Annotated in this window: 48 protein-coding genes and 3 tRNA genes (1 of these 51 running past the window's edge); 9 read left to right on the forward strand and 42 right to left on the reverse strand. The window is 65.0% G+C overall.

Annotated features, from left to right (window positions below):
- Positions 1–111: 111 nt before the first annotated feature.
- The 4 genes from BM060_RS00010 to BM060_RS00025 form a co-directional block, all read right to left on the reverse strand.
- Positions 112–187: transfer RNA gene (locus BM060_RS00010), tRNA-Glu, on the reverse strand.
- A 53-nt stretch (positions 188–240) separates the two neighbouring features.
- Positions 241–316, reverse strand: a tRNA-Ala gene (locus BM060_RS00015).
- A gap of 276 nt (positions 317–592) precedes the next feature.
- Positions 593–2,077, reverse strand: a complete 1,485-nt coding sequence (gltX, locus tag BM060_RS00020) for a glutamate--tRNA ligase (protein WP_009621034.1) — start codon at positions 2,075–2,077, stop codon at positions 593–595.
- Positions 2,078–2,126: 49 nt separating this feature from the next.
- Positions 2,127–3,047: a LysR family transcriptional regulator gene (locus BM060_RS00025; protein WP_074976169.1), complete on the reverse strand. Its 921-nt coding sequence runs from the start codon at positions 3,045–3,047 to the stop codon at positions 2,127–2,129.
- A gap of 108 nt (positions 3,048–3,155) precedes the next feature.
- Between BM060_RS00025 and BM060_RS00030 the strand changes: the two genes are divergently transcribed.
- Positions 3,156–4,190, forward strand: a complete 1,035-nt coding sequence (locus BM060_RS00030) for an HlyD family secretion protein (protein ID WP_074976172.1) — start codon at positions 3,156–3,158, stop codon at positions 4,188–4,190.
- Entirely contained in the window at positions 4,180–5,739 is a 1,560-nt protein-coding gene (locus BM060_RS00035; protein WP_074976175.1) for an MDR family MFS transporter, read from the forward strand. The genes BM060_RS00030 and BM060_RS00035 overlap by 11 nt, the downstream gene beginning before the upstream one ends.
- 15 nt (positions 5,740–5,754) lie before the next feature.
- On the opposite strand, the gene uvrB is transcribed toward BM060_RS00035, so the two are convergent.
- Positions 5,755–7,770: an excinuclease ABC subunit UvrB gene (gene uvrB / locus BM060_RS00040; protein ID WP_074976177.1), complete on the reverse strand. Its 2,016-nt coding sequence runs from the start codon at positions 7,768–7,770 to the stop codon at positions 5,755–5,757.
- A gap of 184 nt (positions 7,771–7,954) precedes the next feature.
- On the opposite strand from uvrB, the gene BM060_RS00045 reads away from it, so the two are divergent.
- Both BM060_RS00045 and BM060_RS00050 read left to right on the forward strand, forming a co-directional pair.
- A complete protein-coding gene (locus BM060_RS00045; RefSeq protein ID WP_074976178.1) occupies positions 7,955–9,151 on the forward strand; it encodes an amino acid aminotransferase in 1,197 nt (398 codons plus the stop codon).
- Between the two features lie 69 nt (positions 9,152–9,220).
- Positions 9,221–9,296, forward strand: a tRNA-Asn gene (locus tag BM060_RS00050).
- Positions 9,297–9,576: 280 nt separating this feature from the next.
- Here BM060_RS00050 and BM060_RS00055 read toward each other — a convergent pair.
- The 37 genes from BM060_RS00055 to mtnA form a co-directional block, all read right to left on the reverse strand.
- Positions 9,577–9,900, reverse strand: a complete 324-nt coding sequence (locus tag BM060_RS00055; RefSeq protein WP_043313517.1) for a ComEA family DNA-binding protein — start codon at positions 9,898–9,900, stop codon at positions 9,577–9,579.
- Between the two features lie 189 nt (positions 9,901–10,089).
- Positions 10,090–12,078: a polysaccharide biosynthesis protein gene (locus tag BM060_RS00060; RefSeq protein ID WP_074976180.1), complete on the reverse strand. Its 1,989-nt coding sequence runs from the start codon at positions 12,076–12,078 to the stop codon at positions 10,090–10,092.
- A 67-nt stretch (positions 12,079–12,145) separates the two neighbouring features.
- Positions 12,146–13,168, reverse strand: coding sequence for an MraY family glycosyltransferase (locus BM060_RS00065; protein ID WP_074976182.1), 1,023 nt, complete (start codon positions 13,166–13,168; stop codon positions 12,146–12,148).
- Positions 13,165–14,124 carry a UDP-glucose 4-epimerase family protein gene (locus BM060_RS00070; RefSeq protein WP_083426692.1) on the reverse strand — a complete coding sequence of 320 codons (960 nt, stop codon included), beginning with the start codon at positions 14,122–14,124 and terminating at the stop codon, positions 13,165–13,167. Before BM060_RS00070 ends, BM060_RS00065 begins: the two co-directional genes overlap by 4 nt.
- A gap of 57 nt (positions 14,125–14,181) precedes the next feature.
- Positions 14,182–15,336, reverse strand: coding sequence for a tetratricopeptide repeat protein (locus tag BM060_RS00075; protein ID WP_074976187.1), 1,155 nt, complete (start codon positions 15,334–15,336; stop codon positions 14,182–14,184).
- Positions 15,337–15,343: 7 nt separating this feature from the next.
- Positions 15,344–15,646, reverse strand: coding sequence for a LapA family protein (locus BM060_RS00080; RefSeq protein WP_009621013.1), 303 nt, complete (start codon positions 15,644–15,646; stop codon positions 15,344–15,346).
- Between the two features lie 28 nt (positions 15,647–15,674).
- Positions 15,675–15,959 carry an integration host factor subunit beta gene (gene ihfB, locus BM060_RS00085; RefSeq protein ID WP_009621012.1) on the reverse strand — a complete coding sequence of 95 codons (285 nt, stop codon included), beginning with the start codon at positions 15,957–15,959 and terminating at the stop codon, positions 15,675–15,677.
- 135 nt (positions 15,960–16,094) lie between these two features.
- Positions 16,095–17,777 carry a 30S ribosomal protein S1 gene (rpsA, locus tag BM060_RS00090; protein ID WP_043267558.1) on the reverse strand — a complete coding sequence of 561 codons (1,683 nt, stop codon included), beginning with the start codon at positions 17,775–17,777 and terminating at the stop codon, positions 16,095–16,097.
- Between the two features lie 230 nt (positions 17,778–18,007).
- Positions 18,008–19,249, reverse strand: coding sequence for a sulfotransferase family protein (locus BM060_RS00095; protein WP_135499855.1), 1,242 nt, complete (start codon positions 19,247–19,249; stop codon positions 18,008–18,010).
- An 8-nt stretch (positions 19,250–19,257) separates the two neighbouring features.
- A complete protein-coding gene (locus BM060_RS00100) occupies positions 19,258–20,406 on the reverse strand; it encodes a glycosyltransferase family 2 protein (RefSeq protein ID WP_074976192.1) in 1,149 nt (382 codons plus the stop codon).
- Positions 20,407–20,595: 189 nt separating this feature from the next.
- Positions 20,596–22,047 (reverse strand): glycosyltransferase family 4 protein, encoded by a 1,452-nt coding sequence (locus BM060_RS00105; RefSeq protein ID WP_083426693.1) that lies wholly within the window; start codon positions 22,045–22,047, stop codon positions 20,596–20,598.
- Positions 22,048–22,056: 9 nt separating this feature from the next.
- Complete coding sequence (locus BM060_RS00110) at positions 22,057–22,785, reverse strand: glycosyltransferase family 2 protein (RefSeq protein WP_074976194.1); 729 nt, start codon at positions 22,783–22,785, stop codon at positions 22,057–22,059.
- A 4-nt stretch (positions 22,786–22,789) separates the two neighbouring features.
- Positions 22,790–23,581, reverse strand: a complete 792-nt coding sequence (locus BM060_RS00115) for a glycosyltransferase (RefSeq protein ID WP_159458807.1) — start codon at positions 23,579–23,581, stop codon at positions 22,790–22,792.
- A complete protein-coding gene (locus BM060_RS00120; RefSeq protein WP_083426694.1) occupies positions 23,571–25,289 on the reverse strand; it encodes a GT-B fold glycosyltransferase domain-containing protein in 1,719 nt (572 codons plus the stop codon). Before BM060_RS00120 ends, BM060_RS00115 begins: the two co-directional genes overlap by 11 nt.
- A complete protein-coding gene (locus tag BM060_RS00125; protein ID WP_074976197.1) occupies positions 25,286–26,509 on the reverse strand; it encodes an ABC transporter ATP-binding protein in 1,224 nt (407 codons plus the stop codon). Before BM060_RS00125 ends, BM060_RS00120 begins: the two co-directional genes overlap by 4 nt.
- A 42-nt stretch (positions 26,510–26,551) precedes the next feature.
- Complete coding sequence (locus BM060_RS00130; protein WP_366520695.1) at positions 26,552–27,709, reverse strand: glycosyltransferase family 4 protein; 1,158 nt, start codon at positions 27,707–27,709, stop codon at positions 26,552–26,554.
- On the reverse strand, positions 27,706–28,713 hold the full coding sequence (gene galE, locus BM060_RS00135) for a UDP-glucose 4-epimerase GalE (protein ID WP_074976201.1): 1,008 nt from the start codon (positions 28,711–28,713) through the stop codon (positions 27,706–27,708). Before galE ends, BM060_RS00130 begins: the two co-directional genes overlap by 4 nt.
- A 92-nt stretch (positions 28,714–28,805) precedes the next feature.
- Positions 28,806–30,623, reverse strand: a complete 1,818-nt coding sequence (locus BM060_RS00140; protein ID WP_074976203.1) for a hypothetical protein — start codon at positions 30,621–30,623, stop codon at positions 28,806–28,808.
- A 700-nt stretch (positions 30,624–31,323) separates the two neighbouring features.
- On the reverse strand, positions 31,324–33,636 hold the full coding sequence (locus BM060_RS00145) for a type II secretion system protein GspD (protein WP_074976205.1): 2,313 nt from the start codon (positions 33,634–33,636) through the stop codon (positions 31,324–31,326).
- Entirely contained in the window at positions 33,620–34,108 is a 489-nt protein-coding gene (locus BM060_RS32855; protein WP_169720922.1) for a hypothetical protein, read from the reverse strand. The genes BM060_RS00145 and BM060_RS32855 overlap by 17 nt, the downstream gene beginning before the upstream one ends.
- 193 nt (positions 34,109–34,301) lie before the next feature.
- Positions 34,302–34,895, reverse strand: coding sequence for a hypothetical protein (locus tag BM060_RS00155; RefSeq protein ID WP_074976207.1), 594 nt, complete (start codon positions 34,893–34,895; stop codon positions 34,302–34,304).
- Positions 34,896–35,858: a hypothetical protein gene (locus BM060_RS32860; RefSeq protein ID WP_159458806.1), complete on the reverse strand. Its 963-nt coding sequence runs from the start codon at positions 35,856–35,858 to the stop codon at positions 34,896–34,898.
- 55 nt (positions 35,859–35,913) lie between these two features.
- The gene (locus BM060_RS00165) at positions 35,914–36,903 is read right to left on the reverse strand and encodes a hypothetical protein (protein ID WP_074976209.1); all 990 of its coding nucleotides are present in this window, start codon (positions 36,901–36,903) and stop codon (positions 35,914–35,916) included.
- Entirely contained in the window at positions 36,893–37,495 is a 603-nt protein-coding gene (locus BM060_RS00170; RefSeq protein WP_074976212.1) for a prepilin-type N-terminal cleavage/methylation domain-containing protein, read from the reverse strand. The genes BM060_RS00165 and BM060_RS00170 overlap by 11 nt, the downstream gene beginning before the upstream one ends.
- Complete coding sequence (locus BM060_RS00175) at positions 37,492–37,923, reverse strand: PulJ/GspJ family protein (protein ID WP_083426695.1); 432 nt, start codon at positions 37,921–37,923, stop codon at positions 37,492–37,494. The genes BM060_RS00170 and BM060_RS00175 overlap by 4 nt, the downstream gene beginning before the upstream one ends.
- Positions 37,920–38,333, reverse strand: a complete 414-nt coding sequence (locus BM060_RS00180) for a prepilin-type N-terminal cleavage/methylation domain-containing protein (RefSeq protein WP_074976217.1) — start codon at positions 38,331–38,333, stop codon at positions 37,920–37,922. Before BM060_RS00180 ends, BM060_RS00175 begins: the two co-directional genes overlap by 4 nt.
- Complete coding sequence (gspG, locus tag BM060_RS00185) at positions 38,302–38,787, reverse strand: type II secretion system major pseudopilin GspG (protein ID WP_074976220.1); 486 nt, start codon at positions 38,785–38,787, stop codon at positions 38,302–38,304. Before gspG ends, BM060_RS00180 begins: the two co-directional genes overlap by 32 nt.
- Positions 38,788–38,801: 14 nt before the next feature.
- Positions 38,802–39,992 (reverse strand): type II secretion system F family protein, encoded by a 1,191-nt coding sequence (locus BM060_RS00190; protein WP_074976223.1) that lies wholly within the window; start codon positions 39,990–39,992, stop codon positions 38,802–38,804.
- A gap of 4 nt (positions 39,993–39,996) precedes the next feature.
- Positions 39,997–41,733 (reverse strand): GspE/PulE family protein, encoded by a 1,737-nt coding sequence (locus BM060_RS00195; RefSeq protein ID WP_074976225.1) that lies wholly within the window; start codon positions 41,731–41,733, stop codon positions 39,997–39,999.
- Positions 41,723–42,535: an ABC transporter permease gene (locus tag BM060_RS00200; protein WP_074976228.1), complete on the reverse strand. Its 813-nt coding sequence runs from the start codon at positions 42,533–42,535 to the stop codon at positions 41,723–41,725. Before BM060_RS00200 ends, BM060_RS00195 begins: the two co-directional genes overlap by 11 nt.
- Positions 42,536–42,718: 183 nt before the next feature.
- Positions 42,719–43,423 carry a (d)CMP kinase gene (gene cmk / locus BM060_RS00205; RefSeq protein WP_009620966.1) on the reverse strand — a complete coding sequence of 235 codons (705 nt, stop codon included), beginning with the start codon at positions 43,421–43,423 and terminating at the stop codon, positions 42,719–42,721.
- On the reverse strand, positions 43,423–45,648 hold the full coding sequence (locus BM060_RS00210) for a bifunctional prephenate dehydrogenase/3-phosphoshikimate 1-carboxyvinyltransferase (protein ID WP_074976230.1): 2,226 nt from the start codon (positions 45,646–45,648) through the stop codon (positions 43,423–43,425). The genes cmk and BM060_RS00210 overlap by 1 nt, the downstream gene beginning before the upstream one ends.
- On the reverse strand, positions 45,641–46,753 hold the full coding sequence (gene hisC, locus BM060_RS00215; protein ID WP_074976232.1) for a histidinol-phosphate transaminase: 1,113 nt from the start codon (positions 46,751–46,753) through the stop codon (positions 45,641–45,643). The genes BM060_RS00210 and hisC overlap by 8 nt, the downstream gene beginning before the upstream one ends.
- 88 nt (positions 46,754–46,841) lie before the next feature.
- Entirely contained in the window at positions 46,842–47,939 is a 1,098-nt protein-coding gene (gene pheA / locus BM060_RS00220; protein WP_058488845.1) for a prephenate dehydratase, read from the reverse strand.
- Entirely contained in the window at positions 47,939–49,024 is a 1,086-nt protein-coding gene (serC, locus tag BM060_RS00225) for a 3-phosphoserine/phosphohydroxythreonine transaminase (protein WP_074976775.1), read from the reverse strand. Before serC ends, pheA begins: the two co-directional genes overlap by 1 nt.
- Before the next feature lie 15 nt (positions 49,025–49,039).
- Positions 49,040–51,799, reverse strand: coding sequence for a DNA gyrase subunit A (gyrA, locus tag BM060_RS00230; protein ID WP_074976235.1), 2,760 nt, complete (start codon positions 51,797–51,799; stop codon positions 49,040–49,042).
- Positions 51,800–52,011: 212 nt separating this feature from the next.
- Entirely contained in the window at positions 52,012–53,088 is a 1,077-nt protein-coding gene (gene mtnA / locus BM060_RS00235; protein ID WP_043267580.1) for an S-methyl-5-thioribose-1-phosphate isomerase, read from the reverse strand.
- 157 nt (positions 53,089–53,245) lie between these two features.
- Between mtnA and BM060_RS00240 the strand changes: the two genes are divergently transcribed.
- The 5 genes from BM060_RS00240 to BM060_RS00260 form a co-directional block, all read left to right on the forward strand.
- The gene (locus tag BM060_RS00240; RefSeq protein ID WP_074976238.1) at positions 53,246–54,571 is read left to right on the forward strand and encodes a TRZ/ATZ family hydrolase; all 1,326 of its coding nucleotides are present in this window, start codon (positions 53,246–53,248) and stop codon (positions 54,569–54,571) included.
- A 116-nt stretch (positions 54,572–54,687) separates the two neighbouring features.
- Positions 54,688–55,386 (forward strand): bifunctional 2-polyprenyl-6-hydroxyphenol methylase/3-demethylubiquinol 3-O-methyltransferase UbiG, encoded by a 699-nt coding sequence (gene ubiG, locus BM060_RS00245; protein ID WP_074976240.1) that lies wholly within the window; start codon positions 54,688–54,690, stop codon positions 55,384–55,386.
- Positions 55,383–56,063, forward strand: a complete 681-nt coding sequence (mupP, locus tag BM060_RS00250; protein WP_135499859.1) for an N-acetylmuramic acid 6-phosphate phosphatase MupP — start codon at positions 55,383–55,385, stop codon at positions 56,061–56,063. Before ubiG ends, mupP begins: the two co-directional genes overlap by 4 nt.
- Positions 56,064–56,157: 94 nt before the next feature.
- Complete coding sequence (locus tag BM060_RS00255; protein WP_074976243.1) at positions 56,158–56,901, forward strand: YciK family oxidoreductase; 744 nt, start codon at positions 56,158–56,160, stop codon at positions 56,899–56,901.
- 245 nt (positions 56,902–57,146) lie between these two features.
- Positions 57,147–57,671, forward strand: partial view of a GGDEF domain-containing protein gene (locus BM060_RS00260; RefSeq protein WP_074976246.1) — the 5' portion only. The gene runs 405 nt beyond the window's last position; the window shows 525 of its 930 coding nt (coding positions 1–525); its start codon is at positions 57,147–57,149; the stop codon falls past the right edge of the window.

Below are 57,671 nucleotides of genomic sequence, written 5' to 3' on the forward strand. Positions count from 1 at the left end.
AGACGGGATCGAACCGTCGACCTCTTGCATGCCATGCAAGCGCTCTCCCAGCTGAGCTATAGCCCCAGATGACTCTGGCGGACGACGCGAGCGCATCGTCGCTGGAATAAGTGGCGTCCCCTAGGGGACTCGAACCCCTGTTACCGCCGTGAAAGGGCGGTGTCCTAGGCCACTAGACGAAGGGGACGCAAACCTTCGATTTTCGGCTCCGCCCCGAAGTGGCGAAACCTACTGGTAATTTGGTGGAGCTAGACGGGATCGAACCGTCGACCTCTTGCATGCCATGCAAGCGCTCTCCCAGCTGAGCTATAGCCCCAAAGTACCGCTACATCTACCGTTCCGCTTCGCCCTGTCGTTCAGTTCGTCGCTGGAACGGGGCGCATCTTAGGGGCGGGAGGTAACCCTGTCAACAAGAATTTTCGACTTTTTTAAATTTTTTCTCCCAAAGAACAATCACTTAGCAAAGGAGCCCGGTTCCCCTCCCCTGCGCCGCGCCTTCGGCCCCTTACAACCGCGGCCCGGCCCCAGGGATTATGGACACGAAAAAGGCCGGGCGCCCGGAGGCGGCCGGCCTTTTGTCAGGCGGAATCCGTCAGCCGGCGATGGCGTCGCGGATCTTCTCCCACTCCTTGGCTTCCTTCTTCGACGCCCCGCCCAGCAGTTCCAGGGCCTGGCGCAGGCGATAGCGCGACAGGTCGGCGCCGAGGATTTCCATGGCGTCGAGCACCGACACCGAGCTGGCGTGGCCGGTGATGGCCGGGAACATCAGCGGCATGACGTCGCGCAGCTTCAGGCCCAGGTGTTCGGCGACGGCCTGGATAGTCGCGGTGATGCGCTCCTTCTCCCACTGGCGCAGCGCTTCCAGCTTCCACAGCACCAGCTGCAGGACCTGGCGCACCTGGGTGGCGTCGAGCTTCTTGTGCTCGAACAGCTTGGCGTCCAGCGGCACGCCGCCGCTGAAGAAGAAGCCGGCCAGCGGGGCGATCTGGCTGAAGTTCTCCACCCGGCCCTGCACGTGGGGGGCGATCTTCATCAGGTACTCGGGGTTGAGCGCCCATTTCTGCACTTCGCGGGCGAACTCCTCGACCGACTGCTCGCGGATCCACTGGCCGTTCAGCCAGGACAGCTTCTCCATGTCGAAGATCGGCCCGCCGAGGGACACGCGGGACAGGTCGAAGTTGTCGATCATCTCCTGCAGGCTGAACTTCTCGCGCTCGTCGGGCATCGACCAGCCCATGCGGCCCAGGTAGTTCAGCAGCGCCTGGGGCAGGAAGCCCATGCGCTCGTAGAAGGTGATGGAGGTGGGGTTCTTGCGCTTGGACAGCTTGCTCTTGTCCGGGTTGCGCAGCAGCGGCATGTAGCAGAGCACCGGCTGTTCCCAGCCAAAGTACTCGTACAGCTTGATCAGCTTGGGCGCCGAGGGCAGCCACTCTTCGCCGCGCAGCACGTGGGTGATGCCCATCAGATGGTCGTCGACCACGTTGGCCAGGAAGTAGGTGGGCAGGCCGTCGGCCTTCATCAGCACCTGCATGTCCATGCGGTCCCACGGAATCTCGACGTCGCCGCGGAGCATGTCCGGGACCACGCAGACGCCCTCGGTCGGCACCTTCATGCGCACCACGTGGGATTCGCCGGCGGCGATGCGGCGCTGCGACTCCTCTTTGGGCAGGTGCATGCAGTGGCCGTCGTAGCGCGGGGTTTCCTTGCGCGCCTGCTGCTCGGCGCGGATGGCGTCCAGGCGCTCGGCGGAGCAGAAGCAGGGGAAGGCGTGGCCCTTCTCCACCAGTTCGTCGCTGTACCGCTTGTAGATGGCGCCGCGCTCGCTCTGCCGGTACGGGCCGTGCGGGCCGCCGACGTCCGGGCCTTCGTCCCACTCGATGCCCAGCCAGCGCAGGGCGTCGAAGATCTGCTGTTCCGACTCGCGGGTGGAACGCACCTGGTCGGTGTCCTCGATGCGCAGGATGAACTTGCCGCCGTGCTGGCGGGCGAAGCACAGGTTGAACAGCGCGATGTAGGCGGTGCCGACGTGCGGGTCGCCGGTGGGGGACGGCGCGATGCGGGTGCGGACAGTGGTCATGAAAGCTCTCGTGAAAACCGGAATGAAAGATGCGGACCGCGGCCCGCATTCATGGGTGCGATGTTATCAGGCGCGCCGCCCCCGGCTCCAGCCGATGGGCTTCGTCGATGGGCAGGCGGTGGATCAGGTAGTCGAGGAAGGTCTTCACCTTCATCGCCTGGAAGCGCCGCGAGGGATAGACCGCATAGAGTTCGCCGATGGGCAGCTGCACCTCCGGCAACAGGCGCTCCAGGCGGCCGCTTTCCAGTGCCACATCGACGATCAGCTCCGGCAGCGAGGCGATGCCCGCCCCGGCCAGCACCGCCTCGCGGGCGAAGGAGATGTTGTTGCAGGACAGCACGCGCTGGCAGGGCACGCTCTCGTTCAGCAGCGGCCAGTAGCGTTGCGAGTCCTGCGCCAGCAGCACCGCGCGATGCCGCGCCAGGTCCTCGACGTGCAGCGGCCGCCCGTGCTGCTGCAGGTAGCCGGGGCTGGCGCACAGGCAGCGGCTGGTCACCAGCAGGCGGCGGGCGATCAGCGTCGAGTCCTCCGGCTGGCCGACGGTGATGGCGATGTCCACGCCCTCCTCCAGCGGATCGACGGTGCGCGAGCCGAGCTCCACTTCCGCGGTAATCTGCGGGTAGAGGCGCATGAAGTCGCCGAGCACCTCGGCCAGGTACAGCTGGCCGAACTCGATGGGCGCGGTGATCCGCAGCAGGCCCGAAGGCTCCTGCTGCAACTGCATCACCGCCTGCTCGGCCTCGGCGAAGTCGAGCATGATCTGCCGGCAGCGGTCGTAGTAGGCCTGCCCCACCTCGGTCAGGCGCAGCTTGCGCGTGGTGCGGTTGAGCAGGCGCACGCCCAGGCGCTCTTCCAGCAGCGCTATGCGCCGGCTGACCGTGGACTTCTGCATGCCCAGGCTGTGGGCGGCCTGGGTGAAACTGTGGAACTCCACGACACGGGTGAAGATCAGCGCATCATCCAGCCCCATTATTGTTCCTTATAAACAACAAAGTTTCCGAATTGTAGCGACTGCGCCCCGGCCGGGAACACTGTTACATTGGCGGGAAAAATTCTGCCAAACAAACGCTCGTTTATCATGCCCGCACAATTAAAACGCCGCCTGAGCATCTTCTTCGTCATTTTCTGCCTGGTCGCCCTGGCCTTCCTGGCGCGCTGGTACTTCATCGGCCGCTTCCAGGAAACCACCGACAACGCCTACGTCCAGGGCGAGATCACCCGCATCGCCAGCCAGCTGGGCGCGCGCATCGACCAAGTGCTGGTCACCGACAACCAGCACGTGGAAAAAGGCCAGCTGCTGGTCAAGCTGGAGGATGCCGACTTCCGCCTGGCCCTGGACCGCGCCAAAGCAGCCCTCGCCACCCATGAGGCGGAGCTGGCCCAGGCGCGCAGCAAGCTCAAGGGCCAGGGCAGCATGATCGCCGCCAGCGAGGCCGACCTGAACGCCACCCAGGCCACCTTCGGCCGCACCCAGATCGACCTCAACCGCGCCCAGACCCTACGCAAGCCCGGCTACGTTTCCGAGGAGCGCGTCACTACCCTGACCGCCGATTCCCACGTGGCCCGCTCGCAGGTAGCCAAAGCCCAGGCCGACCTGCAGGCCCAGCGCATCCAGATCGACGCCCTGAACGCCGACATCAAGCGCCTGCAGGCGCAGATCGACGCCTCCCGGGCGGAGATCGCCCAGGCCGAGATCAACCTGGCGCGCACCGAACTGCGCGCCCCCGTCGCCGGCCTGGTCGGCCAGCGCAGCGCGCGGGTGGGCCAGTATGTGCAGGTCGGCAGCCAGCTGCTGGCGCTGGTGCCCGACGAAGGCATCTGGGTACAGGCCAACTTCAAGGAGACCCAGGTCGGCCACATGCGCCCGGGGCAGAAGGCCCGGCTGATCCTCGACAGCTTCCCCGACACCCCCATCGAAGGCTGCGTGGACAGCCTCTTCGCCGCCTCCGGCGCCCAGTTCAGCCTGCTGCCGCCGGACAATGCCACCGGCAACTTCACCAAGGTGGTGCAACGCATCCCGGTGAAGATCACCTTCGCCGCCGACAACCCGCTCAAGGGCCTGATCCGCCCGGGCATGTCTGTCGAGGCCGAGGTGCAGCTCGGTGAGCGCTGACGCCCTCGTCCGCCCGGCCGGTGAGCCCACCCGGCGCGACTGGATCGCCGTGCTCTCGGCGATGCTCGGCGCCTTCATAGCGGTGCTGGACATCCAGATCACCAATTCCTCGCTGAAGGACATCCAGGGCGCGCTGGCCGCGACCCTGGAGGAAGGCTCGTGGATCTCCACCTCCTACCTGGTGGCCGAGATCATCATGATCCCGCTCACCGCCTGGCTGGTGCAGCTGCTGTCGGCGCGGCGCCTGGCGGTGATGGTGTCGATCGGTTTCCTGTTCTCCTCGCTGCTGTGCTCCTTCGCCTGGAACCTGGAGAGCATGATCGTGTTCCGCGCCATGCAGGGTTTCACCGGCGGCGCGCTCATCCCCCTGGCCTTCACCCTGAGCCTGCTCAAGCTGCCGGAGCACCACCGGCCCAAGGGCATGGCGCTGTTCGCCATCACCGCCACCTTCGCGCCGTCCATCGGCCCCACCCTGGGCGGCTGGCTGACCGAGAACTTCGGCTGGGAGTACATCTTCTACATCAACATCCCGCCGGGGCTGCTGATGATCGCCGGGCTGCTCTACGGCCTGGAGAAGAAGGCGCCGCACTGGGAACTGCTCAAGAGCACCGACTACGCCGGCATCGTCACCATGGCCATCGGCCTGGGCTGCCTGCAGGTGTTCCTCGAGGAAGGCCACCGCAAGGACTGGCTGGAATCGAACCTGATCGTCGCCCTGGGCAGCATCGCCCTGGTCAGCCTGATCCTCTTCGTCATCCTGCAGACCTCGCGGCCCAACCCGCTGATCAACCTGGGCATCCTGCGCAACCGCAATTTCGGCCTGGCGAGCATCTCCAGCATCGGCCTGGGCATGGGGCTGTACGGCTCGATCTACGTGCTGCCGCTGTACCTGGCGCAGATCCAGGGCTACAACGCCATGCAGATCGGCGAGGTGATCATGTGGATGGGCGTGCCGCAGCTGTTCCTCATCCCGCTGATCCCCAAGCTGATGAAGATCATCGAGCCGCGCCTGCTGTGCGCCCTGGGCTTCGGCCTGTTCGGCCTGGCCAGCTTCAGCTCCGGGGTGCTCAACCCGGACTTCGCCGGCCCGCAGTTCAACCAGATCCAGCTGCTGCGCGCCCTCGGCCAGCCGATGGTGATGGTGACCATCTCGCTGATCGCCACCGCCTACCTGCAGCCGCAGGACGCCGGCTCCGCCTCCAGCCTGTTCAACATCCTGCGCAACCTCGGCGGCGCCATCGGCATCGCCCTGCTGGCGACGCTGCTGGATAGCCGCGCCAAGGTCTACTACGACTACCTGCGCGAAGCGGTGGTGCCGATGAATGGCGCGGTGGAAGAGCGCCTGGCACAACTGGCCGCGCAACTGGGCAGCCAGCAGGCGGCGCTGGGCGAAGTGAGCGTGATCGTCCACCAGCAGGCGGCGATCATGGCCTACAACGACGCCTTCCACGCCATCGGCATCGTCCTCGCCGTGAGCATGCTCGCAGCCCTGCTGACGCGCCCCCTGCCCGCGGGCCTCGGCGCCCAGGCTGGCGCCGGCGCGCACTGAGCCCCGCGGTGGAGGTCAGCCGACCTCCACCAGGCGTTCGCGCAGCTTGTGGATTTCGTCGCGCACCGCGGCGGCGGCTTCGAACTCCAGGTCCCGGGCCAGCTGGTACATCTTCTCTTCGAGCTGGCGGATACGCTTGCCGATCTCGTTCGGCGAGCGCAGTTCGCCCTCGTAGCGCCCGCTCTCCTCCGCCACCTTGGCCACGCCGCGGCGCTTGCCCTTGGCGCCCGGCACGCTGGCGCCCTCGAGGATGTCCTTGATGTCCTTCTTCACACCCTTGGGCACGATGCCGTGCTGCTCGTTGAAGGCGATCTGCTTGTTGCGCCGCCGCTCGGTCTCGTCCATGGCGCGCTGCATCGAGCCGGTGACGTTGTCGGCATAGAGGATCGCCTTGCCGTTGAGGTTGCGCGCGGCGCGGCCGATGGTCTGGATCAGCGAGCGCTCGGAACGCAGGAAGCCTTCCTTGTCGGCGTCGAGGATGGCCACCAGCGACACCTCGGGCATGTCCAGGCCCTCGCGCAGCAGGTTGATACCCACCAGCACGTCGAAGGCGCCGGTGCGCAGGTCGCGGATGATCTCCATGCGCTCGACGGTGTCGATGTCCGAGTGCAGGTAGCGCACGCGCACGTCGTGGTCGCCCAGGTAGTCGGTGAGGTCCTCGGCCATGCGCTTGGTCAGGGTGGTGACCAGCACGCGCTCCCCGCTGGCCACGCGCAGGCGGATTTCCGAGAGCAGGTCGTCGACCTGGGTGGAGGCCGGGCGCACCTCGATCTGCGGGTCGACCAGGCCGGTGGGCCGCACCACCTGCTCGATCACCCGCCCGGCATGCTGCTCTTCATAGGGGCCGGGGGTGGCGGAGACGAAGATGGTCTGCGGGCTGATGGCCTCCCATTCCTCGAAGCGCAGCGGCCGGTTGTCCAGCGCCGAGGGCAGGCGGAAGCCGTATTCCACCAGGGTTTCCTTGCGCGAACGGTCGCCCTTGTACATGGCGCCAACCTGGGGAACGCTGACGTGGGATTCGTCGATCACCAGCAGCGAGTTGGCCGGCAGGTAGTCGTAGAGGGTCGGCGGCGGCTCGCCGGGGCCGCGCCCGGAGAGGTAGCGCGAGTAGTTCTCGATGCCGTTGCAGTAGCCCAGCTCGAGGATCATCTCCAGGTCGAAGCGGGTGCGCTGCTCCAGGCGCTGGGCCTCCACCAGCTTGTTGTTGTTGCGCAGGTAGTCCAGGCGCACCTTGAGCTCTTCCTTGATCTGCTCCACCGCCTGCATCAGGGTTTCCCGCGGCGTCACGTAGTGGCTCTTGGGGTAGAAGGTGAAGCGCGGCAGCTTGCGGATCACCTCGCCGGTCAGCGGGTCGAAGGCGGAAATGTTCTCCACCTCGTCGTCGAACAGCTCGACGCGGATGGCTTCCAGCTCGGATTCCGCCGGGAAGATGTCGATCACGTCGCCGCGCACGCGGAAGCTGGCGCGGGCGAAGTCCATGTCGTTGCGGGTGTATTGCAGGCTGGTCAGGCGGCGCAGCAGCTCGCGCTGGTCCATGCGGTCGCCGCGGTCCAGGTGCAGGACCATCTTCAGGTAGGACGCCGGGTCGCCCAGGCCGTAGATGGACGACACGGTGCAGACGATGATGGCGTCCTCGCGCTCCAGCAGGGCCTTGGTCGCGGAGAGGCGCATCTGCTCGATGTGGTCGTTGATCGACGAGTCCTTCTCGATATAGGTATCGGAGGACGGCACGTAGGCTTCCGGCTGGTAGTAGTCGTAGTAGGAGACGAAGTATTCCACCGCGTTGTGCGGGAAGAAGGTCTTGAATTCGCCGTAGAGCTGCGCGGCCAGGGTCTTGTTCGGCGCCAGGACCATGGTCGGGCGCTGCACCTGGGCGATGACGTTGGCGATGCTGAAGGTCTTGCCGGAGCCGGTCACCCCCAGCAGCGTCTGGTGCGAAAGGCCCGCTTCCAGGCCCTCGACCATCTGTCGGATCGCCTCGGGCTGGTCGCCCGCCGGCTTGAAGCGCGAATCCAGTTGGAATGTCGACATGGGAACCTCGCTGTGGGGTGTGACGCGGGCGCGGCTGCGGCGTCAAACCAGGCGAAAGCATGCGCGATCAACTCGCCGCCTGCCATAGAGGCCTATATAATACCGGCCCGTCGACGCATCCCCCAGCGCCGTGCGCGGGGGGTTGCAATTGCATCTTCACTCCCGCCCTAGAGCTGCTGCCAAAATGAGTCTGTTCTCCGCTGTCGAAATGGCCCCCCGCGACCCCATCCTGGGCCTGAACGAAGCTTTCAACGCCGATACCCGCCCGGGCAAGATCAACCTGGGCGTTGGCGTGTACTACAACGAAGAGGGTCGCCTCCCGTTGCTGCGCGCGGTACAGGCCGCGGAGAAAGCCCGCATCGAAGCACACGCTCCGCGCGGCTACCTGCCGATCGAAGGCATCGCCGCCTATGACCAGGGCGTGCAGAAGCTGCTGTTCGGCGCCGACTCCGAGCTGCTGGCCGAGGGCCGCGTGGTCACTACCCAGGCCGTGGGCGGCACCGGCGCGCTGAAGACCGGCGCCGACTTCCTCAAGCGCCTGCTGCCCAACGCCACCGTGGCCATCAGCGACCCGAGCTGGGAAAACCACCGCGCGCTGTTCGAGGCCGCCGGCTTCCCGGTGCAGAACTACCGCTACTACGACGCCGCCAGCCACGGCGTGAACCGCGCCGGCCTGCTGGAAGACCTCAACGCCCTGCCTTCGCAGTCCATCGTGGTCCTGCACGCCTGCTGCCACAACCCGACCGGCGTCGACCTGAGCCTGGACGACTGGAAACAGGTCCTGGAAGTGCTCAAGGCCAAAGGCCACGTGCCCTTCCTCGACATCGCCTACCAGGGCTTCGGCGACGGCATCGACGAAGACGCCGCCGCAGTGCGCCTGTTCGCCCAGTCCGGCCTGAACTTCTTCGTTTCCAGCTCCTTCTCCAAGTCGTTCTCGCTGTACGGCGAGCGCGTCGGCGCGCTGTCGGTGGTCACCAACAGCCGCGAGGAGTCCGCCCGCGTCCTGTCCCAGGTCAAGCGCGTGATCCGCACCAACTACTCCAACCCGCCGACCCACGGCGCCAGCGTCGTTTCCGCCGTGCTCAACAGCCCGGAACTGCGCGCCTTGTGGGAAGAGGAACTGGGCGAAATGCGCAGCCGCATCCGCAACATGCGCGTCGCCATGGTCGAGCAACTGGCCGCCCTGGGCGCCAAGCGCGACTTCGGCTTCGTCGCCCAGCAGCGCGGCATGTTCTCCTACTCCGGCCTGACCGCCGAGCAGGTGGAGCGCCTGAAGAACGAGTTCGGCATCTACGCCGTCGGCACCGGCCGCATCTGCGTCGCCGCGCTGAACAATGGCAACCTGGAAACCGTCACCCGCGCCATCGTCCAGGTGCTCTGAAAAAAACCGGGGAAGTCATCGGCAGAATGTTGACTTCCCCTTCTTAATCAGTAAGATACGCCCCGTTGTTCCGCGATAGCTCAGTCGGTAGAGCAAATGACTGTTAATCATTGGGTCCCTGGTTCGAGTCCAGGTCGCGGAGCCAAAATTCAAAAGCCCTCGGCATATGCCGGGGGCTTTTTCTTTGGGGCGACGCCCAGCTCTTCGTAGGATGGGTGGAGCGAAGCGATACCCATCGCCCTGCTCGACGGAATGCTGGTCCTACCGGCGGAATCGCGGATAAATCCGCTCCTACGAGGAAACGTCCACACCAATCGTCCTGTCCGCCGTTTCCCTAGACAACGGCGGATAACCGCGAACGGTTATCCGCCCTACGCAACGAAAAAGGCCGGTCACCCGGACCGGCCTTTCCATCGCGGAGTGCCTCAGTCGAGGCTGATCGCCTCCCGGTTGCTCTCCAGGATCGCCTTGCCGATGCCCTTCACTTCCAGCAACTGATCCAGGCTGGTGAAGGGGCCATTGGCCTGCCGATAGGCCACTATGGCTTCGGCCTTGGCCTTGCCGATCCCCTTGAGCCGCTTTTGCAGCGTCTCTGCGTCCGCCGTGTTGAGGCTGACCAGCCCTTCCTTCTCGTCGTGCATGGTGACCGTCGCCGGCGTCAGCTTCTCCGGCGCGGGAGCGGCGGCAGCCATGCCCGACAGGGAAAGGGAGGAAAGCACGACCAGCAGTAGCGCGAATGCCTTATGCATGAACAACTCCTTTTAGTCACTGGGTATGGCGAGCCAGAACGGGCTCGCCATTCACCTTTAGCGACAGGAGCGGGGCAAGGGGAAGAAGGGAAAATCACACTTTGAATGAATCAGGGGCTTCCTCGCCGATTGGACGAAGAGCCCCTCCTGCAACAAGGCAGTGTCCGACCGAGCACCGGTATCGGTCTGTCAGGGCTCCATACGACGCTGCTGGTGGACCAGGTCGACGATGTCGCCATCCGGGCAGTAGCCGTTGACCGTCTCCCGCAGCAGCATACGCACCTGGGCGTAGTCGCCCCGCTCCACCGCCTTCAGCAGCGAGACCAGCACCGTCTTGAACGCCTCCCAAGGCAGCATTTCCTCGTTCGCCTTCATGATCATCGGGTGCTCGGTGGCGCCTACCTCGTCGCCGATCAACAACTCCTCATAAAGCTTCTCGCCGGGACGCAGGCCACTGAACTCGATGGCGATGTCACCGTGAGGCGAACTCTCCGAGCGCACGCTGAGCCCGGAAAGGTGGATCATCCGCTGGGCCAGCTCGAGGATTTTCACCGGCTGGCCCATGTCGAGCACGAAGACGTCGCCGCCGCGCCCCATGGAGCCCGCCTGGATCACCAACTGCGCAGCCTCGGGAATGGTCATGAAATAGCGGGTGATCGCCGGATGGGTGACGGTCACCGGGCCGCCACGCTTGATCTGCTCACGGAACAGCGGGATGACCGAGCCGGACGAGCCCAGCACGTTGCCGAAACGCACCATGGTGAAGCGGGTCTTGTTCACATGGTGGACCCCGGTCTTGTCGCCGAAGAGCACCGGCGCGGGCTCCAGACTGAGCGCCTGGAGGATCATCTCGGCCAGGCGCTTGGTCCCGCCCATGACGTTGGTCGGTCGCACAGCCTTGTCGGTGGAGATCAGCACGAAGTTCTGCACGCCAGCCTGGATCGAGGCCTGGGCCGCATACAGCGTCCCCAGGACGTTGTTCAGCACCCCTTCGGAAATATTGTGCTCGACGATGGGCACATGCTTGTAGGCGGCCGCGTGGTAGACGGTGTTGATCTTCCAGCTGCCCAGCACCTCCAGCAGGCGCTCGGCGCTGCGTACCGAGCCCAGGATGGGCACGAGCTGCACCGGCAGGGATTGCCGCCGGACGCGTTGCTCCAGTTCCTGGTGGATGCGGTAGAGATTGAACTCGCAGTGCTCGAACAGCACCATCACCGTGGGCCCGCAGGGCAGGATCTGGCGGCACAGCTCCGAACCGATGGAACCGCCCGCCCCGGTGACCATCACCGCCTGGCCGCGGATGCAGTGCTCCAGCAGCTCCTTGCGCGGCGCCACCGGGTCGCGCCCCAGCAGGTCGGCGATGTCCACTTCCTGGATGTCGTCCACCTTCACCCGGCCGTTGGCCAGGTCGATGATGCCGGGCACGCTGCGCACGTGCAGCGGATAGGGCTCCAGCAGACCGAGGATTTCGCGACGGCGCGCCCGCGAGGCGGAAGGAATCGCCAGGAGGATTTCCTGGGCCCCGGTCTCCTCGATCATCTGCTGGATATGCTTGGGCTTGAACACCCGCAGGCCGGCAATCACCCGGTTGGCGATCTCGTCGTCGTCGTCGATGAAGGCCACCGGCCGCATCACCCGCCCCAGGCGCAGTGCGGCGACCAATTGGTTGCCCGCGGTACCGGCACCGTACACCGCGACCTTGATCAGGCCATCATCCTGCTTGAGGAAAGGCACGACCTGGATCGCGCTGTACCAGTCGCCCATGAAGTACTGGCGCATGGCCAGGCGCAGGCCGCCGACCATCAGCAGGCTCAGCCACCAATAGTTGAGCACCAGGGAGCGCGGCACCGCCTCGACGACCGAGCGGTTCCAGTAGACCACCAGCGAAAGCACCAGGGCCGAAATGGTCACCGCCTTCCAGATGGCGATCAGCGCATCGTTGCCCAGGTAACGCATGACCGCCCGGTACATGCCGAAGCGGATGAACAACGGTATCGCGATCAACGGCGCGGCGATGAACAGCCAGGCATGCACACGGAAGGGATAGGTCAGGTCATCCGTACCCAGGCGCACCACGAAAGAGAGCCACAGGGCCAGCCAGACCAGGAGCACGTCCGTGACGACCTGCAGCATTCGCTTGTAACGTCGGGGCAACCTCAGCAGGCGCTCTCGCAGCATATCCTTTCATCCTTCCCAGTCCGGGAGCGCAGTCTCCCGTTACATTGACCACCATTTCCCATGGAGTTCACTTCGATTTGCCGTTTTCAGGCCCACCGGCGCCCAGCAATGCCACGACCAGCACCAATGGAGCATAGGCAAGAAACAGACCGGCGACGCCGTCGATTCGGCCCAGCGCCACGAAAACGGCGATCGGCGACAGCCATATCAGATTGATCGCAGCCACCGACAAACTGATGGCGCGATGCTGGCCAAGACGCCGCGAAGCCCGCTGATAGGCATGGCTGCGGTGCGCTTCGTGGACCCGTTCGCCGCGCAGCAAGCGCCGCGCCAAGGTCCAGGTGGCATCGACGACGAAGGCGCCCAGCAGGATCAGCCACGACCAGAACAACTGCGGCGCCTGCCAGGCCGCCTGCAGCGAGAGCCCGCCCAGCATGATGCCGAGGAAGCCGCTGCCGGCATCGCCCATGAATATCCGCGCGGGCGGGTAGTTCCAGGCCAGGAACCCAGCGGTGGCCGCGGCGAGCAACAGCGGCAGCCAGGCGGCCGACCCCACCCCCGCCAACCAGCAGCAGAGCGCCGCGCCGCCGCAGACGGTAATCGCCTCCAGGCTGGCGATGCCGTCGATGCCGTCCATGAAGTTGTAGAGGTTCAGCAGCCACACCAGGTAGAACAACGCCAGCAGCGAGCCGAATAGCCCCAGGTCCCAGCGAACGCCGGCGAACGACAGGGCCGGCAGCCCCCCCAGCATGTAGAGCAGGAAGGCCGCGCCGAGGAAATGGCCGAGCAGGCGCCAGCGCGCCGGTACGTGACGGTGATCGTCGATGAATCCCACCAGGGCTATCCAGCCCCCCGACAGCAGCAGGGCAAGCATGGCGCGCGTATCGGTCAGGCCCATCCCCCAGGACAGCAGCAGCGCCAGCAGGAAGCTCAGGACTATCGCCACCCCGCCGCCCCTTGGCGTCGGCACACTGTGGGAGCTGCGCTCGTTGGGCACGTCCATCACGCTGCGCGCCAGAGCATAGTGGCGAACCCCGGCGGTACCGGCCCAAGCCAGCAGCAGGGCGAGAAACAGCAGGAGGAAGATCATGCCCGGGCCTCCCGGTACCAGCGCGCCGTCTCCGCGAGCGCCTGGTCGACGCTCACCGGCGGCTGCCAGCCCAGCAGCTCGCGGGTCTTGCCGATATCGACCTGCAACGAGCCCAGCACGCGCTGCGCCTGGGCTCCTCGCCCAAATAGCGCGGCCAGCCCCTGCAGCAGGGCCACCGGCACAGGCAGCAGCCGCGAGCGTACGCCGAGAGCCATGGCCAGGCGACGGCACAGCTCGGCACTGGAAAGATCGTGGTCGTCGCTGACCAGGAAGACCTGGTTGGCGGCACGCTCGTGCTCCAGGCATACGCGCAGCAGATCGACCAGATTATCCCTGGCCACCAGGCTCCGCTGGTTGCGCACCCGAGCGAACGGCAGGGGCAGCTGCCGCTGCACCGCACGCATCAGGCTGGCGAAGTTGGCCCCCACACCCGGGCCGTAGATGAGCGGAGGGCGGATGATCACCCACTCCATCGCGCTCCCTTCGGCCAAGTGCGACAGCGCCCTCTCCGCCTCCAGCTTCGACTGGCCGTAGGGATCGGCCGGCTCCGGCCGATCCTCGGCACGGAACGGCCGGCCGGGCGGCGTCAGCTCACCGTTGACCTTGATCGAACTGATGAAGATGAAACGCCGCACCCCTGCGGCTGCAGCCTGGCGCGCCAGGTTGAGGGTGCCCTCGACGTTGACCGCGCGGAACTCGGCCTGGGGGTCGTCCGCGGTTTCGCGCATGACATGCACCCGGGCCGCGGCATGGATCACGACGTCCACGCCAGCCAGTGCAGAAGCCCAGTCCTGGGTCGCGTCCAGGCCATCGATGGAGTGGATCTCCACGCCGGGAAATTCGCCAGACAGACGGGAACGCACCGCCACCGCCAGGCGCAGCTCCGGTATCGCGGCAAAGGCTTCGAGAATGCCCCGCCCGACAAAACCGGTCGCACCGGTCAGAAGTACTTTCAACACCACTCCTAGAGATTCAGGGCGCCGGGGCACCATCCATGATTCCGGGCATCGGCATCACTGCTGGGGAGCAGCGATCGGCCTGAGCGTATTCCACGCGTGGCAGCCCGGACATTGCCAGTGCAGTTCGCGCCCGGCGAAACCGCAATTGCCACAGCGATAGTGCGGCATCGATCGATACAGGCCGAGGATGATCGGCTGCATGTGGGTGAACAGCTCCTGGTCCGCCCTTCCACCACCCAGCGTACCGAGCATGTCCAGCAGCCCTCGCCAGGACGGCTGTTGCTGGACCTTGGCCAGCAAGCGGCCACGCCAGCCCTGCCCATCCGCATCGAGCTGGGCCAGGATCGCCAGCAGCGCCGGCGATGCATCCGGCGCCTCCGCAAGACGGCGCAGGCAGGCGAGGATTTCCGGCTCGGCACAACACTCGCGGCGCCGCAACATGGGCAGCAGCTCGCCGAGAAAGCCGGCATCGGCCGCGCAGAGCTCGGTGATGGAGGCGTCGGCAGCCTGGAAGTTGCGCTGCCACAGCTCACAGTCCAGGCGCATCAGCAAGGCGCGCACGCATTGGGGGTCGACCCGCCGGGCTTCCTTGAGAAGCTCGCGGGCACCGTCGCGGTCACCCGCGCGAATGCGCTCCTGAGCCTGCTCGCAATAATAGTTGGCCAGCACCGTCTTCAGCTGAGAGCGCCGCCCCACCAGGCGCGCAGCGAGTTCAACGGCACGCGCCCAATCCTTCTCACGCTCGGCGATGCGACGCAACTCGTCCAGCGCCTCCAGTGAGATGGCCTGGCCATCTCGCTGCATCAGCTCATCCAGCAGTTGCTCGGCACTACCGAGCAAGCCTCCGGCGATGTAATCACGAGCGAGTTCGAGACTGATCTGCGCGGACAGCTCGGGGTTGGCCGATGCCTTGTCCAGCAGTTCCTGGTGGATCTGGATGGCCTTCTCGATATCCCCACGGCGACGGAACAGATTGCCGACATGAACGTGGCTTTCGAGTGTTTCCTCGTTCAGCGAAAGCCCTTGGGAAAGACGCTCCAGCGCGTCGTCGGAATGCCGGTCGAGCAGGTTGTGCATGTTGCGCACCCGCTCGCGCAACGCCTCGTCAGCCGAAGCCGGCCAAGAGCCCGGGCGCAACGAGCGTCGCCCCAGCCACCAACCGACGGCCAGGGCCAAAACGAACAGCAGCATCGCTACAACGCTGGACATCCCGGTGTCACTGGGTCTTCAGCGACTGGTCGCGCAGGGCCTGGTTTTCCTTGCGGAAGCGCGACACTTCGGAACGCAGCCCCGAGAGATGCAGGCGCGTGCGCGCCCGGAATGGAATGCTCAGCAGCAGGCCGATGACACCACCCAAGACGAAGGACAGGGTAATGAAGACCACCAGCGGCCACTCCGGCGTCTGCCAGCCCAGGAAGGCCAGTTGAACCCGCTGAAGGTTCTCCAAGACGAAGACGACGACCACTGCGCAGAGCAGGATGGCAGCCAGGAAGGCCAGAAAGCGTTTGAGCCGAAGCATGAAAAATCCTCGATCGTTCTCTAGCCGGCTACACGGGCTCGTTCACCCGATCGCGCAATTCCTTGCCCGGCTTGAAGTGCGGAACGAATTTACCATCCAGGCGCACCGATTCGCCGGTCTTCGGATTCCGGCCGACGCGCGGTGCGCGGTAATGCAGAGAGAAACTGCCGAACCCACGGATCTCGATGCGATCGCCGGTAGCCAGAGCCTGGGACATCTGCTCAAGCATCGTCTTGATCGCCAGCTCCACATCCTTTGCGGAAAGCTGCCCCTGATGGGTGACGATTCTCTCGATCAACTCCGACTTGGTCATGGTTTTCCCTTCTTTTTCAAGCGGCTAGATCAGCTCTAGGTTCTTTTAGCACGCAGCTCAAGCTTTGAACAGCCTAAAGGAGGGAAAACGAAAAAGGGCGACCGAGGTCGCCCTTTTTCTTAGAGGAATCAGGACTTAGCCCTGATTCTCCATTTGCGCACGAATCAGATCACCAATGGTGGTCGGACCGGTGTTTTCTACTTCTTGCTTGCTACGCAGCTCTTTCATCGCATCCTTCTCGTCATCGACGTCCTTGGACTTGATGGAGAGGCTGATGACGCGGCTCTTGCGGTCGATGCTGATGATCTTGGCTTCGACTTCTTCGCCTTCCTTCAGCACGTTGCGGGCGTCTTCGACGCGGTCGCGGCTGATTTCGGAAGCCTTCAGAACGCCTTCGATCTCGTCGCCCAGGCTGATTACGGCGCCTTTGGCGTCAACTTCCTTGACGATGCCGCGAACGATGCTGCCCTTCTCGTGCTGGCCGGCGTAGCTGGAGAACGGATCGTCTTCCAGTTGCTTGATGCCCAGGGAGATGCGCTCGCGCTCCGGATCGACGGAGAGGATGACGGTTTCCAGCTCGTCGCCCTTCTTGAAGCGACGCACGGCTTCTTCACCGGCTTCGTTCCAGGAGATGTCGGACAGGTGAACCAGGCCGTCGATGCCGCCTTCCAGACCGATGAAGATACCGAAGTCGGTGATCGACTTGATGGTGCCGGAGATCTTGTCGCCCTTGTTGAAGCGGCCGGAGAAGTCTTCCCACGGGTTGGATTTGCACTGCTTGATGCCCAGGGAGATACGACGACGCTCTTCGTCGATGTCCAGAACCTGAACTTCCACTTCGTCGCCAACCTGAACGACTTTCGACGGGTGGATGTTCTTGTTGGTCCAGTCCATTTCGGAGACGTGTACCAGGCCTTCCACACCCTCTTCCAGCTCGGCGAAGCAGCCGTAGTCGGTGAGGTTGGTGACGCGGGCCATGACGCGGGTGCCTTCCGGGTAACGAGCCTTGATGGCAACCCACGGGTCTTCGCCCAGTTGCTTCAGGCCCAGGGATACGCGGTTGCGCTCGCGGTCGAACTTCAGAACCTTGACATCGATCTCGTCGCCGACGTTGACGATTTCCGACGGGTGCTTGATGCGCTTCCAAGCCATGTCGGTGATGTGCAGCAGGCCGTCTACGCCGCCCAGGTCCACGAATGCGCCGTAGTCGGTGAGGTTCTTGACGATACCCTTGACTTGCTGGCCTTCCTGCAGGGATTCCAGCAGGGCTTCGCGCTCGGCGCTGTTCTCGGCTTCCAGGACGCTACGACGGGAAACGACAACGTTGTTGCGCTTCTGGTCCAGCTTGATGACCTTGAACTCGAGCTCTTTGCCTTCCAGGTGAGTGGTATCACGCACCGGACGGACATCGACCAGGGAACCCGGCAGGAACGCGCGGATGCCGCTGACGTCGACGGTGAAGCCGCCCTTGACCTTGCCGTTGATAACGCCCTTGACCACTTCATCAGCGTTGAAGGCAGCTTCCAGAACCAGCCAGGATTCGGCACGCTTGGCTTTCTCGCGGGACAGCTTGGTTTCACCGAAGCCATCTTCAACCGCGTCCAGCGCAACGTGGACTTCGTCACCCACCTTGATGGTCAGCTCGCCCTGTTCGTTGTAGAACTGCTCGACCGGGATGACGCCCTCGGACTTCAGGCCGGCATGCACGGTGACCCAGTCACCGTCGATGTCGACCACGATGCCGGTGATGATGGCACCCGGCTGCATGTCGAGGGATTTCAGACTTTCTTCAAAGAGTTCTGCGAAGCTTTCGCTCATGTTTATACCTGTAGTCAAAGGCCTGTAGGCCCGGCTCCGCGCCACCAGCGAACGCGGTCAAGTGATGAAAAAGAAGCCACCAAGATCGAGACTGGTATCCTGTCGGCCCCTGGCTGTGTCCGACCGAAGCCGGGCACTCCACATTCAATTTTTTACGGGCTGCTCCGCCAGATATGGACGAAAGCCTCCCAATACAAGGTCTGGAATGTTAGCAACCGCCGCACCAGGCGTCAAATGGGCTTGGTGCGCATCTTCCCGACCCATTCGCCACAATGCCGCAAGGGCGCTGTCACACGCCAGGACCTGCTGGCCAGGACCTGTTCCAGGTGTCCAAGGGTCGCTGAATGCTCTGCGCGCAAACGGCATTGCTCGGCCTCCAGGGAAGCAAGCTTCTGACGCTGGCCCTCCATCGACTCGAGAAGCATTTCGCGCTCCTGTTGCAGCGCCTGAAGCCCGGCCAGATAGGCCCGCTCCTGCTTCTCGAAGAAAGCAGCGGCCTCCTGACGTGCAGTCTCACCTGCCCTAATGGTGGATTCCAGCTGGAATATCCAGCCGACCAGTTCGGCTTCCCGCGCACTCGATCGCTTCCGGTCACCCTGGTACCACTGGCTGGCGCTCCAGGACTCCATATCCAGGCGTCCGAAATGCCGTAGCATCGGCCACACCTCAGCGAACTGACGCTCAACAGCCTCTAACTGACGAACGGATACCTGTCCCTCGTCCCTGGCCAGCCGGCCCAACAGTTCATGAAGCCCGACCAATGCGGGAAAGGCGTCTGCATGTCGGCGCAGAAGTGCCTCATCGAAACAGGTATGCCGAAGGGAACGATCCAGGATGTCGACGGAGAAACGCTCGAACAACGCATCCGAAAACGGCAAACCCAGGCGATCCGCCACCCGCTGCAGGGACTCTCGCGGCTGCGCCATGAAGCCGTCGTAGTCAACTACGACCATGCGCCTGGCGGCGGCGAATCGTAAGGCCCTGTACATATGTTCGTACCACAGCATCAGACTCTTCGCCGTGGAAAAACCATCACGCGCCTCCAGCGATGCCGCCACGCTCAGCGGATGACGCAGGGGAACGACCAGTGCAACGTTCACCCCCCTGGCATCCAGCAACGGCATCCAGAAATCCATGAGGCGCGGCAGACGGGGATCCTTGATGCCGAACAGATCACGCCCTGCCAGGCGTTGATCCAGCAGCGAACCCATCCGGCGCTGCAGGTCTTTGCCGGACTCGCTATCCAGCAGGAGGCTCCCATCGACTCCAATGCAGGAAGACGAGAAGCCTTGCGCTGCGAACACTTCCTCGTTCAGGTCGATGATCGCACGATCTTCCCAGAACCCTCGTGGATTGTCTGGCCCCGGTGCAATGAGGTGTTCCCCAAAGTCCACTCCCAGGCATTCCAATGCCGCAGACAACAGGCTGGTGCCGGAGCGGTGCATACCCAGCGTCATGACTACCGTTTTCAACTCATTTCCTACCTGCTACCAGCGATCCTGTCGAACCGACCAATCTCCACTTTCACGACACCGGCCTGGCCATCCCTCATACGCTCATCCGGACGAAGAAGCGTGGCCTTGCCGGATACCTCAGGAAGAACCAGGGCAGCACACCAATCCCGGGTCGCGAAATAGTTGTTCACGAACGCAGCGCATTGGCTGTCATCCAGGAGGTCGGCCAACCGATAGACAATGACGGCCCGGCAGAGCAACCAGTCCGGCAGCACAACGCCTCCCTCGGCGATAAGATGCAACGGCGCCTTGCCAACGAGAGCCTCCAACGCAGAACGAGGCCATGACCGCAGATCGCTACCTCGCTTCAGGTGAATCACGAACGCCAGCACCGGCGAACGTCGATACTGGCTCGGGCGCGATAGGTTGAGCAGCGGCTCATTCACCGGTCGCCGGCGATAACCATTGGCTAACGACTTTCGCCATGCCGTGTTGACATAGAACTCCCGGTGCACCAAGCGCAGTTCGCAACGGGCCTGGCGCGAACGGCAACTGGCCTGATCCAGCCGCGATCCGGGGTGCCGCCGGTAGAGCATCAGCGCTTCGCCTATCACCCGGCCATGCACGCCCAGACTCGCCAGGCGAATCCAGAAGTCCCAGTCCTCGTACAAGGAACTGCGCACCTCCGAAAAGCCACCTGCTGCCACCCAGGCGACACGCGAGAATACGGCCGAAACCCCCAAGTGATTGACGTAGGGCAGCAACACCGGATCGAGGTCGCAGGTCCTGACCACTCCTCGCTCCCCTCCGAACAGTTGTAGCCAGCTATGCGCCAAGCTCACGCCGGCATCCGCCTCCAGCATCACCACGCACTTCTCCAGGTACGACGGGGCCAGCAGGTCATCGGCGTCAAGGCAACAGATGTAGCGCCCCCGGGCTTTGGCAATTCCTGCGTTGCGTGCTGCCCCGGGGCCTGCATTGGCCTGCCGGAGGACAGTCAATGAAGTGCACCGTTCAAGCAAGGCGAGCAGACGCCGGGTAGCGGGATCATCGGAGCCATCGTCGACCAGGATGACCTCGAAGTCCTGCAGCGTCTGTTCACGCAAGCTCCGCAGCGCCTGCAACAGATAGGCGCCATAGTTGAAGCAGGGGACAATCACGCTGACCAACGGCATCCCCGAGTCCCAGGGTTCCGCTGTAGCGGGCTCGCATGGCGGACTGCCACGTGAGCGCGAGCCCAATATCCAGTGGAGCAGAGTCCGGCCCGGATTTCCCGCTACTCGCCGGAGCACGGGCCGACACAGGAACCAAAGCCATGCTCCTCCGGAACGAAGTGCCTGCGCTATCGACACGATGGGCGACACTCACCCGACCGGCTGTAATGCGGCGCATGTCGGCAAGTATCCCGGCACGGCGGAGACTTGCTGCTCAAAAGCGGACCAATTGTGCCGCCCACGCATCAGGGCCTGGGCACAGGCCACTTTCCTTTCGGCCTGCTGCCGATCTTCCAGTACCGTCCTGATCCTCTCGGCGAATGCGAGCGGCCCGGCAGTGGCATCGAGAGGATAACCACTATCTTCGTTGACCAACTCCGCTATACCGCCAACCGTTGGTGCGACTATGGGAAGGCCCGCGGCAGTGGCCTCGAGCAGGACATTCGGTAGACCGTCGTAGGCGGATGTATAGAGGAAGACTCCATAATCACTCTCCTGGGCGATGGTCGCAAAACTGTCGAAGCGGCCAGCCAGGGAAATATTCGGTAGAGCTCTCAGGCGTTGCAATACATCTCTATCGTAGGCGGGGTCGGCTTCGCCATGGACATCGAAGCGCACCTCCGGCAAGGCCCTGGCGATTTCGTAAAGCAACTCGGGACGCTTCTGCGCAGCCAGGCGCCCTGCCCACAACACCTTCCTACCGTCCCTGGGCGTGCTGGCCATATTGCCAACGAATGGGAAATACAGGGTATGCAGACGTTCCCGCGGCAGACCGTCACGCCGCTGTATAAGATTGAGGAAACACAGGTTGTCGGTGAAGATACCTGTCAGGTGCATCCAGGCCTTCGGCAAGAATTCCGTGGCATAGCCACAACGCACGCCATTGCGGTCGACATCATCACAATAGACGCTGGCAAACAGGCGTTTGCCGCTACTCACCAATGGCTTGCCGAACCGCTCGAACAATTGCCAGCCCAGCAACGAATTGATCAGATGCAGCGTGCAGGCCGGACTCTGCAGCAACAACCGCAGCAGAACCAGTTCGCGATCCTCGGGACTGGCATGCCGCGTCAGTTGCCCGAACTCGACCACCCTGGCCTCGACTGGTAAACGATTAACCCAAGGCGACAGGACGTCCCGTGTCAGCACGACCGTTACCCGAAGCCCCTGCTCCACACAAAGGTTGACATGGTGCAACGTGCCCAGGTCGGCCCCTCCGCGCATCATATGGGGAATGATGAAGATCATCTGGGGACGGCTGTCGACGAAATCAGACGCTAACGCCCGGTAGAGCGCGGCAGCGTGAGGATCCTCGCCTGGCTGCCAGGAACGGAAACGACCGAGCAGCTCATCGCTGGGGTACAGCGCCGGCTCGATATTCGACAGTTCGCGCAATTCCTCGACTATCCACTGCGGCAGCGCTACCGGTGCATCGTCCCGGGCCACCACGGCCTCCGGGAAATAGCGATGCCTGAGACGACGGCAGAACACCACGAAGCCTTGCAGCTGTCGTTCACTCAGGAAGCGCCGCAGCAGTGCGAACAACCATCCATAAGCACGCCAGGCGAACCATACGAGAAGCTTCTTGAGACGTACGGACATCAAAACCTCTTACTTCCAGAGTCCATCGGCGAAGAATGGTCCCGGACGAACGATGACCTGCTGTCGCAGGCCGGTGTTCTGCCGGGAGCCAGCCGGCTTGCGCCGGTAGAACAGCGCTGTCTGCGGTGCCGTGGTATGGCAGGCTCCCGCAGCCAACGCAGCAAGGCTCCAGTCCCAGTCTTCGTAACCGAAGCCGGTCCTGGCCATGTTTGCCTCCCGATACGGGCAACGCAGGAACAGCTCCCGGGAGGCGAACACTGTCGAGGCCCACAGGTGGTGCTTGAAGCAGGTATCCAGGCTTCCTTCCCCAGAGAGTTGATCGCTCTGCCGGGACAATTCCCAGGACTCACCGAAAGTCAGCAGATAATCGGTATGCACGACCACCTCGCCCGGCTGCGCTGCTATGACGCTCAACGCCGCAGTGATCCAGTTCGCCGAGCAATAGTCATCGCCATCGAGAATGCCGATCAGCTCTCCGTCTGCCTCGGAGATCCCTGCATTACGCGCCAGGCCAGGATCTCCCAAGCCTACTTCGATGATGCGATCGGTCGAACGCACGGCAGGATGCTCGCGGACCACCCGCAGCGTGAGCGGATCGGCATGATCCAGTACCGCCAGCAACTGCACCTCGTGCCCGAACGACTCGGCATGGCGGCGAAGGCGTTCGAAACCGGATAGCGACCAATGGCCCAGAGTGCGCTCGCCATGAAAGGTCATTACCACACAGGACTTGGGCATGACTTCAACGAACCTCTGGCGGGCGACTGGAAAAGAAGGCGCCCGGCCTGAGTACACTGGCCATCCCCTCGCACAGAGAGGGGAACGTCTCGGGCATTCCACGACAAAAGGCCGCGGTACCCACGGCCAAAGTATGCAGTCGGCCGGAAGCGATGATCTCCACCCCCCAGTGCCAGTCCGGAAAAGCGAACCCAGTCTGCTCGGTGGCCACCGGCTGGTAGGGAACGGCCTCGAACACATCGCGGCGGGCAAAGACCGTGGCGCCCCACGGATAATGCTTGAAGCAGTTCTCCGGGTTGTAGGTATCCACCAATTGGTCGATGCAGCGCGTGTAGGAGAACACCTGCCCGTGATGCAGGAGATATTCGGGGTGTACGACCACCTGGCCTCCACAACGCCGCATCACGCCCAGCGCCTCTATCAACCAGTTGGCACTGCAATAGCTGTCGCCATCGAATATGCCCAAGAACTCTCCATCCGCCAGGCATACGCCGGCATTGCGCGCCTGGGACAAGTCGCCGTGCTCGACCTCCAGCAGCCGATCCGTCGACAGCAACGCCGGATGCTCGCCGACTATCCGCCGGGTATTTCCGTCAGGACGGTCGAGGACTACCACCAGTTGCACCAACAGGCCATGGAATGCAGCCCATCGGCGCATGCGCTGAAATGACCAGAGGCTCCATTGGGCCCGTATGCCTTCTCTATGGAACACACCCACCAGACTGATCTCCGGCAGTGCGGAAACTGTCCCATGCACCTTGGAGCCCTTTGTATCGGAAGAGCGTTCAAAGCACATATCGCAGACTCTCGGCAACATCGCTCACCACGGCCGCGACCAGATCACGCTCGCGCTCGTCCATCTCGTCACCGAGGCAAGGCAACGGAACCAGTTCAGGCAAAGGTGCGCTGCCCAACAGGCAGTCAACCATGTCGGACGGCTTGCTGATCAAATCCTCGTATCGCGTCCAGCGCAGGTGTGCCTCCATCTCCAGCAGCTGGCAAGCGAGATAGCGCCACCATAGCGCCCGGCGCACAGGTAGGTAGTCGCAAGCCATGACCTCCCGGAGCATCTTGCGCTGCCAACCGCTCAATCCGGGATCGTCCGGATGACCAATCGGTTGTGTCTGCACCGCCGCCGTGCGCAGGTGCTCGAAGGTCCGCTTCCAGGAAGACAGGCTGTCGTAGGGATGACGGATGAGCGCGATGCAAGTGGCGTCGGGCATAGCCCGGAGCAGGCCCGGCAGACGTGACAGGTAGGCCAGGGTATTCTTGGTACCCAGGGTGAAGGACGCGCCCTGGAGTTGCACGCTATAGGGCTGCCGACGGTCGCCCTCACGGGCGGTGTCGTCTACCAGGCGCCCCTCCACGTGCTTGTTCGGCACGGACAGCCCCGCCAGCAGATCACGGCGTAGTTCGCCATACAGCCGTGGTATGCCCCACGGGGTAGCACCAGCCGTCAGCACAGGAAATACTTCAGCGGGCTCATTGATGATCACGGTATCCCGACGTTCCGATAGCAGCCGGCACAGGTGGCTGGTACCGCTGCGCGGCAGGCCGGTGATCAATAGGTCACGCCCGTCGCACTCCAGAGACTGACCTGTGCCCAACCCAGCGAACCAGGCGGGAGAATATGCCTGGACATCCACAGATTGCCGGAGCACCTCGGTCAGTTCGGGGAAACGCTGCTGGAGCCCGTGCAGGTCCCGCAGCAATTCAGGCTCGCGAGCCAGCACCGGCAGATCGTGATAGTGGCAGAGGAAGGGCCTGCTGCCCGGCTTGCGCAAAGGTTTCAGGTGCAACGGAAAGTTGTAGCGCTCATCGAGCGAGCGTGTCCGCATCTGCGATTGCGCTAGGGCGATCGGCAGCGCCAACTGGTCCAGCCAGGGCCATTTGTGCTCGACTTCCGGCGCCTCGGCGAGGAGTTTGGCCACCCGTAGCCAGCAAGCGGCAAACCGCTCGGCATCGCGTACCCAGATGAATCCGGCGTTGAAATATCCGGGCATGACCTCCTGGCCATGACTGGTGAGCACCCGCACTTCCGGGAGATCGAGCCCCAACACTCCGTACAGTTGCCTCCAATAGCCATCATCGGTGGGCACCAAGGCCACGTCCGCCGGTTTCAGGGCCGCATCGGCCTGGCGAAGCGTATCGATATCAGGGACGTGCAGGCAGTACATATCCGAATCGAGAAACAGGGTATGCCCATACCCCTCCCCCAAGGCCAGGGCGGCGAACTTGTTACCTATGGGGTATTCGGGGCCGAAAGGGTTCTCGATTTCTCGCAGAGGGATGGCAAGGCGGTTGTACAGGCTGCGCGAGGCCTGACTGAGAGCCCCCCAGGACGACGCGGGAGTGGCCAGGGCAGCCAGTATCGGGACACTTTCTCCAAACCGGGCTCTCAAAGAGGTCGCCAGCAATGCGGCCTTGTACTCGAGTATCCCGCCATGCGTAACGAAAACTACGCAGAAATCGGAAGAGGGGCGATCAGGGAATGACTGGGTCATGATGCGTGGGGCAACTCGAAGGAACCGTGCAGGTTGACCACGGCATCGAAACGCTTGATGGGGTTGTTGATCCGGAAAATCGCGGCGTTCACCTGCTTGTCCAGCAGTTCGCAAAGCTCATCCGTCAACGCATCGTCCAGACGCACGGTCAGGGCATAGTCGCCAGCCTGCAGATCGCCAGCGAAGCTGATACGGGCATGCACGAGTCCATCCTCACCCACCGGCAGCTCGATACCCTGGTGCGCATTATTGAACGCGTAGAGGTTGTATCCGCGCAGGTCACGAAGGACCACAGTGATCCTGGGCCTCGACACCGCTTGGAACAGCCTGGCCACCACCTCGACAACGATTCGTTCGCCGCTGTCGAACGCTTGACGCCACTCTCCGGCGACTCCCAGGCGCAGTTGCAGAATCCGCCCCTTGGCATTGCCGAACGCCATGCCCTCGAGGCCAAGAGGAAGAGAGGTATCGTCCTCTCCTCCTTCTGCTGATGCCGCTCCGGCCTGGCTATCGCGCTGATAGAGTTCGCAAGCCGTTTCGCAATCGCCATCGAATGCAACCAGGCCATCCTTCAGGTAGACAGCCCGACTGCAATAGCCCTTGATCAATTGCGCATCATGGGACACCAGCAATATCGTGACGCCTCGAGCCAGCAGTGCATCCAGCCTACCAAGGCACTTGAACTGGAAAGCGGCATCGCCGACGGCAAGGGCCTCGTCGATGATCAGCACGTCGGCATCGACATGGGCATTGAGTGCGAAGGCCAGGCGGACATACATGCCGCTCGAATAGGTCTTGACCGGCTGATCGATGAATTCGCCTATGTCCGCGAAAGCGATGATCGCCTCCAGTTTCCCGGCTATCTCGTCCTTCGTCATGCCCAGCAACATGGCATTGAAGATTACGTTGTTCCTTCCGGTTTCCTCCGGATCGAACCCCATCCCCAACTCCAGCAAAGCGGCCACCCGGCCATGGACCTGCGCCCTGCCCCGGGATGGACGCAAGGTCCCTGCGATGATCTGCAGCAAGGTCGACTTTCCGGAACCATTGCGACCGATGATGCCAACGACCTCTCCCGCCGCTACTTGTAGTGATAGGTCGCGCAAGGCCCAGAACTCGCGATGAAAACTGAAGCGGTTGCCCAAAAGCGCCTGCAAGAAACGCTTGCCGGAGCTGTCGAACAGATGGAAACACTTCCCAAGTCCGGAAACCTGGATCATGGGGCGTTGCGCAACATTCATCTCGCTACCATTGGCCGGCCATTACATGCTCGCCAGCACTTTCCTGTTGATTTCACGAACGTCATAACGTGCTTCGGCGATACGCCGACTCTCCCTTCCCATCCGCAGGATGAGCTGGGGGTCATGGATGAAACGAGCCATCGCCTGCGTCAGGGCCTTGGGGCTGCGGATCGGCACGAGAAAACCGTTGACGCCATCGACGATGCTTTCCCGGCAGCCCACCCAGTCAGTGGTGATCACGGGACGCCCCAGCGCCATTGCTTCCTGGATGCAGCGGGGAATGCCTTCGCGGTAATAGGAAGGCAGCACCAGGACGCTGGATTCGTTCATCCACCCCCGCACATCCCTCACCCAGCCGACCCAGCGTACCGAACCCTCCTCACTCCAGCGGTGGATTTCCTCTTGCCGGATGGAGTCCGGGTTCACGTCCGTGTCGCCAAGAACGATGCATTCAATCTCGGGGTGCTCGGCCTTCAGCGAGCGGGCGGCCTCGACGAAGTCCTGGATACCTTTCTGCTGCAGAAGGCGACCGACGAAGATGAAAACGACCGGACTCACCGGCGGCCGCGAGGGTAGGAAATGCGTTAAATCCAGACCGATGCCCGGCAACAGCACGACCTTCTCCGCCGCCACCAGGCCTCCATGCACGAAGAGTGCGTAGTCATCGCCATTGAGCAGGAAAACCCGCCGGGATGACTTCAGGGTGAGGCGATAGAGCCCCCGTACGAGGCCACGCAACATCCCCCTGGCAGGGCTCGATGCACCCACGTCAGAAAAGACGTAGCCCGCGCCCTCGATCATCGAGTAGATGATGCGAACCCCGGCCAACCTGGCGGCCAGCCCGCCAAGGATCACCGGCATGGGGAAGTAGCTGAAAACGGCATCGACTCTGAAGGAACGAAGCCGCCACGCCGTTTTCACGATCGCCCACAATGCGACGAACGGGTTCATGCCGCTGCGCCCGATGTAGCCCTCGACCGGCATTGCGCCCAACTGGCGAATCTGCCTTCTGCTATGTTCGTCATGGTCGGGAGCGAAGGCATAGACCTCCACGCCCCTGGCGACCATGTCGCGAATCAGTTCGCCGCGAAAATTGACGATCGAGAAAGCCTGGTTGGAAACCAGCGCCAGCCGCCGGAAGCCAAGGTTGCACGCACCAGGCTGGCCTGAAAGCATCATGTTTCCAGGCCCGACGTCTGCCAACGCCAGACATCGGCCACTATCTGCCCGATGTCCTTGCGGGACTTCCAGCCCAGCTCTCGCTCGACCTTGGCGACATCCGCCCAGCTTTCCGCGATATCTCCCGGGCGACGGTCACGAACCTCGTAGGGTATCGGCTTGCCGCATGCCGCTTCGAACGCCCTCAGGACCTCCAGAACCGAATATCCCCGGCCTACCCCCATGTTCCAAACACGGACGCCGGCATGCCGGAGGAGATAATCCAGGGCCTGCACATGTCCCTGGGCCAGGTCGCAAACATGCACATAGTCGCGTACCCCCGTACCATCTGCCGTGGGGTAGTCATTTCCATATATCCCCACGACCGGCTGCTGGCCCACAGCGACACGGCCAACGATGGGCAGCAGGTTGTTCGGCTGGCCTTTGGGGTTTTCGCCGATCAGGCCGCTGGCATGCGCGCCAGCGGGGTTGAAATAGCGCAGTATCGCTACCGCCCAGCGCGGATCGGTGGCGGCGAAGTCCTTGATCACTTCCTCGGCGAAGAACTTGCTTCGGCCATAGGGGTTGACCGCACGCCCCGCCGGATGCGTCTCGGCAACAGGAGCGCTTTCGGGGTCGCCATACACAGTGGCGGACGAACTGAAAACCAGGCGATAAATTCCCGCCTCCGCCATCGCCTCCAGCAACGCCAGGATGCCGCCGACATTGGTGGAGTAATAATCCAGCGGCAGCCTTACGCTTTCCGCCACGGACTTCAGCCCAGCCAGATGGATAACGGCATCGATGGCGTGCTCGGCGAAAAGCTCCCGAAGCAGGGAGATATCCCGAACGTCCCCCTTCACGAAACACAGGGGCTTGCCGGCCAGGACTTCTATTTTGTCGAGAATGGCCAGGGAGCTGTTGGCCAGGTTGTCCAGGACAACGACATCGGCCCCCCATTCCAGCAAGTGAACGACCACGTGGGAGCCAATGAAACCTACCCCGCCTGTCACCAACACTTTCATCGCAACACCAGTGAAAACGTCATGCCTCGAAAAGCAAAAGTGAAGAGGCGGTTCACACCGCCTCTCCACAACCTCATGGCCTGGGCCAGAGATCAGTTGCGGTTGTTGCCACCGCGATGGTTGACAGTGGAGGACGGACCGGAGTCGCCATTGAAGTTGCCCTGGGTGGTGGAGGTCATGTTCACCAGGGTGCCGTTCGGCGTACGGATCAGACCGAGCGCCTCACAGGTGGGGAACTCGCCTTCCAGCACCAGGCGGGCACGGCCACCCACACCGTTCCAGTCGGCACCGTTGACACCGAAGGCGGAAGCGACCTGATCCACGCTGTAAACACCGGTTTCGTGGGCCTGGAGAGCCTCCTTGCCGCTCTGGTCGACGATGTAGGCGCTGCCGACTTCCGGATAGCGCTTGCCGTTCTGGTCGAACAGCACGCCGCGGACCTTGCCGTCGCGACCGCTGTCGCTGGTATTGGTCAGGCGGATGAAGAACGCATCGGCGTTGTTGGCGGCCGGCAGGTTGAACAGGCTGGCAACGCAACTGCTCTTCCAGAAGTGGTCGATCTCGCCACCGTTGATCACCCGGTCGACATAGCGGACGTTACCGAAGTCGATGCTCAGCGGACCTACGACGAAGCTCTGCTGGGCAATCATGGGGTCGGCGCCGTTGGACTTCACACAGATGTTGTAGGTCTGGTTGACGTCGTCATTCACCAGTTCCATCGGCAGCTTGGTCGTGCCACTAGACCCCGGCTTGGGCTTGAGAACCTCACCGGTCCAGGTGTGGGCGACCTGGTCGGCGGCGGCAGTGCCGTTGGCGTACGCCTGGCAGTTGGCAGTGGTCAGAGCCACGGATTCGAGGCCGCCGAAGTTGCCGCTGATGTAGCTGTGAAGCTTGTCACTGCCGTTGAAGCCGAACACGTTGCGACCGTCTTCGTTGAGTACGTCCTGGTTGACACCAAGACGCACGCTGCCCAGACGGGCGTAGTTGGCGCCGTAGTTGTTCGCGTCAGTTACATCCGGCTGTACGGAGACCGAAGTGTCGAAGCTCTTGTCCTGGTTGGCCAGGTCCAGCGAGTGGAGAACCCGGTACTGCCCCCAGACGTTGGTATTAAGGACATCCCAATAGACTGCCGGCAGGGAGGTGAATACCATCAGCGGCGGAGCAGAATCGTTGTTCTTCGCATCACCGCCGTTCGGGCCGGTGGTGGTGTCCAGCTGGGCGGAAACGGTGACGTTGAAACGGCGCTCGTTCAGCGGATCGTCCAGCATGCTGACGTTGGACTGGCTCAGGAAGGTCGCGTCACCCTGCAGGGCGGCGCGCAGGCGATCGACCCGCCCGGGCTGCTCGTTGGAGGTGTTGTTGGTGCGGAAGTTGAAGTGGACGATGGAGCTACCAACAGTCGCGCTCGCGATCTCCGCGGCACCGGCGGCATCCAGCGTCAGGCTCAGGGTGTTGACGCCGGTGCCGCTGGTGATGGCGAAACCTACGCCGGCGGCCAACGTACCGATCTGGATCTGGTTGGGGGTGATCGTATTGGCGAATTGCGCCACGGTACGATCCAGGGTCAGCTTGATGGTATGGCCGGCTGCGACGTTGGGGGCCTTGGCCAGGTCGATGGCGTACTTGAGGTCGGGAAGGTCGAACTGGGTGGTTTCGGAGAGGTTGCCGAAGACCTCCTGGGCAATGGTGATGTTGGCGGCGCGGCTGCCGTAGTTGGCCCCGGTCTCGATACTCACGCCCTCCTTGTAGTTCGACTGGCCCGGAGCATATTGATCAGCGGCCCCCGGAGAGTTCTCGAGAATGGTCCCGTTGGAACTCTGGCCAACGACGATGCTGACCACACCGGCATTGGCCGCGCCCGCGAACATGGCAGAGACAATAGCCGCGCTCAGCAGTGTTCTTTTCAACATTTTTCAAGCTCCTAACTTTTTCTAGTATTTCCATCCAGCCGAACGACTGGGTTGCCGACGGCAAATTACATACGGGCCATATATACCCAAAGTAGAAAGGCCATATCGGGCTCCACTCCAGGAACGGTTCGCCGCTCCCTGGCCAGCCGCTCCGGGCCAGTCAGAACTGGGAAAACTGCCTATAGCCATATGACTTACTTCGCACCATCCCACTACTTACAGCCATATCTGACTGAATATTGGAACAGCGCAAGCCAACACAAAATTCAGCATCAGCTTCAGGCAGCGTTATATATTCGGAACTTCCTCAAAAACAACGGGCCACACCCCGCAAACCCCCAAATAGCAAAAATATGGAAAATGCCTACAGGGCAAGAAATTAAAATCCTAAGAAAATTCGAAACTTTATATTCAGCAATTTCAACAATCCTCTCCGCTAACCGAAACAGCGCCGAAGTTGCAACCATTGTGCGATGCAATGGAAGCAGCCCTTTCCCCACGCTGTAGGAAGAGGGTTATGGAAGAAGGACGAGGCCAATTGGCGGTGGGGGGTGAGAATGCGATGCGGGGTCTGCAGCCCGAATCGAAGCATCGCGGCAAAAGGGGCCCCGCCCCTGCGGAGTCCCCTCGGAATGCCAAATGAGAGGGAGGGCAAGCGCTCATGGATGACCAGCTCTGCCCGTCCGAAGATGCCGCCTGGCTACAGGCGGCGGCATTCAGCCAAGGACTTCTCGCAACCGAGCGCCGGCTCAATCATCCGACGAAGTTTCTCAGTGACCTCTCTGGCCTCTTCCGCTCCGTCGATGACGTAAGGCTGGATAAGCATCACCACCTCATCCTTGGAGGTGTTCCGGGTCTGTTTGCCGAACAGATATCCCAGAACCGGCAGGTTCTTAAGCCAGGGGACACCGTCATTGCTGTCCGCTTCATTCTCGTTGATCAACCCCCCCATGAAAATGGAGCCGCCACTCTGCAGGGTCAGCGAAGTTTCCAACGAGGTACGCTTGATCGGGGGAGAAGAAATATCGCCACCTTCGCTACCAGAAGACCCAGTTCCACCGCCATCGCTGACTTCCTGGCTGACAGTCAGGTCCACCCGGTTGTTCGAATAGACGACAGGAGAGACGTTGAGGATGACGCCGGTCGAACGATAAGAGATGGACTGCAGGAGGTTGGAGTTCCCGCCGGTATTGCTGCCGTCGGTTTGCCGCCCGGTCACGACCGGAATGTCGGTACCGACATTGATGTTGGCCTGTTCTCCGCTTTTCACCAGAATCCGTGGGGTGGCGAGGATCCGAGTCCGCTTGTCACTTGCCAACGCGGTCAGTGTCGCCTTCGTGCCACCGGCCGTATTGATCAGGTATTTGAAGCCCTCTCTCCCTGCAGATATTTCACGAGAGAACTTGGAGCCGGAATTCGCCGCCCCACTCAGCAAGGACCATTCCAGGCCCGCCTCTTGGTTGTCGCTCAGCGTCACACTGGCGACAGTCACCTCGATCAACACCTGGCGCGCCGGCTTGTCCAGTTGCCGCAGCAGCGTCTGCATCTGCTGCCAGACCCTGGCCGGGCCTCGGAACAGGATGGCGTTGCGGTTCTCGTCCTCGACTATGGTGCCGCTGCCCGACACACCAGCCGCCAGGCTATCCATCAGGCTGCTACTGCCGCCCGACAACAAGGCCTGAGCCCCGGCAAGGCGGACAAGCGGAGCGACACCGGACTGGCCGCCACCCATGTCGCCGCTGCCACGTCCCGACGCCGAGCGTGACGGTACGGCATTGTTGCCAGAGGCCGCTGCGGCCCGGCTCGAAGCGCTGCTGCCCAAGCCCGGCGTCAACCCGTAGGCACCACTGCCCGCCGGACCGGAAACCAGCGCCCGCAGCGAGCGAGCCACTTCGGTGGCGCGGGTGTTACGCACTTCGTAGAAGAACAATCCCTCGCTTTCCGCCCCAGCCCCGGCGGAATCCACCGCGCTGGCCAGGGGGACGCGATCCACCTGCCCGGCCCAGTCTCGGGCCAGCTCCAGCAGCGAACGCTGGCTGGAGAACACGATCAGGCCATTGGAGCTTTCCAGCGGCACCAGCACGACGCTGCCGGAGGCCTCACCGATGCCAACGCTGTAACCCTGGGCCTCGAGCAGAGTCTTCAGTTGTTTGGCCATCTCCGCAGATGTGATGAATGCCGGGTCGATGCGCAAGCTGTGCTGCCCCCGCATGAACGGCTGGTCGAGCAGCCGCACGGCCTGCACCGCCTGCTTGACCAGGGATGCCATCCCCTTGAGCATCAGGCCGCCGCGCGGATTGTCCGCAGAGGCCGACAGCCCGGATTTGTCGTATGCATTGTTCAACCAGGGAATCACGTCCTTGGGATCGACGTTGTGCAAGGGTATGAACTGGAACACGGGCCGGTAGGCGTTGGGCACATCAGGAAGCGCTTCGCCGCTGACGAGGATCGGCGGCTCCTCGGGGCTCAGGCCGATCTGCTTGACCTGGAAGCGCAGGATGCCACCTTGCTTGACGATCTCTACGCCGTAATTGGCCATGACCTGCGAGGCGATGTCATAGACCGTCTGCCGGGTCTGCGCCTGCTCCAGGCGCAGGGTGACCCGGTCGTTGCGTTTCTTCAGGTTGTCGTCGATCTCGAACGACAACGCCAGCAGGTTACCGAAGACTTCGTTGATGAAGCCCGGCAGGGCGACGTCTTCGACGCTCACCTGCAGGTCGGCGTTCTTGTCATCGAGCACCAGGCGATCAGCCTTGTCCACCAGCCCACCCACAGGCCCGGCGGGAGGTGCTGGCGTCAGGCTCACCTGCGGCCCCGCCGATTGCTGCGGGCGCTGCACCGTTCCCTCGGCCCCCTCCTGCGGCATGTTCTCCTCCATGGCCTGGCGCGGCTCCAGCAAGGGCGCGGGCAATTGCAGTTGCGTCGTACCACAGCCTCCCAGCAGTCCCAGACAGATCGCGAGCAACAGCGGGTGCCGGGGAAAGGCCGCAAGGGCGTCATTCGAGGGGGGCATAGAGTTTCCTTTCAAAGTCCTGTGTTGCGCCATCCTCGGACAGCGAGAAACGAATGCCCTGCCCTGCGATCCGTTCGAGGCGTTCGCCTCCCGGTAGCTGGTCGCCCGGGGCATAGCGCAACAGCGGCGCGGCGGCATCCTTGGCGATCAGGGCGAAACGCTGTCCGCCCTCGGCGACCACACCGCGAAACAGCCATTGGACCTTGACCCGGGCCACGCCCTGCTCGTCCAGGCTGATGCGCGCCGAGTGTGCTTTCTCGGCCTCCTCCCTGGCGCTCCCCCACCAGGACATGCCAGCAATCTGCGCCGGGATGCTGGCATTGCGAGAGACAGGCCGGACCTCCGGTAGCCGCCACTGCGCAGTCTCAGCCGGAGCCTCGAGTATGGCTGCCCGTGGCTGCCAGAGCAGCGCCAGCAGGACGCCGCCGGCAAGCGCCGCCCAGGCCAATCGGAAGGGAAAGGAGGAAGTCATAGGAAACCGATGAATCGATACCGCTAGGGAAAGGTGCATTCGAAGCAAGTTGAAGGCGGGATTCTGTCATTACAGAAATGCTGCCTTTGCCGCTTTCCATGAAGGAAGTTTCCCAACCTGGGACTGCGAACGATCGGCAGCACCTGAATGGCCTGAATGTCCGTCCGAATCAGGGCCTTCCGCGCTCATCCGCTCAAGGGGGCGTTGCGTTCGGACGAAAATGGAAGGTGAGTTGCAGGTTCACCGACGGCGAGCCGCGGTCGTTCAACTCGAGGGCGTCGATGCTCACCCAGTGCTCCGCCGTTTCCAGCGCATGCAACAGGTGGCCGAAACTCTTCGGCTCGAAGCGTCCGCGCACTTGTGCCTGGACCCTGGCACCGATGCCTTCCTTGTCGAAGTCCAGAGGTGGCAACACCGAGATGCGTGCATCCTGCAAGCCGCTCTGTCTGGCCTGTGCATCCAGCCAGGCCTGTACATCGGCCCTGGCCAACGAGGGGTTCTGCGCCTGCCACAAACGCATGCGCAATGCGCTACGTACGTCTTCCGCCTGGACGGCACGGTCCGGCCAGTGCTCCTGGGCGGCCAGCGCGCGCATCTGCGCCAGGCGCCTGGCCGATTCCTCGAACGCCTGACTGCGGGCGTCGCGCCAGTCGCTGCCCAGCAACAGCAGGTGCACGACCAGCAGCGCCAGGATCATCCATCCCGCCAGGCGCAGGCGGGGCTGCTCCCGCCACTGCTCGCGCAGCCGGGACCAGTGGGGCAAAACCTCTTGCAATCGAGTGTCCATCTATTCCCCCTGCCGAATGTTCATGGCCAGTTGCAGGCCATCGCCCCTGGGCGAGGGTTCGACCCGGACATCCTGGAACCTGCCGCCTTCCTGCAGCCGCTGGACGAAGAACCGCGGATCCGCGTGATTGCTCTGGATGAGTAGTTCCAGCGTGTGTTCCCGGAAGCGCCAGCTCAGCAGGCGGCTATCCTCCGGCAGCAGCCCCGCCACGGTGCGCAGCAGTTCGACCTGCGAAGGTGCATCCTGCAAGCGCAGCAGAGCCTGGATTTCGCTCTCGGCCTGCATGGCCCGAGTACGTGCCGCCAGCACCGGCTCGACCTGCTGGGCCAGCGCGACCTGCTGCCCCGCCAGGCCGCGCTCGGCCCACCACCATTGCGCCCCCTGCGTCAGGTTGAAAGCGCTGCCCGCCAGCAGGGTGGCTGCCAGGCCATAGGGCAACCAGCGCTCCCAGTCCCGTCCTACCAGACTGGCGCCGGAGGCCCAGGGACGCTCGAGGCAGGCCGGCACCCCTTCTTCCAGCCGCTCGGGCAGGCGTACGCCGGGAACCCCTCGCACTGCCTGCCAGGCCATCGCGGACAGCGGCAGGCCATCCTGGAAGACGCTCGCCCGCAGCACGCCGGCCCGCCAGACCTGCAAGTCCACACCGTCCTGGACGCTCACCAGGCGAACACTTGGCTCTGGAGTCGCCGCCGGCGGAGCCTGCAGCAGGGTTTCCGGCAGGCAGAGGCAGCCGGACGCAGCCTGTTGCGCTTCGGCGAGCCGCTGGCGCTGCTGTTCGTCCCAGAGCCACAGCTGCACCCAGCCGTCGCGCCAGACCGCGTAGTGCCCCGGCAAGCGGAACGGAGACAGGCCGGCGAGCTTCAGGGCAAGGGCCTGGGCCCTCCCGCTGGCCGGCACATGGGACAGGTCCAGGCAGCGGTACAGGCATTGCGAACGCTCGATGACCCATTGCGTGCGGAGCATCCGCCCCAGACCATGGGGCTGGCGCCGCCACTCCAGGCAGGGCGAGCCATCCGCGTCATGGGCTTGCCACAAGCGGGGCGGAAAGCAGTCCAGGCGCCTCATGATGGATGGGCGCTGTGTCGGTGATGGGGACATTGCGCGGCAGGGACCTCCGTTGCAGAAATTGCCAGGGCGACCCTTGCAGGTCGTCGCTCTCGAATCGCAGTTGGTATTCGTAACGCGCCACGGCGTCCGCGGGGCGCAGGCGGATGAACAGGGTGGCACTGGCCAGGCGCGACCAGTTCTCCGCGGGTAATTGCTGCAGGTACATGCCCAACACGCCCTCGAGGTCGCCCACGCCCCGCAACGGCCGCTCATGGCGCGCCGCGAGCAACAGCGCCAGGCTGTCCTCCGGCAGCCGCCAGGCCAGGCGCAGGAGCTGGCCGCTGGCGGTGTTCACGTTCAGGGACGGCTCGCCGACCGTGACCAGTTCCTCCCAGCCGGCAGCCCGCAACGCGGCCTCCCAGGGGCGCCAGCTGTCGAGGACGAAGACTTCCTGCGGGGCATGCAGGCTGCGCAGCACGGCGCTACCCGGTGGGCCACGCAAATGGCCGGCAAGCTCCGCCAGCATTGGCGCTATCCTCTCCGGCGCTATCCCCAGCCCTTCCAGCAACGAGGCCAAGGCCGCCGGCGGGGCCTGTTCCAGGCCAAGACGCGATGCGCGGTCGACGAAGGCGAAGCACCAGCCGTTGGCCAGGCAGTATTCGCGGCCATCCAGGGCCAGCTCGGCCCCTACCGGCAGGACCGACATATCCATGTCGGCAAGGCTCGGAGCCGGGCTGTCGGGTGTGGTCAATCCGGCCAGGGTCAAGCGCTGGGTCGATGCCAGCCAGGTCAGCCGGCTGAGCATGGAGCGTTCCGTCATGTCGCGCAGCAACCCCTGACGCTCCTTTTCGATACCGTCCAGCGAGCGTTCGATCCAGGTCACGGCCGAGGCCACCACCAAGGTCATGATGGCGAGAAACCAGATGACGCCGACCAGCACGAAGCCACGCTCAGTCCGCATCCGCATTCACCCGTCGAAGCGGCGTCGCGACCCTGGCCAGGCGGAACAGGCGCTCCGCGGGCGCGTTCAACGCCACCGCCGCGGGAAGGCTGTCGGCCAGCACCGGCAAGGGCGGCCAGTTGTCATGCCAGGCCCCCTGCTCGTCGCGATAAAGGAAATGCGCCGGCCCCTGCAGTTCCAGCAGTGGCCAGCGGCTGGCCTGCAACCGGCGCACGTAGATCATCGCGGTCCGCTCCCGGCCCGGCTCGCCAAGCCGTTCCAGGCGAAAGGCAAAGGGCACCGGGACGCCTTCGATACGCTCGGCGCTGGCCAGGGAGACGGCTTCGAAGCTGAGCGGATCGCCGCGGAAACGAGCCGGCGCATCTCCCCTGGCCGGCGCAGCCAGCTGCGCTATCGCGTCGTCGAACCAGCCGAAGGCCAACACCCGTAGTTGCCGTGACTCGCCCTGGCGCAGGAAGCTGTCGTTGGCCCGCGAGACATAGTCCATCCCCTGCATCAACAGGGTGGTGACCATCGCCGCCAACAACAGGACCACGATGAGTTCCAGCAGGGTGAAGCCCCGCTCCCGCCCCCGCGAAATGCGCCGGCTCATGGCGCATCCCCGCCGTCCGGCAGGCGAGCCATCCGGTACCCCGCCAGTTCCAGGCTCAAGGGCAGCGGCGGCAGGTCCTCGCCGAACAAGGTCGCCTGGACACGATACAGGGCGCTGTCGAAGGGCCCGGGGTGGCCGCTGTAGCGGCTGACGACGGGGCGCGGAGCGGCGAGAAGCCGGCTCTCCCAGTCCAGCCGGTAGCTTCCAAGGGCGGCGCTGCCGCTCGGCTGGAGCATCGGGTTGAGCCCCTCGAGAAACGCCAGGCCGGTGCGGGTCGCATCGATGCGGCGCTGAACCTCGTTCATTCGCTCCAGGCTGCGGAAGCCCGTCCCCAGCCAGGCCAGCAGCGCGCTGCCCACCACAGCCAGCAGCGTCAGGGCGACCACCGCTTCCAGCAGTGTGAAACCGGCTTGCCGCCCGCGCTTCACTGGACGAACTCCGGCAGGCATTGCGGCGGAACCAGTTGCAACTGCCGAGCGACATCCCCCTGCCGCAACTCCAGCGTCCCCCCCAGGCAGACGCCATTGGCCAGGTAGATGACGGGCGCGCTTGCGCTCAGCTTCCAGCCCTGGGGCAGCTTCAGCATCTGCGGCGGCTCGACGCCAGCCGGCCCGATGAGGGTCTGCCGGGCTTCCAGCCGGGCCCGGTAGCCCAGCGTCTGCAGCTGGTTGGCGATGTCCTGCAGGTCGACACGACGACGCCAGGCCTCCTGCATGTTCAGCAGGTTGGGCATGACGACGGCGCCCACCGCGGCGACCAGGGCCAGCACCACCAGCAGTTCGAGCAGGGTGAAACCGCCGCAGCGCTCATTGCCGGGGCAGGAAGCCGATGTCCGCATTCTCCCCTTCCCCGCCAGGCTGCCCGTCGGCGCCCAGGCTGTACAGCGAGAACGGCTGTTCGGCACTGGGCGCATTGCTGTAGACGTAGGCACGGTTCCAGGGATCCAGCGGCACCCCGCCGTCCAGATAGGGGCCTTTCCAGAAGGCCTTGATCCGGTCGTCCGCAGGCGCCGCGTTGAGCAGGGCCAGCCCCTCCTGTTCGCTGGGCAGGCGGCCGATGTCCAGGCGCATGGTCATCAGCGCGCCCTTGAGCATCTTCACCTGGGTATCCGCGGTCTGCACCTTGGCCTTGTCGGCCTGGCTGAACAGGCGCGGCCCGACCAGCCCCATGAGCAGCCCGATGATCACCAGCACCACGATCATTTCCAGCAGGGTGAAGCCGCGCTCGCGTCCCGGCGCCGGCACTTTCCTGTTCCCCTCCCGGGGTCCTCTTCCCTCATGCCCGTCGCGCATCCACTCCCCCTTTTTCAGAACACAATGTCGTTGGCGCTGGTGATGGCCAGCACCACGCCGGTGATGATCACGCCGAACAGCGAGCCGATCAGCAGGATCGCCAGCGGCTCGATCAGCGCCAGGACCTTGCGCATCCGTGAGCGCCCCAGTCCCTCGTAGAGTTCGGCGAGGCTGTCGAGCATCTCGGCCAGGCGCCCGGACCTTTCGCCGACGCGCACCAGGTTGCCGCCCGTGGCGGTGATCGCCCTGCGCAGTTCCAATGCCTCGGACAGGGAAGTCCCGCCCCTTACGTCCTGGGTGACCCTTTCCAGCAGCTCGCGTTGCAGACCGATGCGCACGCCCGCGCTGGCCAGGCGCAGGGCCTCGACCAGCGCCACGCGGTTGCCCAGCAGGGTGCCGAGGACCTTGGCCCACTGGGCGATCTCCGCCTGCAACAGCCAGTCGCCGAGCAATGGCAAACGCAACAAGCCGTTGAGGAAGCGGCCGCGAACCTTCTCGCTCCTGGCCAACGGCAGCCCCAGGGCACCCAGCAGCAGGCCGGCGAGCAGCAACGGCAAGGCATTGGCCTTGCTCCAGACGCCGGTACTGAGCACTGCCCAGGCCAGCCAAGGCAGCTTGTCGGCGTGCTCCAGCAGGTTGGCGAACTTGGGTACGACGAAGACGAACATCACCATGACCGCCCCGATTCCGCTGAGCACCAGCACGCTCGGGTAGATCAGAGCGTTGCGCACTTCCTCGCGGGTGCGCCGCTCGTACTCCATCTGCGTCACGCAGTCCCGCAGCGCCGCCGCCAGGTTGCCGGTCATCTCGCCCGCCGCCACCAACTGGTAGGCGTAACGTGGCAGGGGCAAGCCGGCTTTCTCCAGCACCTGAGGGAAGGAACGCCCCTGGCGCAGACCTTCGCTCATGCTCTGCAGCGCCGCGCAGAGACGTGGATGGCTGCTCGAGCGCTCTTGGGCGGAGACTGCATCGGCCAGGGCGACGCCCGCCGCCAGCAGGGTCGCCAGCTCGTGCAGTGCCATGTTCAGTTCTTCCGCGCGCAGGCGCCGGCGCCCGGGTTGCGGCGCACGCTGGCCCGCCTCCAGGCTCAGAGGCGTCAGGCCCTGTGCCTCCAGCTGGCGAAGCGCGTCGCTGTGAGAACCAGCATCGAGGTCACCGCTGCAACGCCGGCCTTGCCGGTCCACTGCCTGGTATTCGAAGCGCATGCCGTTAACCGCTGGTGACCCGATGTACCTCGTCCAGCGAGGTCAGGCCCAGCCAGGCCTTGATGAAGCCGTCTTCGCGCATGCTGCGGAAGCCCTGGCTGGCCGCCAGCCGGCGCATCTGCTCGACGGGCGCCTGTTGCAGGATGAGCGCCTGCAGTTCGGGGCCGACGTCCACCATCTCGTAGATTCCCAGCCGCCCGTGATAGCCCGTGCCCTGGCACTGCTCGCAGCCCTTCGCGCGGAGCCAGTTCGGTGCCTGCCCGGGGTAGAGGCGCTGGATCGCCGCGTCCAGCGCGGCCTTGTCCTCTGCCGCCAGGCCGGGCTCGCAGGGCTCCGCGCAATGCAGGCACAGAGTGCGCACCAGACGCTGGGCCTGGACGCCGCGTACCGGCGAGGCGACCAGGAACGGCTCGATGCCCATGTCGATCAAGCGGGTGAAAGCGCTGAGCGAATCGTTGGTGTGCAGCGTGGAGAACACCAGGTGGCCGGTGAGGGACGACTGCACGGCGATCTCCGCCGTCTCCAGGTCGCGGATCTCGCCGATCATGATCACGTCCGGGTCCTGGCGCAGGATCGAGCGTAGGGCGGCGGCGAAGGTCAGGCCGATGTCGGCGTGGGCCTGGACCTGGGTGATGTTCGGCACCTGGTACTCGACCGGGTCCTCCACCGTGATGATCTTGCGGATGCCGTCGTTGATGGCCTCGAGCGTGCCGTAGAGGGTCGTCGACTTGCCGGAGCCGGTCGGGCCGGTGACCAGCACGATGCCGTGGGGCTCGGCGATCCAGGCGCGCATCAGGTCCAGATGGTCCGCCAGCATTCCCAGGCGGTCCAGGCGCAGACCTTCGCGGGCCTTGGGCAGCAGGCGCATCACCACCGACTCGCCATGCACCCCGGGCAGCGTGGAAACGCGGACGTCCATATCCTGCCCGCCCACTCTGGTGCTCATCCGCCCGTCCTGGGGCAGGCGCCGTTCGGCGATGTCAATGGCGGAGATCAGCTTGATCCGCGAGACCACCGCGGCGAAGCGCTCCCGCGGCAGGCTCAGCTGCGATTGCAGGACGCCATCGATGCGGAAGCGGATATGGAAATTGAATTCGCGCGGCTCGATGTGGATGTCCGAGGCGCGTTTCTCCACCGCCTGGCTCATGACGTTGTTGACCAGTTCGACGATGGGCGCCTCCTCCGCCATTTCCCGCAGCTGGCGGATGTCGTCGGAGGCGAAGCGCAGCCCATCGCGGCTCTCCTGCTGCAGGCGCTCCTTGAGCAGCTCCAGCCAGGCGTCGAGATCCTGGGAGCGGCACAGCAGCGTGCGCAATGGCTGCCCGGGATGGAAATAGCGCAGGACCTCCAGGACGAAGGACGCCATCGGGTCACGGGAAGCGACCAGCAGGCCGCCCTGGGCATCGTTCCAGACGACCACCTGTTCGGCGACGAACCATTCCACACCGATGGAGGTCGCTTCGAGGAAAGCCAGCAACTCGGCGTTGCCGGGGGACTCCAGGTCCACGCCCACCAAAGGCATGCGCAGTTGTTCGGCGAGCACTTCCAGCAGGGCCGCCTCCGAAACACCGCCCGAGCGCAGCAATAGCGCCCCAAGGCGCCCGCCGATCCTGGCCTGCAGTTCCAGCGCGCGCTCCAGCTCCTGGGCGTTGCACAGGCCGCGCTCGATGAGCATCTGCCCCAGCGGGCGGGCATCGGCAACGACCGCCGGCACGGTGTCGGCGAGCGGTTCAGAGGACATCGGCGAAACCGTCCTTCATACGCCGGAACCACAGCCAGCCCAGTACCGCCAACAGACAGGCGATGGCGGCATAACCCAGTTGGACGCCCATCGGCGGCATCGGCATGCCGAACAGGCAGGCCCTCACCGCTTCCACCGGAACGCTCAGCGGATTGAGCAACAGGTAGGGGCGCAAGGCTTCCGGCAAGGCGCTCACGGGGTAGAACACCGGGCTGAGGAACAGCAGCAATACGAGAAGAAACTGGATGAACTGGCTGGTATCGCGGAAATAGGCGCCGAACACGGCGATGATCCAGCTGAGGCCGCACACGCACAGCACGAAGGGCAGCAGGACCAACGGCAGGTAGAGGATGCTCCAGCCCAGCGGTTGCCCGAGCCAGGGCATCAGCAGGAGCAGTACGAGAAAGCCGATGACGACGTTCGACAGGGCGGACAGGGCCAGCGAAAGCGGCAGGAGTTCCAGCGGGAAGACCAGCTTCTTCACCTGGTTGCGGTGGTTGTGCATCACCGTGACCGCGCGGGACAGGCTGTCCGCCAGCATGCCGTGGAGCAGCAGCCCGGCGAAGAGCGTCAAGGCGAAGGAGGCCGTGCTTTGCTCCGTCCCCCAGCGCGACTTGAGCACCTGGCCGAAAACGAAGGTGTAGACCGCCAGCAGCAGGAAGGGCGACAGCAGCAGCCATAGCCGCCCGAACAGGGCGCCCTGGTAGCGCGCCAGGATTTCCCGCCGGGTCAGTGCGAGCAACAACTGGACCCACGCGCCCTGCGAGGAATGCAGTGCGGCGGGGACGGGACTGTCGGACAAGGGGCCTCCACGCTATTCACGGCCCGCTCGGGTCGAGCGGGCGCTATTGAACAGCGCGGAAGTTTGGCAGCCCGGGCAAGACGTCTCTAGAAGAAACGTCCTCAGCATCAAGAGGAATCATCCTCAGAAATATCTTCAAGCACGCGACGCCGAAAACTGCCGCAGCTGAAGGATTCCCAGGCCTCAGTCGGTCAGACCGAGCCTCTCGACCTCACCAAGAATGCTGTCCACCACCGCCTCGATGCTCATGCTGGTGGAGTCGACCACGATGGCGCCTTCGGCTGGTTTCAGCGGGGCTACGCTGCGCTGGCTGTCGCGTTCGTCGCGGGCGCGGATTTCCTCGGTGAGCGCGGCCATGTCGCAGTCCACGCCCTTGCCCTTGAGCTGCAGGTAGCGGCGGCGGGCGCGTTCTTCGGCCGAGGCGGTGAGGAAGATCTTCAGCGGCGCGCCGGGGAATACCACGGTGCCCATGTCGCGGCCGTCGGCCACCAGGCCCGGGGCTTCGAGGAAGGCGCGCTGGCGTTGCAGCAGAGCGTCGCGCACCGCCGGCAGCGCGGCGACCTGGGAGGCGCCGGCGCCGACCTGCTCGGTGCGGATGGTGTCGGTGACGTCTTCGCCTTCGAGGATGATGTGCTGGCCCTCGCCGCCCTTGGCGTGGGTGAACTGCACGTCCAGGTGCGCGGCCAGGACCTTGAGGGCTTCCTCGTTGGTCAGGTCGATGCCGTGGTTGCCGGCGGCGAAGGCCAGCAGGCGGTACAGCGCGCCGGAGTCGAGCAGGTTCCAGCCCAGGCGCTTGGCCAGGATGCCGGCCACGGTGCCCTTGCCGGAGCCGCTGGGGCCGTCGATGGCGACCACCGGCCAGGCCGCGGCGAAGTCGGAGGCGGCCATCAGTTGCCCTCCTCCGCCACGCGGATGCCGGCACCCGCGGCCAGGCCGAGGAAGTTCGGGAAGGAGGTGGCGACGTTGGCGCAGTCGTGGATGCGGATCGGCGCCGAGGCGCGCAACGAGGCCACGCTGAAGGACATGGCGATGCGGTGGTCGCCGTGGCTCCAGACTTCGCCGCCGCCGTAGGCGCCGCCGTCGATGATGATGCCGTCCGGGGTCGGCTCGCATTTCACGCCCAGGGCCAGCAGGCCGTCGGCCATGACCTGGATGCGGTCGGATTCCTTCACCCGCAGCTCTTCGGCGCCGCGCAGCACGGTGCGGCCTTCGGCGTTGGCGGCGGCGACGAACAGCACGGGGAATTCGTCGATGGCCAGGGGCACCAGGTCCTCGGGAATGTCGATGCCCTTCAGCTTGGCCGAGCGCACGCGCAGGTCGGCCACCGGCTCGCCGCCCACTTCACGCTGGTTCTCCAGGGTGATGTCGGCGCCCATCAGCTTGAGGATATCGATGACGCCGGTACGGGTCGGGTTGATGCCGACGTGTTCGAGGACGATCTCCGAACCTTCGGCGATGCTAGCCGCGACCAGGAAGAAGGCCGCGGAGGAGATGTCCGCCGGGACTTCGATGTTGGTGGCGCTGAGCTTGTGGCCGCTTTCGACCTTGGCGGTGCTGCCTTCCACCTCCACCGGGTAGCCGAAGCCGCGCAGCATGCGCTCGGTGTGGTCGCGGGTCGGCGCCGGCTCGGTCACCGAGGTTTCACCGGCGGCGTAGAGGCCGGCGAGCAGCAGGCAGGATTTCACCTGGGCGCTGGCCATGGGCATGTCGTAGTGCATGCCGGTCAGCTTCTGGCCGCCCTTGATGGTCAGTGGCGGACGGCCTTCAGCGGCGGTCTCGATCACCGCGCCCATTTCGCGCAGCGGCTTGGCCACGCGGTTCATCGGGCGTTTGGTCAGCGAGGCGTCGCCGGTCAGGGTGCTGTCGAACGGCTGCGCCGCCAGCAGGCCGCTGAGCAGGCGCATGGAGGTGCCGGAGTTGCCCAGGTAGATGGGGCCCGGCGCCGGCTTCAGGCCGTGCAGGCCGACGCCGTGGACGGTCACGCGGCCGTGGTGCGGGCCTTCGATGACCACGCCCATGTCGCGGAACGCCTGAATGGTGGCCAGGGCGTCCTCGCCCTCGAGGAAGCCGGCCACCTCGGTGGTGCCTTCGGCCAGGGAGCCGAGCATGATCGAGCGGTGGGAGATGGACTTGTCGCCCGGAACGCGTACGCGTCCGGACAGGCGGCCACCCGGCTGAGCCAGGTAAATCAGGTCGTTGTTGTGCATGGCGTCCACATAGGCCCGGCGGGCCAGGATTTTGCTGAAGTGTTCACGGGCGACGCGGGCGCGGGTGAACACGCCCATCAGTTGCTGCCCGTCCCCTGCATCGACGGCCTCGCGCAGGGCGTCGAGGTCGTCGCGGAAAACGTCGAGGATGCGCAGCACCGCCTTGCGGTTGGCAAGGAAGATATCGTGCCACATCGTCGGGTCGCTGCCGGCGATCCGCGTGAAGTCGCGGAAGCCGCCGGCGGCATAACGGAAGATTTCCAGATTTTCGCTGCGCTTGGCCAGCGAGTCGACCAGCGTGAAGGCCAGCAGGTGCGGCAGGTGGCTGGTGGCGGCGAGCACTTCGTCGTGGTGCTCGACTTCCATCAACTCGACGTCCGCGCCCAGCTCGCGCCACAGCGCCTCGACGCACTGGACCGCGTCCGCGTCGGCATTATCCAGCGGCGTGAGGATGACTTTATGACGGCGGAACAGTTTGCCGTTGGCCGCTTCCACCCCGCTCTGCTCGGAGCCGGCGATGGGATGGCCGGGGATGAAGCGCGCCGGCATCTCGCCGAAGGCGGCCCTGGCCGCGCGCACCACATTGCCCTTGGCGCTGCCGACGTCGGTGAGCACCGCATGGCCCAGGTCGAAGGTGGCCAGTTCGGCGAGCACCTTCTCCATGGCCAGGATGGGCACGGCGAGCTGGATCACGTCGGCGTCGCGGCAGCCTTCGCGCAGGCTCTCCTCGCAACGGTCGACCACGCCCAGCTGCACCGCCAGGCGGCGCGTCTGCGGGTCGCGGTCGACGCCGACCACTTCCTCGAACAGGCCTTTCTCGCGCAGCCCCTTGGCGAAGGAGCCGCCGATCAGGCCCAGCCCCACCACCACCAGGCGACGGAGCTTGCGTGGCGTCACCTCAGGCACGGGCGAGCACCTTGGCCAGGGCTTCGAGGAAGCGCGCGTTCTCTTCCGGCAGGCCGATGGAGATGCGCAGGTGCTGCGGCATACCGTAGCCGCCCACCGGGCGCACGATCACGCCTTCCGCCAGCAGGGCCTGGTAGACCGGGCCGGCGTCGCGCTGCAGGTCGACGGCGAGGAAGTTGCCCTTCGACGGGATCCAGGCCAGGCCCAGGGCGCGCAGGCCATCCTGCAGCTGCTGCATGCCGGCGTCGTTGATGCGCTTGCCTTCGGCCAGGTACTCAGCGTCGTCCAGAGCGGCGCAGGCGGCGGCCAGGGCCAGACTGTTGACGTTGAACGGCTGGCGCACGCGGTTGAGCACGTCGGCGATCTGCGCCGAGGAGATGGCGTAGCCGACGCGTAGCGAAGCCAGGCCGTAGGCCTTGGAGAAGGTGCGCGAGACCAGCAGGTTCGGGTAGCGGGCCAGGTAGGCCAGACCGTCGGGCAGTTCGTCGCCCTCGGCGTACTCGATGTAGGCCTCGTCCAGCACCACCAGGACGTTTTCCGGCACGCGGGAGAGGAATTGCTCCAGCGCGTCCGGACCAAACCAGGTGCCGGTGGGGTTGTTCGGGTTGGCGATGAAGACCACGCGGGTGTTGGCGTCGATGGCCGCCAGCATGGCTTCCAGGTCATGCCCCCAGTCTTTCGCCGGCACCGCCCTGCCCTCGGCGCCAACGGCCTGGGTGGAGATCGGGTAGACGGCGAAGGCGTACTGGCTGAACACGGCGTTCAGGCCCGGCGCCAGGTAGGCGCGGGCGACCAGGTCGAGGATGTCGTTGGAGCCGTTGCCGAGGGTCACCTCGGCGGTGGAAACGCCGCAGCGGGCAGCCAGCTTGCTCTTCAGCTCGAAGCCGTTGCCGTCGGGATAGCGGGTCATTTCCGCCAGTTCGCCGCGGATCGCTTCCAGCACCTTGGCGCTGGGGCCCAGCGGGTTCTCGTTGCTGGCCAGCTTGACGATCTTCGCCGGGTCCAGGTTCAGCTCGCGGGCCAGTTCGTCCACCGGCTTGCCCGGCACGTAGGGCGAGAGTTTCTGTACGCCCGGCTGGGCCAGGGCGAGGAAGTCGCAAGACATATAAAAGGCCTCAGGCTGCAGGCCCCAGGCTGCCGGCATAGACGCTCTTCACCGCCTGTAGCCTGCCGCCCGCAGCCTGTCGCCGCAGTTAAAGTACCGCTTTGGGATAGGAGCCCAGCACCTTCAGCGCCACGGCTTCGCCGTTGATCTTCTCCAGCACGTCCTTGATCAGCGGGTCCTTGTGGTGGCCGACGAAGTCGATGAAGAACACGTAGGTCCACTTGCCGCTGCGCGACGGGCGGGTCTCGATGCGCGTCAGGTCGATGCCGTTGGTGTGGAACGGCACCAGCAGCTCGTGCAGCGCGCCGGGCTTGTTGCGCATGGAGACGATGATCGAGGTCTTGTCGTCGCCGGTCGGCGGCACTTCCTGGTTGCCGATGATGAGGAAGCGCGTGGAGTTGTCCGGGCGGTCCTCGATCTTCTCGTGCAGCTTGTCCAGGCCGTACAGGCTGGCCGCCATGTCGCCGGCGATGGCCGCGCTGTTCCACTCGCTCTTCACCCGCTTGGCGGCGTCGGCGTTGCTCGGCACCGCCACGCGCTCGACGTTCGGGTAGTGCGCGTCCAGCCACTTGCGGCACTGGGCCAGGGACTGGGCGTGGGAATAGATGCGGGTGATGCTGTCGGTCTTGGTGTTCTCGCCCACCAGCAGGTGGTGGTGGATGCGCAGCTCGACCTCGCCGCAGATCACCATGTCGTGTTCGAGGAAGCTGTCGAGAGTGTGGTTGACCGCGCCCTCGGTGGAGTTTTCCACCGGCACCACGCCGAAGTTCACCGCGCCGGCGGCCACTTCGCGGAACACTTCGTCGATGGCCGCCATCGGCGTGCTGATCACCGCGTGGCCGAAGTGCTTGAGCGCCGCGGCCTGGGTGAAGGTGCCCTCGGGGCCGAGGTAGGCGACCTTGAGCGGCTGCTCCAGGGCCAGGCAGGAGGACATGATCTCGCGGAACAGCCGCGCCACTTCCTCGTTGCCCAGCGGGCCCTTGTTCAGCTCCATGATGTGCTTGAGCACCCAGGCCTCGCGCTCGGGCCGGTAGAACACCGGCTTCTCGCCCTCGGCCAGGGACTGCATCTTCACCCGCGCCACGTCGGTGGCGCAGCGGGCGCGCTCGCTGATCAGCTCGAGGATCTTCTCGTCGAGGCTGTCGATGCGTACGCGCAAAGCCTTGAGCTGGTCAGCGTCGCTCATCAGCCGTGCTCCTTCTCGAACTCGGCCATGTAGGCCACCAGGGCCTCGATGGCGTCCAGGCCCAGAGCGTTGTAGATGGAGGCGCGCATGCCGCCCACCGAGCGATGGCCCTTGAGGTTGAGCAGGCCGCGCGCATCGGCGCCGGCGAGGAAGGCCTTGTCGAGCTTCTCGTCGGCCAGGCGGAAGGGCACGTTCATCCAGGAACGGGCGCTGGGCTGGATCGGGTTGGTGTAGAAATCGCTGGCGTCGATGAAGGAGTACAGCAGGTCCTTCTTCGCGCGGTTGCGCCGCTCCATGGCCTCGACGCCACCCTGCTCCTTCAGCCACTGGAAGACCAGGCCGGAGAGGTACCAGGAATAGGTGGCCGGGGTGTTGTACATGGAGCCGTTGTCGGCGGCGACCTTGTAGTTGAGCATGGTCGGGCAGATGCTGCGGGCGCGGCCGAGCAGGTCTTCGCGGACGATGACCACCACCAGGCCGGACGGACCGATGTTCTTCTGCGCGCCGGCGTAGATCAGGCCGAACTTCGATACGTCGACCGGGCGCGAGAGGATGTCCGAGGACATGTCCACCACCAGCGGCACGTCACCCACTTCCGGAATCCAGTCGAACTCCAGGCCACCGATGGTCTCGTTGGACGCGTAGTGCAGGTAGGCTGCGTTCGGCGTCAGGTTCCACTCGTTCTGCCCGGGAATGGCGAAATAGTCGTACCTGGAGGCGCTGGCGACCACGTTGACGTTGCCGAAACGGCGCGCTTCCTCGATGGCCTTCTTCGACCAGATGCCGGTTTCCACGTAGTCGGCCACGCCGTCTTCGGGCAGCAGGTTCAGCGGAATCTCGGCGAACTGCTGGCTGGCGCCGCCCTGCAGGAACAGCACCTTGTAGTTCGACGGCACGCCCATCAGGTCGCGCAGGTCCTGCTCGGCCTTCTCGGCGATGGCCACGTAGTCGTCGCTGCGGTGGCTCATCTCCATGACCGACAGGCCCTTGCCCTGCCAGTCGAGCAGTTCTTCGCGGGCGCGCTCCAGCACCTCGGTGGGAAGCGCAGCTGGACCTGCGCAGAAGTTATAGGCTCGCTTGCTCACATCCACTCTCGCTAATCAGTCTTCGCTGGCCTGCGGCGCTTCCTCGGCCGCGGCTTCGCCTGCTTCTTGATTCTCGTCGAACGCTTCGTCGTCCACGATTTCGCCCTCGACCACGGTCGGCTCCTGCACCCGCTCCAGGCCCACCAGGGTCTCGTCGGCGGCCAGCTTGATGAGGATCACGCCCTGGGTGTTGCGGCCTGCGCCGCGGACTTCGTCGACGCGGGTACGGACCAGGGTGCCCTGGTCGGAAATCAGCATGATCTCCTCGCCGTCCAGCACCTGCACGGCGCCCACCAGCTTGCCGTTGCGCTCGTTGATGACCATGGCGATCACGCCCTGGCCACCACGGCCGCGGCGCGGGTAGTCGGCCAGCGGCGTGCGCTTGCCGTAACCGCGCTCGGAGGCGCTGAGGATCTGCGCCTCGCGGCATTCGGGGATCAGCATGGAGATGATGCGCTGGTCTTCGGCCAGACGCATGCCGCGCACGCCACGGGCGTTGCGGCCCATGATGCGCACCTTGCTTTCCTTGAAGCGGATCACCTTGCCGGCGTCGGAGAACATCATCACGTCCTTCGAGCCGTCGGTGATGGCGGCGGCGATCAGCGAGTCGCCCTCCTCCAGCTTCAGCGCGATCAGGCCGTTGGAGCGCGGCTTGGTGAACTGGATCAGCGGGGTCTTCTTCACGGTGCCCTTCATGGTGGCCATGAAGATGTACGCGCCGGTCGGCTCGTCCTGGCTGAAGTCGGCGTCGTCGCCCTCTTCGGCCTCTTCGGCTTCCACCACTTCGGCGACCTGCTCGGCGACCACGTCGTCGTCATCGCCTTCCTCGCCGGCGAACTGGGCGCGCACGGCTTCCAGGTCGATCTGCAGCATGGCGGTGATGCGTTCGCCTTCGTCCAGCGGCAGCAGGTTGACCAGCGGACGACCGCGCGCGGTGCGCGAGGCTTCCGGGATCTCGAAGGTGCGCAGCCAGTAGACCTTGCCCTTGCTGGAGAACAGCAGCAGGGTGGCGTGGCTGTTGGCCACCAGCAGGTGCTCGATGTAGTCCTCGTCCTTCACCCCGCTCGCCGACTTGCCCTTGCCGCCGCGGCGCTGGGCCTCGTAGGCGGCCAGCGGCTGCGACTTGGCGTAGCCGCCGTGGGAGATGGTCACCACGCGCTCTTCCTCGGTGATGAGGTCGGCGATGGTCAGGTCCACCTGGGAGGCGACGATCTCGGTGCGGCGGGCGTCGCCGAACTCGGCCTTGACCTTCTCCAGCTCCTCGCGGATGACTTCCATCAGGCGCTGCGGGTTGGTCAGGATACGGATCAGCTCGCCGATCAGGGTGAGGATTTCCTGATATTCGGACAGGAGCTTCTCGTGCTCCAGGCCGGTCAGGCGGTGCAGGCGCAGTTCCAGGATGGCCTGGGCCTGCTCCGGCGACAGGTAGTACTTGCCCTCGCGCAGGCCGTACTGCGGGTCCAGGTCTTCCGGACGGCAGGCATCGGCGCCGGCGCGCTCGACCATGGCTTCCACCGCGCTGGATTCCCAGGCGGTGGCGATCAGGCGTTCCTTGGCCTCGGCCGGGGTCGGCGAGGTCTTGATCAGCTCGATCACCGGGTCGATGTTCGACAGCGCGACCGCCTGGCCTTCGAGGATGTGGCCGCGCTCGCGGGCCTTGCGCAGCTCGTAGACGGTCCGCCGGGTCACCACTTCGCGGCGGTGGCGGATGAAGACTTCGAGCATGTCCTTGAGGTTCAGCGTGCGCGGCTGGCCGTCGACCAGGGCCACCACGTTGATGCCGAACACGCTCTGCAGCTGGGTCTGGGCGTAGAGGTTGTTCAGCACCACCTCGCCGACTTCGCCGCGGCGCAGCTCGATGACCACGCGCATGCCGTCCTTGTCGGACTCGTCGCGCAGTTCGGTGATGCCTTCGATCTTCTTCTCTTTCACCAGCTCGGCGATCTTCTCGATCAGCCGCGCCTTGTTCAGCTGGTAGGGCAGCTCGGTGATGATGATCTGCTGGCGGTTGCCGCCCTTCTCCATGTCCTCGATATCGGCGCGGGCACGGATGTAGATGCGCCCGCGGCCGGTACGGTAGGCCTCGATGATGCCGGCGCGGCCGTTGATGATGCCGGCGGTCGGGAAGTCGGGACCGGGGATGTACTGCATCAGGTCGTCGACGGACAGCTCGGGGTTGTCCATCAGCGCCAGGCAGCCGTCGATCACCTCGCCCAGGTTGTGCGGCGGGATGTTGGTGGCCATGCCCACGGCGATGCCGCTGGAGCCGTTGACCAGCAGGTTGGGGATCTTGGTCGGCATGACCGCCGGGATCTGCTCGGTGCCGTCGTAGTTGGGCACCCAGTCGACGGTTTCCTTGTCCAGGTCCGCCAGCAGCTCGTGGGCCAGCTTGGCCATGCGCACTTCGGTGTAGCGCATGGCCGCGGCGTTGTCGCCGTCCACCGAACCGAAGTTGCCCTGGCCGTCCACCAGCATGTAGCGCAGCGAGAAGGGCTGGGCCATGCGCACGATGGTGTCGTACACCGCGGTGTCGCCGTGTGGGTGGTATTTACCGATCACGTCGCCGACCACACGGGCGGATTTCTTGTAGGGCTTGTTCCAGTCGTTGCCCAGTTCGCTCATGGCGTACAGGACGCGGCGGTGCACGGGCTTGAGGCCATCGCGTGCATCGGGCAGGGCACGACCGACGATCACGCTCATGGCGTAATCGAGGTAGGACTGTCGGAGTTCGTCTTCGATGTTGACCGGGAGGATTTCTTTGGCCAGTTCGCCCATGAGAAGCCTGGTTCCTTTTGCAGATGGAACTCCGCCTCGCCCGTCCCGAGCCCGGCGGAGTGCGACAGCGCTATCAGAACGCCATCGACTCACAACAAATCAACGACTTAGGTCAATGATCCGCGCAATCGACGGGGCCCTGAAAAGGCCCCACTGAGAACCGTCGGAGCTTACCACAAGCCCGGGGGAACACCTATCCCCGCCGGGCGCCCTCAATGCAGGCGCTTGCGGCTCATCAACTGGGCCATGCGCTCGGTGTCCGGACGCTCGACGACGCCGCGCTCGGTCACGATGGCATCGATCAGGTCGGCCGGGGTCACGTCGAACACCGGATTGTAGGCATCCACCTCGGCGGCTATCCGCTTGCCGCCGATTTCCAGGAGTTCGCGGCCGTTGCGCTCTTCGATGGGGATGTCCTCGCCGCTTTCCAGGTTCATGTCGATGGTCGAGCTGGGCGCCACCACCATGAAGCGCACGCCGTGGTGCATGGCGTTGATCGCCAGCTGGTAGGTGCCGATCTTGTTCGCCACGTCGCCGTTGGCGGTGATGCGGTCGGCGCCGACGATGACCCAGGTGATGCTCTGGGTCTTCATCAGGTGCGCCGCCGCGGCGTCGACATTCAGGGTGACCGGCACGCCCTCGTTGGCCAGCTCCCAGGCGGTCAGGCGCGCGCCCTGCAGCCAGGGGCGCGTCTCATCGGCGTAGATGCGCTCGACCAGGCCCTCCAGGTGCGCCGCTCGGATCACCCCCAGGGCGGTGCCGAAGCCGCCGGTGGCCAGGGCGCCGGTATTGCAGTGGGTGAGGATCTTCTGCGGGCCGGAGTGCTGCTTGCGGATCAGCTCGACGCCGAGCTGGGCCATGGTCAGGTTGGCCTCGCGGTCGCTCTCGTGGATGGCGATGGCTTCGGCTTCCAGCACCTGCAGCGGGTCGTCGCCCGGCTTCAGGCGTTCGAGGCGCTCGCGCATGCGGTTCAGCGCCCAGAACAGGTTGACCGCCGTGGGCCGCGATTCGGCCAGCACGCGGAAGTCGTCCTCCAGGGCCTCGCGCCAGGCGCCGCCGTTGTTCAGGCGGGCCTGCAGGCCCAGCACCAGGCCGTAGGCCGCGGCGATGCCGATGGCCGGGGCGCCGCGCACCACCATCTGTCGGATGGCCTCGGCGACGCCGGCGGCGCTGTCGTAGCTCAGCCAGGTTTCCTCCAGCGGCAGCAGGCGCTGGTCGAGCAGACGAAGGGTGCCCTTGCGCCAATCAATGGCCGTGACCCGCTCGGCCGCCAACAGTCGCTCACGCATGGAACACCTCGTCTTCTAATCAGGTCCGGGCGCGCCGGGCGGCGCGCCGATATCGAGCCCGGCCAGGGCCGGGAAAACCCGCGAGTATAACGAGCCGCAGGCCAAGGCGCTCGGGTATACTGCCGACCACCCGTTCCCGCGCCGCAGGAAGCGCCCCATGCCCGACGCCAAAGCCCCTCTCGACCTGCTTCTGCTGCCGACCTGGATAGTCCCGGTGGAGCCCGCCGGCGTGGTCCTGCGCGACCATGCACTGGGCATCCGCGACGGCCGCATCGCCCTGCTCGCCCCGCGCGCCGAGGCCCTGCGCCAGCCGGCGGCGGAAACCCGAGAGCTGCCGGGCATGCTGCTCGCCCCGGGCCTGGTCAACGCCCACGGCCACGCCGCCATGAGCCTGTTCCGCGGCCTGGCCGACGACCTGCCGCTGATGACCTGGCTGCAGGAGCACATCTGGCCGGCCGAGGCGAAATGGGTGGACGAGGACTTCGTGCGCACCGGCAGCGAACTGGCCATCGCCGAGCAGATCAAGGGCGGCATCAGCTGCTTCTCGGACATGTACTTCCACCCGCGGGTGACCTGCGAGGCGGTCCACGACAGCGGCATCCGCGCCCAGGTCTGCGTGCCGGTGCTGGACTTCCCCATGCCCGGCGCCCGCGACGCCCAGGAGGCGATCCGCCAGGGCGTGGCGCTGCACGACGACCTCAAGCACCACCCGCGCATCCGCGTGGCCTTCGGCCCGCACGCGCCCTACACGGTCGGCGATGACAAGCTGGAGAACGTGCTGATGCTGGCCGAGGAACTCGACGCCGGCATCCAGATGCACGTCCACGAGACCGCCTTCGAGGTCCAGCAGGCCCTGGAGAAGAGCGCCGAGCGCCCGCTGGCCCGGCTGCATCGCCTGGGCCTGCTGGGGCCGCGCTTCCAGGCCGTGCACATGACCCAGGTGAGCGACGAGGACCTGGAGCTGCTGGTGGAAACCAACAGCTCGGTGATCCACTGCCCGGAATCCAACCTCAAGCTGGCCAGCGGCTTCTGCCCGGTGGAGCGCCTGTGGCAGGCCGGGGTCAACGTCGCCATAGGCACCGACGGCGCGGCCAGCAACAACGACCTCGACCTGCTCGGCGAAACCCGCACCGCCGCCCTGCTGGCCAAGGCAGTGGCCGGCCAGGCCACTGCCCTGGATGCCCACCGCGCACTGCGCATGGCCACCCTGAACGGCGCCCGCGCCCTGGGCCTGGAGCAGGAGATCGGCTCGCTGGAGCTGGGCAAGTCCGCGGATCTGGTGGCCTTCGACCTTTCCGGGCTGGCCCAGCAGCCGGTCTACGAGCCGGTCTCGCAACTGATCTACGCCACCGGCCGCGACTGCGTGCGCCACCTGTGGGTCAGCGGCAAGCAGCTGCTGGACGCCGGCCGCCTGACGCGCCTGGACGAGGGCCGCCTGGCCGCCGAGGTCGGCGCCTGGGGCCGGCGCATCGCCGGCGCCTGAACACTGCCGGGCGCGGCTGCGACAATCTGTCCTGCCGCGCCCATCCGCCGCGCGAAGCTGGCATCATAGTCGGCCTGCGCGCCACGATTTCCCATGATTTGCAACGAAGGTACGCCATGAGCAACGTCGACCACGCCGAGATCGCCAAATTCGAGGCACTGGCCCATCGCTGGTGGGACCGCGAGAGCGAGTTCAAGCCGCTGCACGACATCAACCCGCTGCGCGTCAACTGGATCGACGAACGCGCCAGCCTGGCCGGCAAGAAGGTGCTGGACGTCGGCTGCGGCGGCGGCATCCTCAGCGAGGCCATGGCCCAGCGCGGCGCCAGCGTCCTGGGCATCGACATGGGCGAGGCGCCGCTGGCGGTGGCCCAGTTGCACCAGCTGGAATCCGGCGTGCCGGTGGAATACCGGCGCATCACCGCCGAACAGCTGGCCGAGGAAATGCCCGGCCAGTTCGACGTGGTCACCTGCCTGGAGATGCTCGAGCACGTGCCCGACCCGGCCTCGGTGATCCGCGCCTGCCACAAGATGGTCAAGCCCGGCGGCCAGGTGTTCTTCTCCACCATCAACCGCAACCCCAAGGCCTACCTGTTCGCCATCGTCGGCGCCGAGTACGTCATGCGCCTGCTGCCGCGCGGCACCCACGACTTCAAGAAGTTCATCCGCCCCTCCGAGCTGGGCGCCTGGTCGCGCGATGCGGGTCTTGCGGTCAAGGACATCATCGGCCTGACCTACAACCCGCTGACCAAGCACTACAAGCTGGCCGACGACGTCGACGTCAACTACATGATCCAGACCCTGCGCGAGGAATGACGGCGATGCAGCTCAGAGCGGTTCTCTTCGACATGGACGGCACCCTGCTGGACACCGCGCCGGACTTCATCGCCGTGTGCCAGGCCATGCTCGCCGCCCACGGCCGCCCACCGATCGACGCCCAGCGCATCGCCGACGTGGTCTCCGGCGGCGCCCGCGCCATGGTCGCCGCGACCTTCGACATGGACCCGGAAGCCGACGGCTTCGAGACGCTGCGCCAGGAATTCCTCGACCGCTACCAGGACCACTGCGCGGTCTACAGCCGCCTGTACGACGGCATGCCGGAGCTGCTGGAAAGCATCGAGCGGGCCAACCTCATCTGGGGCGTGGTGACCAACAAGCCGGTGCGCTTCGCCGAACCGATCATGCAGCAGCTGGGCCTGGCCGAGCGCTCGGCGGTGCTGGTCTGCCCGGACCACGTGACCAACAGCAAGCCCGACCCGGAGCCGCTGCTGCTGGCCTGCAGCCAGTTGGGCATCGACCCGGCGCAGGTGCTGTTCATCGGCGACGACCTGCGCGACATCGAGTCCGGCCGCGCCGCCGGCACCAAGACCGCGGCGGTGCGCTACGGCTACATCCACCCCGAGGACAACCCCGCGCACTGGGGTGCCGACGTGATCGTCGACCATCCGCGCGACCTGCTGGCGGTGCTCGACCGCGCCCTCTGTAGCTGCTAGAGCAGCAGCCCCAAGCAACAAGCTGCAAGCCTCAAGCTCAAGCCGCTCTTTGTCGCTTGCAGCTTGAAGCTTGCCGCTCGCCGAAGGAGATTCCATGTTCCAATATTCCGCCCGCCCCGACCTGCTCAAGGACCGGGTGATCCTGGTCACCGGCGCCGGCCGCGGCATCGGCGCCGCCGCCGCGCGGGCCTATGCCGCCCACGGCGCAACCGTGCTGCTGCTGGGCAAGAGCGAAGAAAACCTCAACCAGACCTACGATCAGATCGAGGCCGCCGGCCACCCGCAGCCGGTGGTCATCCCCTTCAACCTGGAAACCGCCCAGCCGCACCAGTACGACGAGCTGGCGGCGACCATCGAGAAGGAATGCGGCAAGCTCGACGGCCTGCTGCACAACGCCTCCATCCTCGGCCTGCGCTCGCCCATCGAGCAGATCTCCGGGGAAAACTTCATGCGCGTCATGCAGGTCAACGTCAACGCCGTGTTCATGCTGACCCACGCCATGCTGCCACTGCTCAAGCTGGCCAGCGACGCCTCGGTGATCTTCACCTCCAGCGGCGTCGGGCGTAAGGGCCGCGCCTACTGGGGCGCCTACGCGGTGTCCAAGTTCGCCACCGAGGGCCTGATGCAGGTGATGGCCGACGAGTGCGACGGCACCAACGCCGTCCGCGCCAACAGCGTCAACCCCGGCGCTACCCGCACCAGCATGCGCGCCATGGCCTACCCCGGCGAGAACCCGGCGAACAACCCGGCGCCCGACGAGATCATGCCGGTCTACCTGTACCTCATGGGCCCGGACAGCATCGGCGTCAACGGCCAGGCGTTCGACGCCCAGGCCTGACCGGCACGGGGCGGCGCGATAGCCGCCCCGCCGGTTTTCCGGCTACGCCCGGGGAAAGCGCCTACGGCCACCCCGGAAAATTCGCCATCATTTTGACATCCCACCCTCCGGGGCACTCCCAGCCTACGGAACCAAGCCCGCGCCAGACGGTCCCTTGAGCCGTCAGAACAGAACTTTTCGCGGGTTGGCACGAAAATAGCTCAGCCCTCACTGTCGCCGTTTTGCGCCAGAGGTCGCCACGCGTCATGGCCCCGCCCAAGCAGTCCAACACCATCGATTTCGATACCGCCAAGCTCCAGCGCCTGAGCCAGGTCGAGAGCGGCCGCCCGCGCGGCCGGCGCCCGGCCAGCCTGACGGACGTGCGCCGGCAGCTCGCCGTGCAGCTGCAGACCAGCCTCGAGGCCGAGCGCGTCCTGGGCCTGTTCTTCCAGGAGATCCAGGCGCTGCTGCCGCTGGACTACCTGAGCTACCAGAACGGCAGCGCTGACCTGCGCCTGGAGTTCGGCGAAGCGGCCAGCCACGGCGCCACCTACAACCTCAACCATGCCGGGGAATACCTGGGCGAGCTGGCCTTCCGCCGCCGCCGCCCCTTCGACGAGACCGAACTGGGCCAGCTGGAAAGCCTGATCGCCAGCCTGCTCTACCCGCTGCGCAACGCCCTGCTCTACCGCGCCGCCATCCAGGCCGCCCTGCGCGACGCGCTGACCGGCACCGGCAACCGCATCGCCATGGACCAGGCCCTGGGCCGCGAGGTCGAGCTGGCGCGGCGC

Source organism: Pseudomonas citronellolis (assembly GCF_900112375.1).
Classification (GTDB): Bacteria; Pseudomonadota; Gammaproteobacteria; order Pseudomonadales; family Pseudomonadaceae; genus Pseudomonas; species Pseudomonas citronellolis.

Bases quoted from the DNA above. Each gene is read 5' to 3' on its own strand.
- gltX (WP_009621034.1), bottom strand. From the start codon at position 2,077: ATGACCACTGTCCGCACCCGCATCGCGCCGTCCCCCACCGGCGACCCG.
- BM060_RS00025 (WP_074976169.1), bottom strand. From the start codon at position 3,047: ATGGGGCTGGATGATGCGCTGATCTTCACCCGTGTCGTGGAGTTCCAC.
- BM060_RS00030 (WP_074976172.1), top strand. From the start codon at position 3,156: ATGCCCGCACAATTAAAACGCCGCCTGAGCATCTTCTTCGTCATTTTC.
- uvrB (WP_074976177.1), bottom strand. From the start codon at position 7,770: ATGTCGACATTCCAACTGGATTCGCGCTTCAAGCCGGCGGGCGACCAG.
- BM060_RS00045 (WP_074976178.1), top strand. From the start codon at position 7,955: ATGAGTCTGTTCTCCGCTGTCGAAATGGCCCCCCGCGACCCCATCCTG.
- BM060_RS00055 (WP_043313517.1), bottom strand. From the start codon at position 9,900: ATGCATAAGGCATTCGCGCTACTGCTGGTCGTGCTTTCCTCCCTTTCC.
- BM060_RS00060 (WP_074976180.1), bottom strand. From the start codon at position 12,078: ATGCTGCGAGAGCGCCTGCTGAGGTTGCCCCGACGTTACAAGCGAATG.
- BM060_RS00065 (WP_074976182.1), bottom strand. From the start codon at position 13,168: ATGATCTTCCTCCTGCTGTTTCTCGCCCTGCTGCTGGCTTGGGCCGGT.
- BM060_RS00075 (WP_074976187.1), bottom strand. From the start codon at position 15,336: ATGTCCAGCGTTGTAGCGATGCTGCTGTTCGTTTTGGCCCTGGCCGTC.
- BM060_RS00080 (WP_009621013.1), bottom strand. From the start codon at position 15,646: ATGCTTCGGCTCAAACGCTTTCTGGCCTTCCTGGCTGCCATCCTGCTC.
- ihfB (WP_009621012.1), bottom strand. From the start codon at position 15,959: ATGACCAAGTCGGAGTTGATCGAGAGAATCGTCACCCATCAGGGGCAG.
- rpsA (WP_043267558.1), bottom strand. From the start codon at position 17,777: ATGAGCGAAAGCTTCGCAGAACTCTTTGAAGAAAGTCTGAAATCCCTC.
- BM060_RS00100 (WP_074976192.1), bottom strand. From the start codon at position 20,406: ATGCCGTTGGTCAGCGTGATTGTCCCCTGCTTCAACTATGGCGCCTAT.
- BM060_RS00105 (WP_083426693.1), bottom strand. From the start codon at position 22,047: ATGTCCGTACGTCTCAAGAAGCTTCTCGTATGGTTCGCCTGGCGTGCT.
- BM060_RS00110 (WP_074976194.1), bottom strand. From the start codon at position 22,785: ATGCCCAAGTCCTGTGTGGTAATGACCTTTCATGGCGAGCGCACTCTG.
- BM060_RS00115 (WP_159458807.1), bottom strand. From the start codon at position 23,581: ATGTGCTTTGAACGCTCTTCCGATACAAAGGGCTCCAAGGTGCATGGG.
- BM060_RS00120 (WP_083426694.1), bottom strand. From the start codon at position 25,289: ATGACCCAGTCATTCCCTGATCGCCCCTCTTCCGATTTCTGCGTAGTT.
- BM060_RS00125 (WP_074976197.1), bottom strand. From the start codon at position 26,509: ATGATCCAGGTTTCCGGACTTGGGAAGTGTTTCCATCTGTTCGACAGC.
- BM060_RS00130 (WP_366520695.1), bottom strand. From the start codon at position 27,709: ATGATGCTTTCAGGCCAGCCTGGTGCGTGCAACCTTGGCTTCCGGCGG.
- galE (WP_074976201.1), bottom strand. From the start codon at position 28,713: ATGAAAGTGTTGGTGACAGGCGGGGTAGGTTTCATTGGCTCCCACGTG.
- BM060_RS00140 (WP_074976203.1), bottom strand. From the start codon at position 30,623: ATGTTGAAAAGAACACTGCTGAGCGCGGCTATTGTCTCTGCCATGTTC.
- BM060_RS00145 (WP_074976205.1), bottom strand. From the start codon at position 33,636: ATGCCCCCCTCGAATGACGCCCTTGCGGCCTTTCCCCGGCACCCGCTG.
- BM060_RS32855 (WP_169720922.1), bottom strand. From the start codon at position 34,108: ATGACTTCCTCCTTTCCCTTCCGATTGGCCTGGGCGGCGCTTGCCGGC.
- BM060_RS00155 (WP_074976207.1), bottom strand. From the start codon at position 34,895: ATGGACACTCGATTGCAAGAGGTTTTGCCCCACTGGTCCCGGCTGCGC.
- BM060_RS32860 (WP_159458806.1), bottom strand. From the start codon at position 35,858: ATGCTCCGCACGCAATGGGTCATCGAGCGTTCGCAATGCCTGTACCGC.
- BM060_RS00165 (WP_074976209.1), bottom strand. From the start codon at position 36,903: ATGCGGACTGAGCGTGGCTTCGTGCTGGTCGGCGTCATCTGGTTTCTC.
- BM060_RS00170 (WP_074976212.1), bottom strand. From the start codon at position 37,495: ATGAGCCGGCGCATTTCGCGGGGGCGGGAGCGGGGCTTCACCCTGCTG.
- BM060_RS00180 (WP_074976217.1), bottom strand. From the start codon at position 38,333: ATGCGGACATCGGCTTCCTGCCCCGGCAATGAGCGCTGCGGCGGTTTC.
- gspG (WP_074976220.1), bottom strand. From the start codon at position 38,787: ATGCGCGACGGGCATGAGGGAAGAGGACCCCGGGAGGGGAACAGGAAA.
- BM060_RS00190 (WP_074976223.1), bottom strand. From the start codon at position 39,992: ATGCGCTTCGAATACCAGGCAGTGGACCGGCAAGGCCGGCGTTGCAGC.
- BM060_RS00195 (WP_074976225.1), bottom strand. From the start codon at position 41,733: ATGTCCTCTGAACCGCTCGCCGACACCGTGCCGGCGGTCGTTGCCGAT.
- cmk (WP_009620966.1), bottom strand. From the start codon at position 43,423: ATGGCCGCCTCCGACTTCGCCGCGGCCTGGCCGGTGGTCGCCATCGAC.
- hisC (WP_074976232.1), bottom strand. From the start codon at position 46,753: ATGTCTTGCGACTTCCTCGCCCTGGCCCAGCCGGGCGTACAGAAACTC.
- pheA (WP_058488845.1), bottom strand. From the start codon at position 47,939: ATGAGCGACGCTGACCAGCTCAAGGCTTTGCGCGTACGCATCGACAGC.
- gyrA (WP_074976235.1), bottom strand. From the start codon at position 51,799: ATGGGCGAACTGGCCAAAGAAATCCTCCCGGTCAACATCGAAGACGAA.
- mtnA (WP_043267580.1), bottom strand. From the start codon at position 53,088: ATGCGTGAGCGACTGTTGGCGGCCGAGCGGGTCACGGCCATTGATTGG.
- BM060_RS00240 (WP_074976238.1), top strand. From the start codon at position 53,246: ATGCCCGACGCCAAAGCCCCTCTCGACCTGCTTCTGCTGCCGACCTGG.
- ubiG (WP_074976240.1), top strand. From the start codon at position 54,688: ATGAGCAACGTCGACCACGCCGAGATCGCCAAATTCGAGGCACTGGCC.
- mupP (WP_135499859.1), top strand. From the start codon at position 55,383: ATGACGGCGATGCAGCTCAGAGCGGTTCTCTTCGACATGGACGGCACC.
- BM060_RS00255 (WP_074976243.1), top strand. From the start codon at position 56,158: ATGTTCCAATATTCCGCCCGCCCCGACCTGCTCAAGGACCGGGTGATC.